The sequence below is a fragment of the Staphylococcus sp. 510 genome, from assembly GCF_057219715.1.
Map to the genome: position 1 here is coordinate 1 of NZ_JBXVVK010000011.1, position 57,671 is coordinate 57,671.

The window sequence follows — 57,671 nt, forward strand, 5'->3', positions numbered from 1 at the left end:
TTAAAGTTGAGATTCAGAACTTTGAAACATTCGAACAACATTTTCCAGCTCATGATGAAACATTTACAAATGCTAATATCGATTACAAAGATATTGCTGAAGAAATAAGAGAAGCCGAATAACTATAAATGAAGCCTGAGGTAAGTCATGTCTTGCCTCAGGCTTTGTTACGTTATTAGAAATATCATTAAAATTGAGATTGATAAGCCGATAAAAATGCATATACCGTATCAAGGTAAGGTGTCGTTATATGATATTCTTGAGCCTTCTTATAAATGTATCCTTGTATAGACTCCATTTCTAAAGGTCTTCCAGATGTGATATCATAGTACATACTTGTTCCCATCTGATCAGGATACCCCTCATATATTGTCATAATAGAGTCGCGTGTGTTTACATCAAAATTGAGTCCCTCAGCACGAGCTACGGAAATCCCCTCTGAAATGATGCCACGACAAATATTCCGAATATGTGATGATCGTAATAATTTAGCAGTATCTCGGCCCAATGCAGTAATTGAATTGATCCCCAAATTAACTAATAGTTTATACCATATCTTTTCTTCTATATTCTCTTCGAGTATGATTTCAATATTCGTTTGGTTGGTTAACTTTTGTAATTTTCGAGTTCTTGGTGTATCTTTCAAGTGAAGGCGATAGTCTCTAAAATGAGTGACGTCATTGTTATTTTTTTGACCACTGATATACACAACGGCCTGATATGAATTTGGAAAAGGTATGCGCTCTAATTGTCCATAGCCATTTTGAGCGAGAATGATGATCGTCTCTTCATGGATAATAGGTGATAATTGAGTAATGACTGTTTCTAATTGATATGTTTTAACTGCAATAAATACAATATCAAGTGGTTGCGTTATATCTTGATAAGGCGTTACAGAAATTGTTTTAGATTGATGCCCATTTTCTGGGAAATAATTTAGAGTATCTTTTTGTTTTCCAATGAGTAAAGTGTCAGGATATGCTTGCTGTAATTCAATAGCAATCGTTGTTCCAACGGCACCTGGGCCAATAACACCAATTGTCATAATATTATTCTTTCCTTTCTGGGATAGATTCATTATACTATTGCTTAATAATATAGGAAATTGAGGATGAATTGAATTGAAAACTATAGCTCAGTTAGTAGAAATGAAAGAACAAAGCAATAAAATTTCAATGGTTACTGCTTATGATTTTCCTAGTGCAAAGCAAGCACAACAAGCAGATATAGATATGATTTTAGTAGGAGATTCCTTAGGAATGACTGTGTTAGGTTATGAAAGTACAGTTCAAGTTACAATAGACGATATGATTCATCATGGTAAAGCGGTTCGACGTGGTGCATCTGATACATTTGTAGTCGTAGATATGCCTATTGGTGCGGTGGGGATTAGTGATGAATTAGATTTGAAAAATGCATTAATGTTGTATCAACAAACAGAAGCAAACGCGATTAAAGCAGAAGGTGCACATTTAACTGCATTTATTCGAAAAGCTACTCAAATAGGTATTCCTGTTATGGCACATTTAGGATTAACACCGCAAAGTGTTGGTGTTATGGGATACAAATTGCAAGGTAGTACCAAAGAAGCGGCATTACAATTAATTGAGGACGCGCATCATGTAGAAGAAGCTGGTGCAATTGCGCTTGTGCTCGAAGCAATTCCTAGTGATCTGGCACAAGAAATTAGCCAACAATTATCAATTCCAGTTATAGGCATTGGTGCAGGTAAAGATACTGACGGACAAGTATTGGTTTATCATGACATGTTAAATTATGGTGTCGATCGACATGCCAAATTTGTTAAGCAATATAGTGATTTTTCAATAGGTATTAATGGTTTAAAACAATATAATGAAGAAGTAAAATCAGGCGCATTTCCATCCGAAGCACACACGTATAAGAAAAAAATTATGAGCGAGGTAAATAAAAATGACTAAAGTGATTACAACGGTAAGTGAAATGCAAAGTATTGCTAAAGAATACAAGAGACATGGTCAAACGATTGGTTTTGTACCAACGATGGGTGCATTACATGAAGGGCATTTAAAAATGATGGAATTATCATCAGAATTTAACGATATCACTGTAGTTAGTATATTTGTTAATCCTTTACAATTCGGTCCAAATGAAGACTTCGATGCATATCCACGTCAAATTAATAAAGATGTTGAAATGATGGAAGAAATTGATGTAGATTATGTATTTTATCCAAGTGTAGAAGAAATGTACCCTGATGAACTAGGTGTAACATTGAAGGTGGGTAAATTAGCTCATGTATTAGAAGGTGCACAACGACCAGGACATTTTGAAGGTGTCGTAACAGTAGTAAATAAATTATTTAATATTATTAGTCCAGACTATGCTTACTTTGGTAAAAAGGATGCACAACAATTGGCTATCGTTGAAAAAATGGTTAAAGACTTCAATCACCCAATTGAAATCATTGGCGTTGACATCGTTCGTGAAAAAGATGGATTAGCTAAAAGCTCACGAAATGTATATTTAACAGAAGAAGAACGTCAGGAAGCCGTTCATTTAAGTAAAAGTTTGAAATTAGCACGTGATTTATATAATAATGGTGAACGCAATAGTTCTGTTATTATAGATGAAATTACACAGTACTTATTAGATTATACAAGTGGTCAAGTTGATGAAGTTGCCATTTATAGTTACCCAGAATTAGAAGAGCAATCTAAAATTCAAGGCCAAATCTTTATTTCATTAGCTGTTAAATTTTCTAAAGCACGTTTGATAGATAATATAATAATTGGAGCTGAATAAGTTGATTAGAACAATGATGAATTCTAAAATTCATAGAGCAAGAGTGACAGAATCCAACTTGAATTATGTTGGAAGTATCACGATTGATTCTGACATTTTAGATGCCGTTGATATACTGCCAAATGAGAAAGTAGCCATCGTCAACAATAATAATGGTGCACGTTTTGAAACATATGTCATCGCTGGTGAAAGAGGTAGTGGCAAAATTTGTTTAAATGGTGCCGCTGCAAGATTAGTTGAAGTAGAAGATATAGTTATAATTATGACTTATGCACAATTAAATGAAGAAGAATTGAAGTATCATGCACCTAAAGTAGCAGTATTGAATGAACATAATGAAATCATTGAGATGATACATGAAAAAGAGAATACGATTGTGTTATAAGTTGTATCATTCGATATAAAATGAAGTCCTAATTCATCACGAGAAGTGGTTGATTAGGACTTTTAATTTTTATTAAATAAAATAAAAATAATATAGAATAGGGCGGTTAAATGGGATATAATTTATCTAAGTAAATATAGCGGAGGAATTGAATAGACATGAAATGTCCAAATTGTGGTCAGAATTATCAACAAGAAGATCAATGTTGTGGTCATTGCGGATACAAATTAACGCGTCAAAATGATCATACAACAACTAGTACAACAGCATCTACAATAAAAGAGACACAACAACATTCTACTAAAACTAACGATGACAATGTGAAAAGTAGAAGAGATAACGAAAACTTTAAACAAGGTACAACATCACACCAAACAAAGAGAAAGTTATCTACACTAGGTGAAAACGATGCGCATTTTGAAGAAATAATGAAAGATAAAACGGCGTCTTTTGAACATAAAATGAAAGATTTAACAGACGAAAGTAAACAGTTTTTTAACCATGTGTTTAAATCATCAGACCAAAGCGATGTGATATATAGTTATCGATTATTAGTGACGTTAATATGTGCTGGATTACTTTTAAGTACATTATTAATCATCATTCTAGCATCTGATATATTTTTATTATTTCCAGAAAGTTCACCATTTAAAGCTATTTTTTATATGTTAATGATCATCCTAGGTAGTTTAGCTTTATCAGTTACTATTTTATATTGCATCGTGAAATATACTTTAACAACGACGATAGAATTTCATAAGGTTTTTTCAGATTATGTTGTTATTAACACTTTCTCAGTTTTAGCATTATTAATTGGATTAGTATTAGCCATTTTATCTATCTTTAAATTAGCATTGATTATCATGCTATTAGCATTTGTACTATTATATATCATCTCACCAACGTACATGTTAGTGAAATATAGTGGTATCTATCCTACAAAATTTGCGAGTATTTATGGTATTATCATTTACCAATTTGTCTTGATGGTCATCGTTTATTTATTAGGGCATATGATTATACAACAATTAATTAATGATTACTTGATGAAACTGTTTGGTAGTGGTTTTAGTGGTTTATTGTAACAGATGTGGTATGCCTAAACATTACTATCTCACTCAATATTGTCCATCTTATTATTCAAAAGGCATTAATAAAAAACATGACAAAAATCATTTGCATCAAATACATGAAGCACATACGTCGCATAGATACCGATTTCGTAAACCACGTAAACCATTGTTTTTGATTGTGGTTTTACTGATGATTATGGTCATTATATTAGTAAGTTGGGTATACTATTTTAGATATGAAAATTCAGCAGACAAAAGAATTCAAGCATTTTCAGAGGCAATGAGATATAAGGATAAAGAGCAATTAACATCATTAGTGACCTCAAATCATCAACCATTGACAGATGAGGAAGCGGTGGCATATTTTGCTTTAATACAAACAATGGGTGGATCCGATAGATATATGAAACAAATCAAATCAGCCATCCATCAGTTAGATCAGAATGAAGCTACATCAAAAGATATCAACATTGATGGTGTGACGATTTTAACGATCAATAAGAAAACGCAATTATATGGTTATATCAAAGAATTTCAATTTGAAATACCCCAATTTCGTTTTATATTAGATGCTAAAGATAATGGTGAATTAACATATCAATTAAATGATAAAAAGCATGAAATACGTTTAGTAAAAGGTCATATTGTGAGTCTTGAAGCAGTACCATTAGGAGAATACAAATTAAAAGCGACTAAAAAAGTGGGTAACCGTACTTACGACGGTCATGTCGTATTAAGTTTAAAGCAGTACGGCACGATGGCTAAAGAAGACTTTAGTGAAAAGTGATTTAAAGTGACGACTAAAAATAGTTATATGTTTAAGAAAGTAGAGTTAGTATTAAACGATAAACATGTAGGAAGAGTCAAAGATTATATCACCTATGGCCCTTATAGCGGAGAAGAAGATTTACTTGTATATGGAGTAGGGTATATAGGAAATCAATCATTCAAATCAAATGAAGTAAATGTACCATCCATTAATAGCGATGAAAGTCCTGTTAATGTCGTACTTAAATTTAATGAGTCGGAAATCTTTAGTCAGACTCGAACTAAAGATAATCATGGTATGACAAAAAATAAATGATATTTATCTTAAGGAGAAGGCGTACAGTACTTCTCTTTTTTTGTTGGTTTAATATTGATGATAGTTATTTTATTAGATATTAAAATAAAAAAATTTAGTAAATATAAGTTTAAAGGTAATTGACCTATCTAAAAATATAACTAACTTTAATAAAGAATTTTATAAATATTTCAAAAATCGATAGAAAACAACATAAATATAATGTTATACTTTGCAAAGATTAAAAATAGAAATTGGGGGTAACATTATGAAATGTCCAAATTGTGGTCATCAAGTCGAACAAGATGACGTTTTTTGTGGGGAATGTGGTACTAAATTAGAACGTCAATCAAAATCAGTCACAGCTGCTGAAAATGATATTCAAAAAGCAGATTCTAATTCACAGTCTCATCATTCAACACACGCATCTAGTCACCACGCAATCAACTCAAATAGCAATGCCTCATACGCGCAATCACAATCTATGAACCAAGGTGCGCCATCTAATTCAATGAATCAACAAAATGCATCTACCGAAAATAGTTCAAATTCAAACTTCAATCACAGTCAGCATCAACAAGCACAAAACAATACTAATCAACAGCAATTCCAAAACCAACAGTATCAGCAACAAAATCAACAATTCCAAAATCAACAATTTCAACAACAACCGCATGGTTATCAAAAACAACCTAATCAATTTAGTGAACAAGCTAAAGAGGTTACAGCTGAAAGTAAAGGCTTTTTCAAAAGTGCTTTTGTAGATCCAGACAGAGAAATTAAAAGTATACATACATTTAGTTTCAAATTATTAGGATCACTATTAGCAATTGGATTAATTTTAATAGCAATTATTTTATTCTTAGCTATTCCTGAAGAAGTATCTTTATTTACTTCAGAAGCTAAAATTGTTTTTTCTATCATTTTTAGCTTAATTATTTTATTAGCTGCAATTGTAGGTGCAACGTTTGGTATTACTAGATTAGTTGTAGTCCAAGCAATACCATTTAAAAAAGTGCTTTCAGATTTTGTATTTATAAATAGTGTAACAGTGGCAACATTATTATTATCAATCATTTTATTAATCATGGAAGCATATACGTTTGGTACGGTTATTCTTATCTTATCATTCGTTATACTTGTCACTTCAGGTGTTTATTTAATTGCCAAATATAGTGGCATTAATCATACAAGATTTTCAAGCTTTTACGGTATGATTATTTATTTAATTGTTATTTTCATTTTAATGAGAATATTTGGTGAGGTAACATTCTCAAGTATCTTAGAAACATTCAATGAAACGAAAGATTCATTATTTAATAGCTTATTTGGTGGGGGTAGTACGTATTAATGAAATATTGTAGTAATTGTGGTAATCCTTTACGCCCAGATGTAAAGATATGTACGAATTGTGGTGCACCAGTTAATGGATCATCAAATGCAACACAATCAACTCAAAGTCAAGGAAACGCACAACGACAACAAAGTTATAATAATGCGAATATGCATCAACAGTATCAACCACAACCCAAAAAAAGTAAGAAAAAGGTTATTTTTATTGTTTTAATTATTGCGGTTGTATTGGCGATGTTAATTGCCATTTTTGCAATCCTGAAACATCAATTTTCACCTGAAAGTCAAGCAGATAATATCGCACATGCAGTGAAAAAAGATGATGCTAAAGGTTTAGCAAAACAAGTAACATCAGATAATCATAAATTGAGTGAAGAAGAAGCAAGAGCATATTTAAATTACATTAAAGCTGAAGACGACTTAACTAACGTTGCGAATCAAATTAAAAATAATACTAAAGAAATCAAGCAAGGTAAGTATAATAGTTTATCAGTCAATGCGAATGATAATAATGTGTTGAATATTGAGAAGAATGGTAAAAAATATTTATTCTTCGATAAGTACAACTTTAATATTCCGCAACATACGGTATCTATTTATCCTAATGATAGTGGTGATATCACTTATACATTTAATGGTGAGAAACATCATATTTCTGTTGAAAAAGAAGAAGAAAAAACGTTAGGTGCATTCCCAGTTGGTGATTATAATCTAAAAGCATCTAAGAAAATGGGTGGCAAAACGTTTAATGGTGCGCTTGATATTACTATGAGTGAAGATGAAGCTACTGCCAAGGAATCATTTAAACAAAAACGTTTCACTGTAACAACTGAAGGCGGTTCGATGTTAGATGATATTAAAATCTATGTGAACGATAAAAATTCAGGAGATGAATCAAAAACATATGGTCCTTATGATCCTGATGAAGAGGTAATTGTTTATGCCCAAGGTACATTAGATGGTCAATCATTTAAATCAAGTTCAGTGAATGTTTCAAGTGCAAGTAATGAAGATGATGGCGTATCGGAAGTCACATTGAAATTTGATGAAGACGCGATTGATGACGCATATGATAAGAAAATGGATGAAGACGATGATAGTGACAGTAGCGATTCAGGTGAAGTTACAAGAAGTAATGTTATCGATAAAGTAGAATCATATGAAGGTCATAAATTAGATACAGATACGTATACGTATAAAGAACCAGAAAAAACGGATGACGGTAAATGGGGATTCTCATTTGAAGATAAAGATGGAGACTTAGCTGGGTCATATACAGTAGACACAGATGATGGTTACGTAACAGAATATGATGAAGACGGCGAAAAAGTAGGTTCAGGCTACTAAGATAACCATACTTTATAGATCATTTTAAATTGATTACTCAAACTAAAAATAAGAAGGGCCACTCATCAGAGTGGTCCTTCTTAAATATACCATTATTTTGTAACTGGAATGATCAGTTGAGAATCATATTGGCCACCTGTATGAATGTGATGAAGTCCTTTATTAACGCGTTCTTCATGTTCATAGCGTGTTTTCATACCAGGTGTACTATTACCTTTAACAATTTCACTACCTTTGACAACAACGACTAGTGTTTCACCTTGTTTGAAACGTGTGCCAGATGGTAATAATTCGATTTCAACAGGAACAATGTCTCCTTTATTAAGTTTGAGCTCTTGTTCATGTTTATGCCAAGGTTGAGCGATAGTTGATTTGTCTTGGTCTAACTCACGATGAGATGCACGTAACCAACCTGTAGCTACTTGACCTTGTTCAATATGGTTGAAGTCTGGGAAGTGCACTTCGTTACCACGACGATCTAGTTTTTTAATACCTGCGAATAAGTCCATATCGTCTGCATCATCTGTACTTACCCAAAGTTTTAAGTTCATATTTCCTACTAATTCTGTGTCATGATCGAATGTATAGCTAAAGCGTACATCATCTTGTTCATTTTCAGAATCGTATTGAGTTGAACTTTCTTCATTGACAGCATTTTGATTTAAAGTTAAGTCTTTAGCATTTAGATATAAAGGTGTGTAGTTCGTATTTGGTAGTGGGAATGCTGTTGCTGTTTTGAATTCACCTTTATAGAATTGATCTCTTACTTCATAAGTGACAGTTGGTGTTTCTTTCCAATCATTATCTTCTTATTTAAGGTAATAATCGAAGAATGCTTTTTGGCGTTCAAGGTTTTCACGAGCATAATAACTTTCCCATTCTTTACGACCATGGATATATAACCATTTGTCTTCTGAACTTGCTTGTTTAAACCCTTCAAATGAACCACGATTGTGTAAACCTTGTGTTGACCAACTTGCACAAGCTAATAATGGTGTTTTAATTTGATGTAATGGTGCTTGACGTTGTTTCCAATAATCATCGAATAATGGATGGTCTTTTTGAGCTTGAATTAAATCTTCAATGTTTGGATTATCAGTCCATCTCGCAAAAATACCTTGAATCCAGAAACGGAAGAAACCTGTATCAGGAATACCACCATGGAAGGCTACTTCACGGTACATATCATTGAGTCCTTCCCAAGGAATCATTGCTTTTAAATGAGGGGGATTTAATGAAGCAACCCACCATTGTGTAACAGCTAGGTAAGAGACACCATTGGTACCTACATTACCATTACTCCATTCTTGTTGTGCAGCCCATTCGATGACTTCGTAGTAGTCTTCAGCTTCACGTTTTGACCAAGGTGATAGCACACCATTTGATTTAGAGCTACCTCTTAAAGCAAGTTTAACTACTACATAATCTTGAGGTACCCAGAAACCTGGATCTGGTGATTCTTCAGGTGTAAAACTAGAAGTTGGAATAGGACCTAAAGTAGGCCATTGCGCCCCCATATTAGTAATTTTAGGTTTATTATCTTTACCATAAGTGTCGGCTGACATGACAACGGGGAATTGTCCTTCTTTATTCGGACGGAAAATATTGACGTATAATTTTTCGCCATCTTTCATTTCTACAGCCACATCTTTTTCCATAATCATTTCTTGATTACCGAATTGTACACTATCTACAACGATATGATTAAGACCTTCTTTAACATCGTTAACATCTGTAACAGTTAATTGAGGATTACCTAATAAATTTCTTGTCATATGAATCACCCTTTTTAGTTAATTTTCTTTACACTTTTATCGTAAAGGGTTAAGTAGATAATTCCAATCATCAATGTAGATGATTTGTATGTTAACCAACAAACCCCTTATAATTGTTGGAAAGTAAGCTATTAAGGAAGTGACATAATGCCACAAGACCGACGTGTTAGAAAATCACAAGCAGCAATTAGACATGCATTTATCGATTTGCTTCATAAATATGAATTAGAACAAATCACGGTTCAACAAATATCAGATTTGGCAGATGTGAATCGAAGTACTTTTTATACTCATTACATAGATAAATATGATTTATTAGAAAAATTGGAAGATGAACAGGTAGAAATTATTAGAACGTTTATTGAAGAGGGAGATGTATATAAGAATCAAACATTCTCTACTGAAAGTATCCGTACGATTATGGAATTTTTAATAGGTAATATAGAAAAGAATATGGAATTTTATCAATTAATGTTTACGATGGGGAAAGATTCAAATTTACATGAAAAGTTATATGAATTAATCACAGGTCATCTAAATCATTTTAAAAATGAAAATAATAAAATAGGAGATATCCCATTTTCTTATTTTATGAGTTATGTATCAGGTGCTGGATTATCATTTATACGACATTGGGTAGAGGATCCTAATCGCATTGCTAAAGATGAATTAATACAGTATTTTTACGATATTGTTAATAATGGGCCGGCTACGATAATTAGAAGAACAGAATAAAAATAAAAGGTTGGGACACAAACTTTATGTGTCTCAACCTTATTGTATTAATTATGATTGTGGAATAGCGTTGTAATCTTGACCGTGTAACATCCATCTTACGCCGTATTTATCTGTAAATACGCCCATCTTACCGCCCCAGAATTGCTCTGATAATGGTAATTCAACGTCGATAGAATCATGGTCTTTAATTTTATCATAGAAAGTTTCTACTCTTTCTACATCAGCTTGATCATTAATATCAAAATCAATTAATAATGAAATGCCGTTATTGATAGGTTGGATTCGGCTAAATGAATCCGCGCCTAAGATTTTTACACCAATAATTTCAAATTCAGAGTGCATTGTCGCTTCTTTGGCTTGCTCTTTAGTCATACCAAAATGTTCAGCTTGGTCTTCGCCAACCTCTAAACGTTTAATATTTGTTGCACCAAAAACTTCTTCGTAATATTTAAGCGCTTCTTTCGTATTTGGAAAAGCTAAATATGGTGATAATTGAGTCATATGATACCCCTTGTTATTTTTTATTTTATTGCTAATCACATCATACAATGTTTTAGGTGAAAAGAATAGAATTATGTATGATTGGTTTATAAATAATGGAAGTTAGTCACAGTTTTTAATTATCTTATTTATATCGATATAGTAGTGAACTAGAAATGACTTTTTATGTATCATTTATTGTATAATATTCATAAATTATATTATGACATAAAAAGAAGGTGTTTCTTTTGATTGAAGCGGGCGAAATTTTAAAGAAAATGAAGAACCAAAAGGTCAATTATGACAAAGTTTTAAGAAAAATGATTCAACAATGGGAGGAAAACGGGGAACGACCTAAAATATTATTACATAGTTGTTGTGCACCTTGTAGTACCTATACCTTAGAATTTTTGACACAATATGCGGATATCGCGATATATTTTGCTAATCCCAATATTCATCCTAAGAGTGAATATTTAAGACGTGCTAAAGTTCAAGAAATGTTTGTAAATGACTTTAATGAAAAGACGGGGGCAAATGTAAAATATATTGAAGCAGTTTATCAACCACATGAATTTATGAAAATGGCTAAATCAAAAGGACTTACTGAAGAAAAAGAAGGTGGTCTACGATGTACAACTTGTTTTGAAATGAGACTTGAGATGGTTGCTGAAGCAGCGATTAAGTATGGTTATGATTACTTTGGTAGTGCAATCACATTGTCACCTAAGAAGAATGCGCAATTAATTAATCAACTTGGTATGGATGTTCAACAAATTTATAATATTAATTATTTACCCAGTGATTTCAAGAAAAATAAGGGCTATGAACGATCTATTGAAATGTGTAAAGATTATCATATTTTTAGACAGTGTTACTGTGGGTGTGTGTTTGCTGCAATGAAACAAGGTATTGATTTTAAAGCAATTAATAAAGAAGCCAATGCATTTTTACAGCAATTTTAAAAAAGACCCAGAGCAAAGGTGGTATATCCTTGACTCTGGGTCTTAATATTGATTAAATCATTCTATGAATGAAACGGACGATAGCCATAATAGCTATGACGAGCATTGCTGCAAAAGAAAAGAGTTTAAATCGTTTATTTTTTTTTTAATTTCTTTGTCTTCATTTTGCATCATTTCTTGTAATTCACGTTCGATTTCTAAATCAAGATCTGTTTTTCGATAACCATTAAGGCCTTTTCTTTCATCTTCGTCATTTGAAGAATGTGATTTTTTATTCTCGGTTGTGTCTTGTTGTGTGGACTGATTCATTTCTTTATCTTTGATATCTTCTCGCATTGTATAATGCCTCCTATAATCATGACACATACTTTTAATGATTCATTTGATGTAAAGTCATTGATTCATCGTTAACTGCTTTTTAATTATTTTACATCTAATCCGATAATATCGCTAATATGATGATAACCATTTTGGTTTAAATATTGTACAATGTCTTTATTTATTTTCTTAGTTAATCCTGGACCTTCAATAACTAATGAAGAATATATTTGTAATAAAGAGGCACCATTGCGTAACATTTGGATAGCATCTTCAGCATTAAAGATACCGCCTGTACCAATAATTAAGAGTTCTCCTTTAGTTTCTTGATATGCTAATTTAACAAGTTTTAAATTACGTTCAAATAAAGGACGTCCGCTTAAACCACCCTCTTCAACACGGTTAGCTGATTTTAAACCATCACGTTTACGTGTCGTATTTGCAAGAATGACACCATCGAAATGTGTTTGAATGGTTGGTAATAGAGATTTCAAACCTTCTTCGTCCATATCAGACGTTAATTTTAAGAAAATAGGTACATTGATTTCATTGTTTGCTTTAAACGTTTCTAACGCATTGCATAACATTGAAAATTCATCTTTATCGTGAAAATTTTGTAAGTTTTCAGTATTAGGTGAGCTAATATTGACAGTAAAGAAATTAACATCATTTTTGAATGTATCAATAACTTTAATATAGTCTTGATAACGTTCGTCGTAAGAGGTCATTTTGTTGACCCCAACGTTTAGACCAATAGGTGTATGGTAAGCATAACGGCGTAGATGACTAAGTGCTTTGTTCATACCCATATTATTAAAGCCCATACGATTAATTAAGGCATCATCCTCTAATAAACGATACATACGAGGTTGTGGATTACCTGGTTGTGGCTTTGGTGTGATACCACCAAGTTCTAATGCACCGAAACCAAGATTTTCTAAAGCTTTAGGTACTTCGCAAGATTTGTCATAACCAGCTGCAAGACCGATTGGATTTTCAAATGTAATACCGCGGATATCTTGAGATAACATAGGATTTTGATAATCGAATAATTTTTTCATAATCGGTAATACATAGGATTGTTTTTGTGCAATTTTTAAGGCGTCGATAGTTAATCCGTGTGCTTTTTCAGGTTCAATTTTAAATAAAAGGGGTTTAATTAATTTATACATGTTAACGCTCCTAGTTCATTATATTTGAGGCTTACTATCCTCAACTTAATATATGTGAAACTTTTCCTTTTAATAGACTAGCATTTTCATTTACAATTTCCTAGTTAAATTATAAAAATTAAAAAAATAGACGAACTTTTATAATGTGGTCATACACATTGAGGGTGGCTTTAACGATTAAGCGATTGGAAATGAGGTAATATAATTAGTATTCAGTAGTATAGGGAAGGTGACATCATGGCTATAGATTGGAAAGAGCATTTACCATTAGATTATATTAAAGAGATTACACCAGTCAGTGGTGGAGATGTGAATGAAGCATTTAAAGTAATAACACAACAAGATGATACGTTCTTCTTATTAGTACAACGTAACCGAGATGAATCATTTTATGCTGCAGAAATTGCAGGTCTGAATGAATTCGAAAATGCAGGTATTACTGCACCCAAAGTCATAGCAAGTGGAGAGATAAATGGGGATGCGTATTTAATTTTAAGTTATCTTGAGGAAGGGTCATCCGGCAGTCAAAAAGATTTGGGACAATTAGTTGCTAAAATGCATAGTCAACAACAAGAAGATGGCCAATTTGGATTCCGGTTACCACATGAAGGGGGCGATATTTCATTTGATAATTCATGGACGGACAACTGGAAAGACATTTTTATTTATCGCCGTATGGATCATATTCGAGATGAATTATTACGTAAACAACTATGGAATGAGGAAGATAATAAAGTATATGAACAGGTGAGAGCGGTGATGCTGGATGCATTAGACCAACACCAAAGTAAGCCATCGTTATTACATGGTGACTTATGGGGTGGTAATTATATGTTTTTATCAGATGGTCGTCCAGCTTTATTTGATCCAGCACCATTGTACGGTGATCGTGAATTTGATTTAGGTATTACAACCGTATTTGGTGGTTTTACTCAAGAGTTTTATGATGAATATGAAAAGCATTATCCGTTAGCTAAGGGTGCGTATGAACGATTAGAATTCTATAGATTATATTTATTGATGATACATTTATTAAAATTCGGTGGAATGTATGCAAGCAGTGTTAATCGCTCAATGGAAACAATATTAGAGTAAAGAAAAGCACGCGTTGAATTATTTTTCAACGCGTGCTTTTTTAATCAGCTTATTTATGCCACATGTTTAATAATACTTCGGCAAAGCCTTCAGGTTTTTGTACATAACCTAAATGACCGCCAGGAATATCAACGATTGGTAAACCAATTTGTTCATTGATATAGAAGTTAACATTTTGTGGGAATGATTCTCTAGAGTCAGTACCATTTAGTAATGTGATTTGATCTTCATGTTTTTTAAAGTCATCTAAAGTAATATCTGAGTGTGTATATTGGCGAATTTCGTATTCAGACCAGAACATCACACGTTGATATTGTTCTTTTTGAGCTTCTTCTGTTTCTGCAGGTTGAGACATCATTTTAGCATCGATAGGTGCAATATTAAGTGTTTCAGCAAATGTTTTCATACCTTTTTCTAATCCTTCTGTAAGGATTTGGTTTACAATTTCATCATTTTTATCTTTCCAGTATTTACTATCTGGTAAGAATGTATTGATTGGTGGTTCGTGGAAAGCAATTTGTTTAACTACTTCTGGATGTTCTTTAAGTACATGCATAGCAACGATTGAACCAGAACTTGAGCCTAAAACATAGACGGGTTCATCGCTAAGTGATTGTGCTAATTCTGCAATATCTTTTGCGTCGCGTTTTACACGATAATTGTCGTCTGGATTTGCTGCTGATTCTGGTAGTGGTTCTGTTAACTCACTTTCACCATAGTCACGACGATCTACTGCAACTACAGTGAAGTGATCTTTTAATTGTTGTGCTAATGGCATAAAGATGTCGCCAGTTCCATTGGTACCTGGGATGAATATTAATACCGGACCTTGTCCAATTTGATGGTAGCGTAATTTAGCACCTTTTAATTCTATTGTATTCATATGAAATACCTCCATTGAGTTAAAGCATGATTTATCAGTCATATTATTCTAAGCCAAGTAATTTAGCGCCATTTCTATAACTTACTTTCTCTTTTTCTTCATCAGTTAAACCAAGTTCATCTAAAAATACGCCTAAACGTTCTGGTTCGATATAAGGGTAGTCTGCCGCATATAAAATTCGGTCAATCCCCATTTCCTTTTTAACTAAATCAAATTGTGGTTTAGTCAACATACCACTTGGCGTCATATAGAAATTATTTTTAAAGTAATAACTAACAGGGTGTTTTAAATGATCAGCAAATAAAGTTTCATCCATACGTTCTAAGAAGAATGGAATGAATTCACCCCAGTGTCCGATAATCATATTTAGATTAGGGTAACGGTCAAAGATACCTGATAGAACTAGATGGATCGCATGAATACCAACATCAATGTGCCAACCATAACCGAAACAAGCGAATGTAGCAGCAGTGATTTCTGGATAATTTCCTTTATAGTAAGCTTGGTATACATCACTATTTACGGGTGCGGGATGTAAATAAATAGGTACATTTAATTCTTCAGCAGTTGCAAAAATACCGTCAAATTGATCTTGATCTGAGAAACCATCTTTTGTACGACCCATAATGAGTGCACCTTTAAAGCCTAACTCATTGACACAACGCTTGAATTCTTCCACAGCTGCTTCAGGTTCATTAATCGGTAATGTCGCAAATCCTACAAAACGGTCTGGATATTGTTTGATATACTCAGCTAATTGATCATTAGCTTTTTTACATAAATCGATGGCTTTTTGACCTTCAAGATTAGAAGGTGCACCATTACCATATGATAATACTTGCATTTGTACATTTTGTTCATCCATGAATTTAATACGTTTATCATGATGAGAAATCTCATCAGCGTCAGTAAAACCTGATTTTTTTCTCTAGTCCTTCTAGCATGACTTTCATGGGTACACCATTTGGGTCAGCAGAAGCTTGACTCATTGTTTCTTTTTGAATGTCGTCTATCACATAATGTTCTTCGAAAGTAATACTTTTCATTTTAAATCCTCCATAATCGTGCGTTTCTATTTATATAGTGGGAATACTACTGATTAATGATTTGAAATTACCAAGGCATTTTGCCGTCGCCATTAATAAATGTACCAGTTGGTCCATTTGCATCAATTGTGGCTAATTCTACAATAGGTTTAATGCCTTCAGTTGCTGGTTTAGCATTATTGCTAAAATCACCAACTAAGTCTGTATTTGTAGAACCTGGATCTGCAGCATTAATTTGCATTTGAGGTAAACCTTTAGCGTATTGAACTGTTAGCATAGTGACAGCTGATTTAGAAGAACAATAAGCTAATGAATTAACATGGAATTCTTCTGATTCAGGATTGGTTACCATACCAAATGAACCTAAACCACTTGTTACATTAACAACGACAGGTTGTTCTGATTGTTCTAGTAAAGGAATGAATGTGTTCATCATTCTAACAATGCCGTATACGTTGGTTTGATAGACTTTATCTATATCATCAACAGTAATATCTGCAGGTTTGGCAAATTGTCCTGAGATACCAGCATTGTTAACAAGTACATCTAAGCGACCCTCTTGATCTTTAATAAAGTCGAAAGCATTTTGTACAGATGTCTCATCAGTAACATCTAATTGAACACTTTGTGCACCAATTTCTTTTGCTGCAACTTGACCACGTGATTCATTTCTAAAACCAATGTAGACTTTATGACCTTCATTGATCAATGCTTTAGCTGTTTCGAAACCTAAGCCTTTATTGCCACCTGTAATTAATGTAATTTTAGTCATGATATTACTCCTCTTTATCAAAATATAGTTTGATTATATAATCTCTGATTGTTTCATTTGATAGTCCGCGTTCGTCTTTTTGTAATTCGAAAGATTTAGTAGATAATGATTTCAATAACATATCTACTTTGAAAGTTGTCCATGTTGTACTTTTATTATTGCCAAGAATTTCACTATAAAACTTAAATAACTGTAAATAAATATCACTATGGTAAAAGTCATTTTTATCTGTTGTATCTTCAATACAATGAAGTAAATCACTGTTGATTGTTTTGAAATTTAAAAAGATATCAAGTGACTTTGCCATGACTGCTTTAGAATCGTGATGTTTTTCTTTCACTTCGTACATTTGGTTGATAATGTCAGTAAAGTCATGTTCGATAATCGTCGTACACAATGCGCTCTTATCCTTAAAATGGCGATACAAAGTTCCCATTCCAATATTTAACTCTTTTGCGATGCGATTCATACTCACTTGTTGAACACCAAGTTGGTTAAAGAGTTCAATCGCTTTATTCTCTATGCGCTGCCGGTTCTCGAGAGCGTCTCGTCGCAAATACATCACCTTCTTAAAATAAGTTTGTTGACAAACGGATAACTATCCGTTTATTATAAAGCCTATCATATAAAAAGACAAATAAAGTGATATAGATGTTTAAATAAGAAGGATGAGTGATATAAGTGTCATTAAATAAAGAGCAAAGACAAATCACAGCTAAAGAACTACAAGAGCATTTTGACGAAACAACGTTAAGTTTAAAAAATATAGCAGACGAATTGAATATTTCAATCAATGATGTGTCACATGTATTACAAATGAAAGCGCCAAATAAATTATTCGGAAATCATTTGCAACAATTTATACATTTAGTTTGGGACGTTCGAGATATAATGAATGAAAATATCTGGCATACGGGTAAATCACCAAAAGAATATACTTATTTAAAAGGCGAAAAGGAAGATTATTGGTTTTTACAACAGTAATGAAGGAGAGAATATTAATGAAAAGTATTTTAGTAATTGGTTCTACAGGTAAACAAGGTAATGCCGTAGTTAAGCAACTGTTATCAGACGGATGGCATGTACGTGCGCTAACACGTAATAAGAATAATGAAAAGTTAACGTCAATTGACAGTGACAAACTTGAAATTGTAGAAGGTGACTTAAGCGATCAACAAAGTTTAGAACAAGCAATGCAAGGACAATATGGAGTATACAGTGTTCAACCTATAGTTAAAGATGATATTGCTGAAGAATTAAGACAAGGTAAAATGATTATTCAACTTGCCGAAAAACAAAACATTGAATTCGTGGTTTATAGTACAGCTGGTGGTGTGAATAGAGATAGAAAGGGACCACACTTTGAAGCCTTAGCAGATATTGAAAATACACTAAAAGCGTCATCATTGAATTTTGCAATTATCAAACCTTCATTCTTTATGGATAACTTCCTTAGAATAGCTAAAAAAGAAAATCAACAAATTGTAATACCAGAATTTATTAGTCCAGATGTTAAATTTGCGATGATTTCTTCAATTGATATTGCTAGAATTGCTGCAAATTTATTTAAAGACCCTGCTCAATATAATCATCAAGCGATTGAGATTGCTTCAGATGAGTTAACACTTAATGAAGTTGTTAAAACATTTGCAACTGTCACAGGTATGCCAACTGAAATTAAAGGTGAATTTGTTAGTGGTACAGCAGAAAGAAGTTGGCTAGAAGAAAAAGGTTATGTTGTCGATTTTGATTTAATGAATCAAATTAATCCAGATAAACTATCATTAGCCCAATGGATTGAAGAAGTACAATTTTAGTAATTGATTATGTTAATAAGGAGAAATGGTTATGATTCAGTCGATGTGGTTCAATTTACATGTTAAAGATTTAAAAAGAAGTGAGCAGTTTTACCAATCTTTAGGATTTGAAATTAAACATAACCCTGACATGCTTGATAAAATGGTAGGCATTAAAATTGGATCGACCATTGTCATCTTAATTGAAAATAAACATTTTGAAGCGGTCACTCAGGATAAAGTTCATGCTAATGTTAATGAAACGATTATTTCTCTAGGTGTAAAGACGAATGCAGAAGTTGATCAACTTGTTAAGCAAGTTGAAGCGTCAGGCGGTCGTATTTTAGAACAACCGACAGTTAAACAAGGCTATTATGGTGCTATGTTTACTGATCCAGATGGACATAAATTTAATTTTTTAGTTTGTTAAATACAATAAGGCACTCAGTTCTCGTGTTTGGATGCTGAGTGCCTTTTAATTTGGACGTAAGATTAACTTAAATATTTCCATATTCTTTTCTCAAATCATAAACTTTATCTGGTGTAACATCTTGGCCAAGTGGATCAACAACTTTCATAGTAGAAAATGTATGAAGTACTTGTCCGCGTATCATTTTTAAATAATCTTGTCTGAGTGCTTGTTGTTCTTGTTTTTCTGCTACACTCAATGTTTGTACTTTTTCTTTATTTGCTAATTCGTTAATTCTGTCTAAAATTTGCATAAATGAAACCTCCAATCGATATTTACAACAAATATTTTTTAAGCAACACTTGTTGTATAAATATAATATACGCGCACATGCACGATATAGCAATATACATGCTCAATTTATATGTTGTCTATGCAACATATTGATCAGTTTGTTGTATAAATTAAAAAATATGACCCTATGCATCATTATTTTATTAATGTACATAGGGGCATCATTTGTTTTAGATAAAAATATTATGTAAAATGGTGGAATCTTTATAAGTGTGCGATGTGATGAATTAAGAATGGAAGATTTTTGTCTATAAAGTTTTCAGCTGTATCACGGCTTGTAGATAGCCAATGATTACACAGACCACTCATGCCTGCCGCTAGAAAACTAGCGCTACTAACCAATATGTCTCTATCAATATCTGAATAACTATTTTCTAACATGATAGAAAAGATATCTTCTAATTCGTTATTAATTCTCTTATGCGCTTGTTCACAAAATACATCTTGGTTCATTTCACAAGATGCTTGTACTTGTTCCATATATTGAGTCATTGTGATGAATATATTTTTTAAGACCACTTCATCTATGATATTTGAAATGTTAAGCGTGTCATTCAAGTCTTTAAGAATAGTGACATCTAAAGAATAATCGAGTATATCGTATTTATCTGTGAAATGTGCATAGAACGTAGCTCTATTAACAGTTGCTTCATCAGTAATATTCTTGACTGTTAATTGGCTTAACTTCTTTTCTTTTGATACTTTTTGAAATGCATCTACAAGTAGTTGTTTTGTTCGTGTGATACGGGGATCGATTTTGTCAGTCAATATGTTTGCACCTACCTAACAAGTGTTGTTTATCTTAATTCAAATTATCTTGCTAAATGTCTTATATGTCAAAAATAGTGTCTATGAACTAATTTAATAGTGATTGTAAATTTAAATTATGGGTAAATATAGTTTTATAGAAAGTGAATTTACTTTCAAACAAAGTTTGTAATCTTTTTAGGGGAGAAACTGTTAAAGAAACAGAACGGGGAGACGGATATGGCAGATAAACTGCAACGTGAATTAAGCAATCGACACATACAATTGATTGCTATCGGTGGTGCGATTGGTACCGGATTGTTTTTAGGTGCAGGTGAATCAATTCATCTGGCAGGGCCATCGATATTGTTGACTTATATTATAGTAGGTTTTGTATTATTTATGTTTATGAGAGCAATGGGGGAAATGTTGTTATCTAACCTTGGCTTCAAATCATTTGCTGATATTGCACATAAACATATAGGACCATTAGCAGGCTTTGTAGTTGGTTGGACTTATTGGTTAACATGGATTATTTCAGGAATGGCAGAAATTACAGCAGTTGCTAAATACATAGAATATTGGTATCCAGCAATGCCTAATTGGTTAACAGCTTTATTTACATTGTTAGTACTAATGACGCTCAATTTATTTAGTGCAAAGTTATTTGGAGAATTAGAATTTTGGTTTGCGATTATAAAGGTATTAACAATATTAGCTTTAATTATTGTGGGTATTATTATGATTGTCTTTGCAATGAAGACACCTTATGGTACTGCTAGCGTATCTCAAATATGGAGCCATGGTGGTATATTCCCGCATGGTGCTTCAGGATTTTTCATGTCCTTCCAAATGGCCATTTTTTCATTTATAGGAATTGAACTAATTGGTATTACAGCAGGAGAAACTAAAAATCCTCATAAAACGATACCTCAAGCGATTAATAATGTACCATATCGCATTTTGATATTTTACATTGGATCACTTGCAGTCATCATGGCAGCAGTGCCTTGGAATCAATTAAATCCTTCAGATAGTCCTTATGTGAAATTGTTTGGTTTAATCGGCATTCCATTTGCAGCAGGTTTAATCAACTTTGTAGTGTTAACTGCTGCGGCATCCGCTTGTAACAGCGGTGTGTTTGCCAATAGTAGAACGATGTTTGGTTTATCTCAACGTAAACAAGCACCGCCTATTCTTGGTAAAACAAATCGCAATGGCGTACCATATTACGCGATATTAGTGACATGTGCATTATTAAGTATTTCTGTGATACTGAATGCCATCTTTAAAGATGCAACGCAAGTGTTTGTATATATTACAACAGTATCAACAGTTTTAAATATAGTGATTTGGTCAATCATCATGATTGCTTATTTAGGATATTTAAAACATAATCCAGAACTTCATAAAGCGAGTCAATATAAAATGCCAGGTGGCAAATGGATGGCATATGCTATTGTACTATTCTTTATATTTATCTTTGTGGTATTACTGATTAATCCGAGTACGAGACTTGCAGTAATCATTGCACCCTTCTGGATGGGAATCTTAGGACTGATGTATTTAAGATATAAAAAAGAATCTAGAAAAGCAGAGATTCCAGATGAATAGATCCATTTGCATCGCCAACAAGAAAGCTTTGTTGGCGGTGCTTTTTAAATAGCAGTCGTGTTAAAAGAAAATTTGTAAAATTAATGACTTTACAAATATATTTATCTGAAAATTCTAATAATGTGATATACTATTCTCCATAGTCTTAATTGGCCCAACTTTACACAACATATGATTGCATCAACGAATTACCAACACACCTTAGATTTCATCATGTGTATAGTTAGTTCAATTAAGGCTATTTATTTATGTTTGATTTATCGTATTTAGATATTGGAGGCGCTAGAAATGACAACATTGAGTAAAATTGGACCGAAAGAATTTATTTTTAGAGTGCTATCTGGTGTAGCAGTTGGTATTGTCGCAGGATTAGTACCCAATGCGATATTAGGGGAGATATTTAAGTATTTAATGCAGTTTCATCCCATTTTAAAACATTACTAGGTGTTGTTCAAGCAATTCAATTTACGGTGCCGGCACTTGTTGGTGCTTTGATAGCATTGAAATTTAATCTGACACCTTTAGCGATGGCAGTTGTTGCAAGTGCTTCGTATGTTGGTAGTGGTGCTGCACAATTTAAAAATGGCACATGGGTTATAGCTGGAATTGGGGATTTAATTAATACAATGATTACTGCATCTATTGCGGTGTTATTGATTTTATTAATAGAGCATCGTGTAGGGAGTATGGCGTTAATCGTATATCCAACAATTGTAGGTGGTATTTCAGCAACTATAGGTGTGTTGATACTTCCATATGTACATATGATTACTACTGGTATTGGTAATATGATTAATAGTTTTACAGAGTTACAACCTGTTTTAATGAGTATGCTGATTTCGATGGTATTTAGTTTTATTATTATATCGCCACTTTCTACTGTTGCCATAGCGATTGCAATTGGCATTTCAGGTATTGCAGCAGGTTCGGCTTCAATCGGTATAGCAGCTACAGAAGCGGTATTGTTAATTGGTACGAGCCAAGTTAATAGAGCAGGTGTGCCGATTTCTATCTTCTTTGGTGGAGTCAAAATGATGATGCCTAATATGGTACGCTATCCTGTTATCATGTTACCTATATTGATTACAGCTGCAGTTTCAGGAATCGCATCCGGCATTGTCGGTATCGCAGGTACAAAAGAATCTGCAGGATTTGGTTTTATAGGAATGGTTGGACCGATTAATGCATTTAAATTTATGGGTATTGACTCAGCTTGGTTGAGTTTATTATTGATTATCATCGCATTCTTCATTGTGCCTTTCTTCGTTGCATGGATTTTAGATATTCTTCTAAGAAAGGTATTCAAAATATATACGAACGACATTTTTAAATTTTTAGCGTAAAGCTAGATAGAATATAGACGTCTTACTTTGATAAGTGAGGCGTCTATATTTTATTATGCTATACTTTATTAAAATCGCTATCTATAAAGGATGGGTAAAATGAATAAAAAGATAGAACAATTAAAATTAAAAGCAGCAAGTTTAACACGACAAACACATGACTTAGGTATCCCAGTCATGATTGTGTTTGAAGGTGTACCTGCCTCAGGAAAGACGCGTTTATCCAATGAACTATTACTTACGTTTGATGCTAAATACACACAGTTTATATCAACAAAAACACCAGATGTTGAAGACTTAAGATATCAATTTTTACAAAAATATTGGAATACACTGCCTCAAAAAGGAAATATCAATATCTATTTTAGAAGCTGGTATTCTCACTTTTTAGATTATAAACAAAATAATATTAAGCAAAATTATTACAAAAACGATAATAAACTCGTGAATCAAATCAAACATTTTGAAGAGATGCTTCAGAATGATCATTATGAGCTAATTAAATTTTATATTGAAGTTAGTGAAGAAAAACGACAGGAGCATATTCAACAAACGAAAGATAATCCATTAATGAGTTGGAAAGTACAAGAGTATGAACAAATCATACCTAAAGATATCTATTTGAAAGAAATGAGAAAGTTTACGCATTCGGATAAACAATGGGAAGTTATTGACTATACACAACGAGAAGTTGCATTTGAAAAGATGTATAAACATATTATAGAAAGATTAGAACAAGCGATTCAAAAAGCAAATCAATCAAAAGATAATAAAGACGGTGCGTTTACTAAAGATTTTTCAACGACTAAATTTGATGTCACATTGGATGAAGTATCTAAAAAAGAATATAAAGAATTGATAGAACCATTACAAAAACGTATGAGAGAAATTCAATTTGCATTATATGAAAGAAAAATTCCTCTTATCTTAACATTTGAAGGCATGGATGCAGCAGGTAAAGGTGGTAATATCAAACGTATTCGTGAGAAATTAGATCCGACGGGATATGAAGTGAATGGTATAAGTGCGCCTACAGACGTTGAACTGGCGCATCACTATCTTTGGCGCTTTGCGAAAGAAATGCCAAAGAGCGGACATATTGAAATATTTGATCGTAGTTGGTACGGCAGAGTATTAGTAGAAAGAGTAGAAGGATTTGCCAATAAAGATGAGTGGCAACGTGCTTATGAGGAAATTAATCATTTTGAAAAAATGTGGACAGATGAAGGGGCAATATTATTAAAATTCTTCTTATGTTTAGATAAAGACGAGCAACTGAAACGATTTAAAGATAGAGAACAAGATGTAAATAAGCAATGGAAAATCACAGATGAAGATTGGCGCAATCGTGAAAAATGGGATTTATACTTAGAAGCAAGTCACGATATGATAGAGAAAACAGATACAATACATGCGCCTTGGCTTATAGTTCCAGCTGATCATAAAAAGACGGCAAGGATTGAAGTTTTAAAATATATTATTAGACAGTGTGAAAACGTATTATGGGGTGTTAAAGATTATTAACTTCATGATCACATTTTAAATAGTGAAAATATTAGGTGGATATATCAAATTAATGTCAAAAATTTGAATATATCCATCTTTTTTTGGGAAGTTAGATCTTTTTAAAATTTTTAGAACTATTACAATTATGTAACTACATTGCAATCTGTAATATTACGAATAATGTAAAAGTTGAGAAAAACTTAAAGAAATCTCATGTAATATAAGGCTTTATGATGAAAAATTAAACTAAATTACGTAAAAATTTATATTACAAGGACTTCAGTAATATTTCAAAGTTACAAAACTTGATTTTGTTTGTAATGTTTTGTAAGGAACGTGTAATATACAAATCGATTTTTTATGGTATAGTGAATACCGTCGAAAGTTAAACAAAAACATTTTCAATATTGCACAACGAAATTAAATACATTAAAACATATAAAAAAACAAAAACTTTTTGGAGGATTTTTCAATTATGAAGAAGACATTTATCGCATCAACTTTAGCATTAACATTAGGCGCAGCAGGTTACGCAGTATCAGGACACGAAGCACACGCTTCAGAAACTACTAACGTAGATCAAGCACACTTAGTAGACTTAGCTCATAACCACCCAGAACAATTAAACGCTGCACCAGTTCAAGAAGGCGCTTATGACATTCACTTTGTAAGTGGTGGATTCGAATATAACTTCACTTCAGATGGTACTAACTTCTCTTGGAACTACCAAGAAGCTGGTTCTACTTCAGCTCAAACATCAAACACTGCTGTTCAATCAGCTGACTACACAACTTCTTACAATCAAGAAGCTGGTACTCAATCAGTAAGCTCTAACCAACAATCAAGCAACACTAATGTAGAAGCTGTTTCAGCTCCAACTACATCAAACAATGGTTCAAGCCACAACTATAGCACTAAAACAACTTCATACTCAGCTCCATCAACTTCAAGTGCTTCAACTGGTGGTTCAACTAAAGCGCAATTCTTAGCTAATGGTGGTACTGAAGAAGCATGGAACGCTATCGTTATGCCAGAATCAGGCGGTAACCCTAACGCAGTAAACCCAGCTGGTTACAGAGGTTTAGGACAAACTATGGAATCATGGGGAACTGGTTCAGTAGCTAGCCAAACTAAAGGTATGATTAACTATGCTAATAGCCGTTACGGTTCATTAAGCAATGCAATTGCTTTCCGTCAAAGCCACGGTTGGTGGTAGGATTTAATTTATAACTGGAAAGCCCTTCGAGTTATAAATGATTGAGAGGATGACTATGTCATCCTCTTTTTTTATGCGTAAAAATGAAAGATTAGAATATTTTTATATTTAGTGTAAGGTGTTTGATTACCATTAAATACGGGAATTTAAGAAAAACTATATATGGCACAGCATTCCGTTTTTTTATCAATTGAATTGATGACGAAACATTGAATTTGATAGATATAGATATAGGCTAAATATGAAAGAAATTTCTATATATTCATTCCATAAATATCATTTTCTACGACTAGAAATGATAGTAACGTATAAAAGGTTAAGTGTAACAGGAGGTCAATCAATGACAACGGTTAATGAGAGTTATAAATATTGTCATCAAATAATGAAAAAATATTCTAAAAGTTTTTCTTATGCGTTTGACTTATTACCAGAAAGTGAGAGGCGTGCTGTCTGGGCAGTATACGCGGTTTGTAGAATTATAGATGATAGTATTGATGAAGAACAAAATCCTCAAAAATTACAAGCTATTAAAGAAGATATTCAACTGATTCAGTCACAACAAGTTGATTCACCGGATCAATTCAAGAGTAATCAACGTATTATGTTAGCTTTTTACGATACATCTCAAAATTACAAAATGGAGTATCAATCTTTCTATAATTTAATAGAATCTGTATTTGAAGATGAACATTTTGAAATGTTCGTTAAAGACGAGGAATTAATGAGATATTGCTATGGTGTAGCTGGGACAGTTGGAGAGGTACTATCACCTATTCTGACTGAACAACCGAGTGATGAAACATATGAAGTAGTACGTGAATTAGGAGAGGCATTGCAATTAACTAATATCTTACGAGATGTAGGGGAAGATTTTGAAAAGGGTCGTATTTATTTTAGTCAAGAGATGTTAAATCAATATGATGTAAATATTGAAGACGTTTATCAACATCAGCCAACTGATAATTATATTAATTTATGGGAACATTATGCTCAAATTGCAGAAAAGGATTATCAATTTGCATTAGATCATTTACATGTTTTTAAGCCTGAAGCTAGATCAATTATCGAATTAGCGGCACGTATATACAAAGGTATTATAGATGAAGTTCGTGAATATGGTTATCCATTACATCGAAGAGTATATGTCTCAAGGTTGGATAAGTTACACATCTACAGACAAGTTAAAGATAAATATAATAAATAGGTGGAATGTCAATTGAATATTGCTGTAATAGGTGCGGGTGTAACGGGCTTAGCTTCTGCAGCTAGGCTTGCTGCACACGGTCATCAAGTAACATTATATGAAAAGAACGACCAAATTGGTGGACGTATGAACCAATTTAAGAAAGACGGTTTTACCTTTGATATGGGACCTACAATAGTCATGGTGCCTGAAGTTTATAAAGCTGTGTTTGAAGCGTGTGGTGAACGTTTTGAAGATTACATAGATATGGAACAATTACCTTATATTTATGATGTCTATTTTGATAAAGAAGATAAAGTGAGAGTACCTATCGATTTAGCTGAGTTACATGACACTTTAGAACAAATTGAACCTGGTACTACGCATGGATTTATGAAATTTTTAGCAGATGTATATGGAAGGTATGAAATTGCTAGAAAATATTTTTTAGAACGAACATATAGGAAACCGTCTGATTTTTATAATTTAACATCACTGATTCAAGGATATAAATTAAAAACATTAAATCATGCGGATAACTTGATTGGGCAATATGTCAAAAATGAAAAAGTTCAAAAATTGTTAGCATTTCAAATGCTATATATTGGTATAGATCCTAAACAAGGTCCTTCACTATATTCGATTATTCCTATGATTGAAATGATGTTTGGTGTTCATTTTATTAAAGGTGGTATGTATGGCATGGTGAAAGGTTTAGAACAACTAAACCTTAAGCTAGGTGTGGATATACAATGTAATGCTAATATAGAAGAAATTATTATTGATCCTAAGTATAAGCAAGCAGACGGCGTAAGAGTGAATGGCCTAGTTAAACGATTTGATAAGGTACTTTGTACGGCAGACTTTCCATATGCTGCGCAACAATTAATGCCACAACATGCACCCGTTAAAAAATATCCTCCTCAAAAAATAGACCAATTAGATTATTCATGTTCAGCTTTTATGATGTATATAGGCATTGATAAAGATATTACAGAAGATGTATTGTTGCATAATGTCATATTTTCAAATCATTTCAGACAAAATATAGATGAAATATTTAATGGGGATATTTCCGAAGATCCATCTCTGTATTTATATGTACCTAAAGTAGGAGATGCCACGTTAGCGCCTGAGGGACAGACAGGATTATATGTTTTAATGCCAACACCAGAGCTTAAAACAGGCCCTCTAGAATGAGAAAATCCACAGTTTATAAAAAGTGTTAAAGAACATATTTATCGTAAATTAGCTACTATAACTGCACTTGAACATGTTCAAGATCATGTTATTTCCGAAACGATTTTTACACCTAAAGATTTTGAACAACAGTATAATGCTAAATTTGGAACAGCGTTTGGTTTAATGCCCACGCTAGCACAAAGTAATTATTATAGACCTCCGAACGTATCTAGAGATTATAAAGATTTATACTTTGCTGGTGCGAGTACACATCCAGGTGCCGGTGTACCTATTGTTTTAACAAGTGCCAAAATCACCGTTGATGAAATCATTAAAGATATTAACAATCATATATAATTTATTAGCGTAGAGAGTGGGATAGAAATCATATGACATTCATATCATTTCGACTTCCCGCTCTCTATTTATATTAGAAAAGAAATTTACTAGTAATAAAAAATCAGAATATTGCTAATATTGACAATGTTAATCTGCTTGATAGAATGATAATATCTAAACATAGCGTAGAAAATAGGAGATGAAGGAGGCATGAGACGTGAAAATGTCTGAGAGATTGGCGGCAATTCCTGAAAGTTATTTTGGCAAAACCATGGGACGAAAAATCGAATATGGGCCTCTTCCATTAATTAATATGGCTGTTGGTATTCCGGATGGTGAAACACCACAGGGTATCATTAATCATTTTGCTAAAAGATTGAACGTACCTGAGAACCAAAAATATGGTGCCTTTCATGGTAAAGCATCATTTAAGCAAGCCATCATTGATTTTTACCAAAGACATTATGATGTTGAATTAGATGCGGAAGAGGAAGTTTGTATTCTATATGGTACGAAAAATGGACTTGTTGCACTGCCAACTTGTCTCGTTAATCCTGGGGAAAACGTATTATTACCAGATCCAGGGTATACAGATTATTTAGCGGGTGTCATGCTTGCAGATGCGCAACCTGTCCCATTAAATTTAGAACCACCGCATTATCTGCCAGATTGGGATAAAATAGATAAAAATATATTAAATAATACAAAGCTCATCTATTTAACATATCCAAATAATCCAACAGGCTCTACTGCTACTAAATCAGTGTTTGATGAAGCAATTCAAAGATTTAAAGATACCAATACTAAAATTATTCATGATTTTGCTTATAGTGCATTCGGTTTTGATGCTAAAAATCCAAGTATTTTATCTTGTGAAAATGGCAAAGATGTAGCAGTCGAAATTTTCTCCTTATCAAAGGGATATAATATGTCAGGATTTAGAGTAGGCTTTGCAGTAGGAAACCGTGACATGATTCAGGCCTTGAAAAAGTACCAAACACATACGAATGCAGGTATGTTTGGTGCCTTACAAGACGCAGCAACCTATGCGTTAAATCATTATGACGAATTTTTAGAACAACAAAATGACATATTCAAACGAAGAAGAGATATGTTTGAACATAAATTAAGCGAAGCAGGATTGCCATTTGTACACTCAAAAGGTGGTATTTATTGTTGGTTAAAGACGCCACCTGGATATGAGAGTGAATCATTTGAACAGTTCTTATTAAAAGAATATTCCATTTTAGTGGCACCTGGTGTCCCGTTCGGTGAAAATGGTAGAAACTATGTAAGGCTATCTTTAGCACTATCAGAAGAACAACTTGAAACAGCAGCAGAACGATTAGCAACTTTAGCAAATTTATATGAAAAATAGTGCATAGGGGATGACGTTATTATGACAAAAATTAAAATAATGAGTGTGCGTGACGAGGATATTGTATATATTGAATCATGGGCAAAGGAAAATAACGTGGAATATGAGTTAACTCAGTCACCGTTAACAGAAGATAATGTCGATGATGTTCAAGGATTTGATGGCTTATCGTTATCACAACAACTACCCATTTCAGAAGCGGTGTTTGCTAAATTAAAATCATTCGGTATCAAACAAATAGCACAAAGAAGTGCGGGATTTGATACCTACGACTTAGAGTTAGCATCAAAATATGACATTATCGTCTCTAATGTACCTTCGTATTCACCAAGTTCAATTGCAGAATTCGCAGTGACACAAGCTATTAATGTTGTCAGACATTTTAATGCTATTCAAACTAAAATGAAATCACACGATTTTAGATGGGAGCCGTCAATATTATCACAATCAATCAGTGATTTGAAAGTAGCAGTTATAGGTACCGGAAGAATTGGAAGTATTGTAGCTAAAATTTTTGCTAATGGTTATGGTTCTGAGGTAGTAGCATATGATCCTTTTCCTAATGAGCATATTAAAGATATAGTCTCATACCAAACCACTTTTCAAGAAGCCATTGAAGGGGCAGATATTGTTACTTTACATGTACCGGCTACTAAATATAATCATCACTTATTTGACCGATATACATTTAATCATTTTAAAAAAGGTTCAGTGTTTGTCAATTGTGCACGAGGATCTTTAGTTGATACACATGCGTTACTATCATGTTTAGATAGTGGGCAAATTAAAGGTGCTGCTCTAGACACGTATGAATTTGAACGTGGTTTATTCCCTAGTGATCAACGAGATAAAAATATGGATGATACATTACTTCAACAATTAATTGATAGAGAAGATATCATCATAACACCACATATTGCGTTTTATACAGAAGCAGCAGTGAAAAACTTAATCGTTGATGCGTTAGATGCAACGATGGAAGTTATTCAAACAGGCACCACTCATTTGCGGGTAAATTAAAAAAACGGGAGCGATACCAATTAAGGTCGCTCCCATTTTAATCTTTATTTAACATCGTAGCCTTGATCTTCAATAGCATCTTTCATGTCAGAAAGTTGAACTTTTTCTTCATTATAATCAACACGTACTTGTCCTTTTTCTAAATCAACTTCTGCAGCTGAAACACCATTCATTTTAGCTAAAGCAGATTCAACAGCATTTTTACAATGATCACAACTCATACCTTCTACATTAATAATTTCTTGTCCCATTTTAATTCACCTCATTTTATTTAATGACTTATCTTCATTTTATAACTAAGTTGTATGACTTAAAAGTAATTGACATAACTTAATTGGGTTGTCTTATTTAATGATTCGTTTCAATCTTAATGCATTGGTTACAACGCTAACAGAACTTAATGCCATCGCAGCTCCTGCAATCCATGGTGCAAGTAAACCTAAAGCAGCAATAGGGATACCTGCGATGTTATATCCAAATGCCCAAATGAGATTTTGACGGATGTTGCGCATTGTTAGTTGGCTAATATTTAATGTTTGAGGTAGTAATGATAAATCACCACCTAATATTGTAATATCGGCTGCTTCAATCGCAACTTCGGTACCTGTACCCATGGCAATACCGATATCTGCAGTAACCAGAGCAGGTGCATCGTTAACACCATCACCAACCATAGCTACTTGTCGACCTTCATTTTGTAGACGTGTGATGTTGTCAGACTTTTCGTCTGGAAGAACATTGGCAATGACATGATCAATACCGACTTGTTGTGCTATTGCTCGGGCGGTATTGTTATTGTCACCAGTCAACATCACGACATCTATATTCAGTTTGTGTAGTTTTTGTATTGATTCTATAGCATTGTCTTTAATAGTGTCTGCTACCGCAATCATACCTTGATATATACCATCAATGGCAATCAGCATGACAGTTTTACCATTGCGTTCCCAGTGGGTCATTTTTTCGTCTATATGGGAATTCAAATTGATGTGATGTTTTGTCATTAATTGACGATTACCAACTAAAATTGTTGAATGGTCAATCGTTGCGGAAATACCGTGGCCTGGCATAGCGTTAAATTCATCAGTATCCACTAATTCAAGATTTTTTCCTTCAGCATAGTCTACAATGGCTTTAGCCAATGGATGTTCAGAAGCATACTCTGCACTAGCAAGTAATTGTAGCGTATGTGTGTCACCATCAAAATCAGTAACTACAGGCTTACCATAAGTAATGGTACCCGTTTTATCTAGTACGATGGTATCAATGTGTTGCGCTTGTTCAACGTACTGACCACCCTTAAATAAAATGCCTTTTTCAGCAGCGCGTCCTGTTCCCACCATGATAGATGTAGGTGTAGCTAAGCCTAATGAACATGGACAAGCGATAACAAGGACTGAAATAGCTGCCATAAGTGCAGGTTCAAATTGTCCGGTATGGACCACAGTGATCCATATGATAAACGTCAGTAGTGCTATACCGACAACGGTTGGCACAAAATAACCAGATATTTGGTCAGCTAAGCGTTGTATAGGCGCTTTAGAACCTTGGGCTTGTTCGACGACCTTAATGATATTAGCTAGTGCTGTATCATTACCCACTTGTGTTGCTTCCATAATAATTGATCCATTTTGATTAATGGTTGCCCCAATAACTTTGTCATTGATATTTTTATCTACTGGGAGAGATTCGCCAGTTAACATAGATTCGTCTATAGACGTCATCCCTTTTATAATAACACCATCAACTGGGATTTTTTCACCAGGTTTAATAACAATATGGTCACCAACTTGAACATCTTTAATGGGAACCATCTTTTCAATACCATCTTTAACAATGCGCGCTTCCTTAGCTTGTAAACTTAATAATTCACCTAGGGCATTGGTCGTTTGTGTCTTAGCTTTTGCTTCCAAATATTTACCAAATAAAATAAGTGTAATTAATACAGCACTCGTTTCAAAATAAAGGTGTGGCATATGCTTTGAATGATTGAGCCATTTAAACATTTCATAGATACTATAAAAATAAGCTGCACTTGTACCTAAAGCGACTAATACATCCATGTTTGCAGAGCCATTTTTTAGATTTTTATAAGCACCTTTATAAAATTGCCAACCGATGATAAATTGTACTGGTGTAGCCAATGTGAATTGGAACCAGGGATTCATCAACATGGAGGGCAAAGGTAAATGGAATAAATGAACCAACATCGTCATCAGTAGCGGTACTGATAATACGATAGAAAAGATTAATTTATAGAACTGTTTCTTCAATTGTTTATCTTTATTTGAATATTGTTGTTGTCCTTCTTTGACTTCAGCGTCATAACCTAAATTCTGTATTTTAGAAATAAAATCATCACTATTAACGACACCTCGATAATATTTCACAGTTGCTTGTTCTGTAGTCAAGTTAACCGTCGCTTGATCGACACCATCCATTTTATTAAGGACTTTCTCAATACGATTTGAACATGCTGCACATGTCATACCAGAAATAGTTAATTCAACACTGTCTTTAACTACATCGTATCCCAAATATTGGATTTCATTAACATAGTCATTAGTACGATATTGTCCTTTTAAATCTTCAATAGTGGCTTGCTCAGTTGTAACGTTAACCTGAGCTTTAACATTATCCAATTTGTTTAATTTCTTTTCAATTCTATTGGAACACGCAGCGCATGTCATGCCTGTGATATCTAGAGTTGTTCTTTTGTTTTTATCCATGCGAAAGCCTCCGTTTCTATTCATATTTAATATACCCCATATAGGTATTTAAGTCAATTGTATGAATTACAATTTTGTCAGTAAATAGGTGATATAAAACGCAAAAAAGTACAATTCTAGCATGTGTATGACATGAGAATTGTACTTTAATCATCTATATTAACAGCGGATTCGCTGGTATTGTCATTCAAGCGAGTCGGTGATTAAGTAATGATTTAGAAGAAATCTGATGGGGAGAATTGTTTTAAATCAATATCTTTAACTTGGTTTATATCATAGTTGGAAATATTCTCTAAAAGTTGTCCGCTTTTCATTTGTTGATAGTATTCGTCAGCTTCGGTAATGACATCATGTGTTTGTACTGTTTTGATGACACCTAAGAGGACAAGGACTGCAATAACAGTTTTTAATATCCGTTTCATTATGATCGGCTCCTTTTTGTATTGATACTATATATTATAGGAAATAAAGCGCGCGAATACATGGGGCTATGGTATTGATATCATCTCGTACTTCGGTAGGATGTTTAAAAAGATGCCTAGTGAAAGTGTTTAAATAGTTTTGAAAGAATATTTATAGGGAACTTGAATATTGATTAGGAAAGGAGAAAAGTTATGAATTTATTAGAATTTCATCAACAAATTAAAGGTTATACGCAAAGTAATCAACCAGGTATTGAAGCGGATATGACACCTAAGCCAATAGCTGAGTTAAACACATATCAAGCAGCAGGAAAATTAAAAGATAAAGTAGCGCTAATAACTGGCGGTGATTCAGGCATTGGACGTGCGGTTGCGATACTATTTGCTAAAGAAGGCGCTAATGTAGCCATTGGATACTATAATGAACATCAAGACGCTAAAGATACAGTTCGTCGTTTAGAAGAATTAGGTGTTAAAGCTAAAGCATATGCACATGATTTAAAAGACGAGACACAATCGCAGCAACTTGTGAAAGATGTCGTTGATGACTTTGGTGGTCTTAATATTCTAGTTAATAATGGTGGCGTGCAATTTCCTAGAGATCATTTTGAAGAGATTACACCGGAACAAGTTAAAGAGACATTCCAGACGAATATCTTTGGAATGATATTCTTATCTCAAGCAGCAGTACCTTATTTAAATGACGGAGATTCAATTATTAACACCACAAGTGTGACAGCGTATAGAGGGTCAGGACACTTGATTGATTATTCTGCGACTAAAGGTGCTATTGTGTCATTTACACGTTCATTAGCGACGACTTTAATGGAGAAAAATATTCGTGTGAATGCAGTAGCACCAGGGCCAATCTACACACCATTGATTCCTGCAACATTTGATGAAGAGAAAGTTGAAAATCAAGGTGGCGGTACACCAATGGGGCGTCGTGGTCAACCGGCTGAACTAGCACCATCATATGTATTTTTAGCAACACCTGCAGATAGCTCATATATCACTGGACAAGTGATTCATGTTAATGGTGGAGACTTTATGACCACATAAAAGATAGATAAACAGATTAAATGATAGGATGACGTAATCAATGACAGAAAAAGAAAAAATGTTAGCACATCAATGGTATGATGCGAATTTCGATTCGGAATTAATCAATGATAGAAAAAAAGCTAAAGATTTATGCTTTGACTATAACCATACAAAGCCAAGCCATGAAGACAAAAGAAATGAAATATTAAAGGCATTGTTCCAAACCAATCCCGAAAATATAGACATTGCAATTCCATTCGATACTGATTACGGGTGGAATGTGTCCTTTGGTAAAAATGTATTTCTTAATACGAATTGTTATTTAATGGATGGTGGTGGTATTACATTTGGAGATAATGTGTTTGTGGGTCCCAATTGTGGCTTTTATACAGCGACACATCCATTGAAATATAATGATAGAAATAAAGGGTTAGAATTAGCTGAACCAATTGATGTCGGAAGTAATACGTGGTTTGGTGGTAATGTGGCAGTATTACCTGGTGTTACAATCGGCGAAGGTAGTGTAATCGGAGCAGGAAGTGTTGTAACGAAAGATATCCCTCCCAATAGTTTAGCAGTAGGAAATCCATGTAAAGTCATACGTCAAATTGATAATTAATCATATAGTCGTCCATAAGAGGTATGTATTGTTCAATACGTTTGCTTCTTGTGGACTTATTTTTTATTGAATTTTAGTCGCTAACTTAACTGCTAGAATCAAAAAGTTTTATGGATTGATTCATTTGCATATTAAATTTTTGAAATATTAAGATTTTTAAATGAAAGCGATTGCAAAAGTGTAACAGTACATAGTAGAATGTAAGAAAGGTTAAGATAAAATTGCACTGAAAGGCAGTAACATCAAGAGGCATTTATCTAGACCTCAATATCATAAAACAAAGGGTTTGAAGAACTCACTTTAATATTTCATAGGGGGTACGCAATAATGGTAGTAGATTTTAAGAATGAACCAGGTATTGATTTTACGGTTCAAGAGAATGTAGATAAATTTAAAGAGACGCTCAAAAAGGTTGAAGGAGAACTTGGTCAAGATATTCCATTAGTGATTGATGGTAAAAAAATCAGCAAAAAAGATCAATTTGAATCTATCAATCCAGCCAAAACATCTCAAACCATTGCTAAAGTCTCAAAAGCAACAAAAGAAGATGTAGAGAAAGCATTTCAATCTGCTAACGAAGCATACCAAACATGGAAAAAATGGTCTCATAAAGATCGTGCTGAATTAATGTTACGTGTTGCTGCAATTATTCGTCGTCGTAAAGAAGAGATTTCTGCAGTAATGGTTTACGAAGCGGGGAAACCATGGGATGAAGCAGTAGGCGATGCAGCTGAAGGTATTGATTTTATCGAATACTATGCCCGTTCAATGATGGATTTAGCTGATGGTAAACCGGTATTAGATAGAGAAGGAGAGCATAACAAATACTTCTATAAATCGATTGGTACAGGTGTTACGATTCCACCTTGGAACTTCCCATTCGCAATTATGGCTGGTACAACATTAGCACCAGTAGTAGCAGGGAACACAGTATTATTAAAGCCAGCAGAAGATACACCATTAACTGCATACAAATTAATGGAAATCTTAGAAGAAGCAGGCTTACCTAAAGGGGTAGTTAACTTTGTACCGGGCGATCCAAAAGAAATTGGTGACTACTTAGTTGATCATAAAGATACGCATTTTGTTACATTTACTGGATCAAGAGCGACAGGTACACGTATCTATGAAAGAAGTGCAGTAGTTCAAGAAGGACAAACATTCTTAAAACGTGTCATTGCTGAAATGGGTGGTAAAGATGCGATTGTTGTCGATGAAAATATCGATACAGATTTAGCAGCAGAAGCCATTGTTACATCAGCATTTGGTTTCTCAGGACAAAAATGTTCAGCTTGTTCTAGAGCCATTGTTCATAAAGATGTTTATGATGAAGTTTTAGAAAAAGCAATTAAATTAACGAAAGCATTATCACTAGGTGATACGACTGGCAACACGTTCATGGGTCCAGTGATTAACCAAAAACAATTTGATAAAATTAAAAATTACATTGAAATTGGTAAAGAAGAAGGTAAATTAGAACAAGGTGGCGGCACGGATGATTCTACTGGCTACTTCATTGAACCTACTATTTTCTCTGGGTTAAAATCTTCAGATCGTATCATGCAAGAAGAAATCTTCGGACCAGTAGTTGGATTTGTTAAAGTTAAAGACTTTGATGAAGCTATTGATGTTGCTAATGATACTGAATATGGTCTAACAGGTGCAGTGATTACAAATAATCGGGAACATTGGATTAAAGCCGTTAATGAATACGATGTTGGTAACTTATATTTAAATCGTGGTTGTACAGCTGCAGTTGTTGGTTATCACCCATTTGGTGGATTCAAAATGTCAGGTACGGATGCCAAAACAGGTAGTCCAGATTACTTATTAAACTTCTTAGAACAAAAAGTCGTATCTGAAATGTTCTAAATCACATAGTAATTAAAAGCTATAAAAACGTTGTTTAAGTTGCATTATGACTTAAACAACGTTTTTGTGTTTCATAAGAATAGAGTAAAAAAATAAGTTGTCATAAATTGTTAATAATATCGGGGTAAATGATATTGAATATCAATGGATAAAAGTATACGCTTACTTTAATTAATAATGATTATCAATATTATTTGCGGAGTGTGAGGGAAATGACAAATATAAAATCAGCATTAAAAAATAAAAAATATAGAATTAAACAAATTGATATCGATAATAAAGACATGATTTATAGATTGAATGCATTTGGTATTCGAGTAGGATCTGACATTAAAGTGAAACAGCGTTGCATGTTTAATGGGCCATGTGTAATTGAGATTAGCGGCCAACAAGTGAGCATTAGGCACTGCGATGCTTGTCAAATAGCTTTGGAGGAATAATTTATGAGTCAAAGCTATTGTATTTTAGGTAATCCCAATGTCGGCAAAACATCTCTCTTTAATAATTTAACAGGATCTTATGAATATGTAGGTAACTGGAGCGGTGTCACTGTTGAAAAGAAAGTTGGACAATTAAAGCAAGAATTAGGAACTCTCGTTGATCTACCTGGGACATATGATTTATCTCCAATTTCTAAAGATGAAACAGTTGTGACAAAGTATTTATTACAACATGATTATACAGGAATGATTAACATTATAGATGCGAGCCAACTTAAGAGAAACTTGCAGCTAACCATTCAATTATTAGAACTGAATGTGCCAATGATGATTGGTTTAAATATGATCGATGTATCTGCTAAACGAGGTATTATGATTGATCATGACAAACTAATGCGTCGCCTAAGAGTGCCGGTATTACCCGTGATTGCACGTAATGGTAAGGGCACAGCGCATATGCTTGAAGAGTTACAATATTTAGATCAAGCTCATGTGCCACACTTCAAATTGAACTATGGAACAGAAGTAGAAAAAGCTATCAAAGCGATTTGTACGTGTTTAAAACACAGTACTCATTATACGTCGCAGCAAATGCGTTTTATCGCGATTCAATATTTGTTAGACAATGCACAAATTTGTCAAACGTTAAATCAGACATTGATTCAACAATTAGAACCTATTAAATCAGAACTTTCACAACAACTCACTTTATCCATCCGTGATGATATAGAACAAAAACGTAATCATTATATAGAACAAATATTAACAGACGTCGTGACATATCCAGATGAAGAAAAGCAATTCTTTTCATCAAAATTAGATAAAATATTAATCAACAAATATATCGGAATGCCTATTTTTCTGGGGATTATGTGGTTGATATTTCAAATTACTTTTACTTGGATTGGAACGCCATTATCTGATCAATTAGATGGTTTTATTGGAGGCACCTTAACTGATTGGGTTAAATCAGGCATGCATCAAATTGGTGTTGTACCATTTTTACAAGATTTAATTACAGATGGAATCATTGCAGGTGTGGGGTCAGTACTTGTCTTTGTACCACAAATTATCGTATTATTCTTCTTTATTTCACTGCTTGAAGATTCAGGGTATATGGCTAGAATCGCTGTGTTAATGGATAAGTTAATGGAACATTTTGGATTAAGTGGTAAAGCGTTTATACCGATGATCATTGGGTTTGGATGTAATGTGCCTAGTATTATGGCTGCACGTAGCATTGAGAATGAGAAAGAAAGACTATCGACAATATTAATTGCACCATTTATGTCGTGTTCAGCAAGATTACCCGTCTATGCTTTGTTTGTAGGTGTCTTCTTTAAAGAACACCAATCTTTAGTGGTGCTCAGTCTATATGTCTTGGGCATTGTCATTGCACTCATTGCAAGTACTATTTTAACTAAGACTGTGCTTAAAAATAAGCATTCGTTATTTATCATAGAGTTACCTACGTATCGAATTCCATCAATCAAAACATTATGGAGAAGTACATGGGAAAAAGCAAAAGGCTTTGTTAAAAAAGCAGGTACCTTTATATTTGGCGGATCGGTCGTAATTTGGCTTCTAAGTTATGCAGGACCGGGTGGGTTTAATGTGAGTATCGACCAAAGTTTCTTGCACATCGTTGGCTCAATTGTAGCAACTGTACTGCATCCATTAGGATTTGGTACTTGGCAAGCAGGTGCAACTCTCGTTCCAGGATTTTTAGCTAAAGAAGTCATTGTTAGTTCAATGGCAATCATTTATTCATCAAGTGAAGGTGGTCTTGTACATGTTTTACAACAACAATTCACACCTTTATCAGCATATGCATTTATGATTTTTATATTATTATATATTCCATGCCTATCAACAGTAGCAACGATTCGTAAAGAAACATATTCAATCAAATGGACTTTATTTTCAATGATTTACCCATTAGCAACAGCTTATATTTTAGCACTAGCATTTTATCAAATTGCTAGATTAATCGTTTAAGGAAGTGGCATGATGTCAATAATTATTAATATTTTGATATTTTTAGCAATATTTGGCTATACAGCTTATGTATTAATCAAATATTTTAAACAATCCAAGTCTGGACAATGCGGCTCATGTAGTTCTAAATGTCATTGCGATGATCAAATTAAAAGTACCCACAGTAAAATTTTTAAATGAAAAAAGTTCGATATCTGATTTTTAATATATTAAGAAATGATTGATGAAATATTAATTTACTAGAAAAATGATTAAAACTTTTAAATAGTGATATATAGTCAATAAGCAGAAAAATAAAAAACTATTGGGGGATTTTAATCATGAAAGGTAGTAAGAAATTAAATCAGTTATTAGAAGACAATGAGAAGAAGTTAAAGAAATTATTTAAATATGATAAGAAAGAGGCATTGTCATTCACGAAAGAAGATAGAGAAAAAGTCGAGAATCAGTTTGGTGTATATGTGATATTTGATAATAAAAAACCTGTCTTTGTCGGCCAAACGGGTGGTTATTCAACTGGGTATAAGCCGATTCAAAAGGATTTAAATAGCAAATTAGCTCAATATAATTCTAAATCTGATAGTGGTACAACTAAATTTAGACGAGAGCTTGCTAAAAGTAAGAAAAAAGATACATCAGATTTAAAAGGTGTAACTGCAGAAGAATACGGGTTAACATTTCAATATATCAAGGTCAAAGATGAACCGGCATTTATTAATATTTTAGAAATTTTAGCATTAGAATATGCGAAACAAGAAAATATGAAGTTATACAATTTTCAATAATTAGTAGTATTCAGAATATCAAGCGATTGAATGAATAAAGACTAAAGGTGACAGAGCCTTTAGTCTTTATTGTTAGTATTTTGATTCAAGTCTTTTAAATATTGTTTATGATAAAAGTTGGCGAGTTTCAAATCATGGACGAAAGAGATGACAGGTCTTATCGTCATTTGTATACTACCGATAACAAAGAGAACTGTTCCAATTGTTACGGTTTTATCGCTAAAAAATAAGAAACTACCAACTAAAAAGACAAGTCCTAATACGATATCATTAACTTGATAAATTGCTTTATAAAAGTTAGTGATTTGATTCGCATGTGCTTCTGTGGCTTTGCTATTAAGTTGGTTATTTGTATTGAAATGTAAATCGACATCATTAGGATGCTTTTTCACAATCATCACCCCCAATTGATTATATAATGGTAGTCATTTTCAAACAACTTGAAATAGAAATAGACGAATTTGGAGTGATCATAATGGAATATAATTGCTTTTATCAATCACCAGTTGGCCAATTAGAATTGGTCAGTGATGGTCAATATTTAACTCAATTATTATTTAGTAATCAACAACAACCAACTGAAAGAGAAAACAAAGCATCGTTACCAATATTTAAACAAACAAGATCCTGGCTAGATACGTATTTTAAAGGAGAACGTCCACAAGAAACTATTCCTATTCAACCATCAGGAACAACATTTCAACAATATGTGTGGGAAGAGTTGAACCAAATAGAATACGGTAAATTAACGACTTATGGTGATATAGCTCAATGTATTGCTCAGAAAATGAATAAAGATAAGATGTCAGCACAAGCAGTAGGTGGTGCGGTAGGTAGTAATCCGATATCAATTATTATCCCATGTCATCGGGTAGTTGGAAAAAATGGTAGCTTGACAGGGTATGGTGGGACATTGCCTAATAAAATCAAATTATTAGAAATAGAAAATATAGACATGACGCATTTATTTACACCGAAACACACAACAAAGCCATAATAAAAAGCCTAGATGTGGACATCAATGATGATGGTCCGATACATCTAGGCTTGTTTATATTCATACTGAGAAATGCAATTTCTGATAAAGTTTATTTTGGAACGTGGTATTCACGAATATTGTCATTAATTGCTTTTAAATAGAAGATGGATTGATCATTTTCAACTTTATCTTGTTGTTCATCAAATTCTAATTCGTCAAAACGTTTAAAGAATGTTTCGTAGTCTTCAACTGACACTTCTTGACGTTGTTTTAACGCAGATTGATGACTTTCGATATCTAAGTGATTTTGATAACCATCAACAACATTAGCACTAAAGAATTCGCCGACAGAACCTGAACCGTAACTAAATAGTCCGATTGTTTGTCCACTTGATAGTTCATGATTTTCTAATAATGAAATAAGACTTAAATATAATGAACCAGTGTAAATATTACCTACATAACGATTGTAATAAACCGCATCTTCATAACCTGCTCTTAGACGTTCTTGCGTTGTTTCATCAGCGTCATCAATAATTGATTCTAATGCTTTTTTACCCATTTTTGTAAATGGCACATGGAAACATAATGATTCGAAATCAGCTAATGATTTATTTTCACGTTTAGCATATTCGTTCCAACTATGTTGGAATGAGCGTATATAGGCATCTTTAGATAATGCACCATCAACTAATGGATAAGCATGGCCTGTTGGTCTCCAGAAATCATATACATCTTCTGTGTAAGCGACAGCATCATCATTAAGTTGTAAGATGCTAGGATTGTGTGAAATCATCATTGCTACGGCACCAGCACCTTGTGTAGGCTCTCCACCAGATTGTAAGCCGTAACGTGCAGTATCACTTGCAATAACTAATACCTTTTCTTCTGGACGATTAGCAAGGTAATCTTTAGCTAATTGAATGGCAGGTGTTGCAGCATAACATGCTTCTTTCATCTCAAAGCAACGTGCAAAAGGTTGAATTCCTAGTAAACGATGCAATTGAACGGCTGCGGCTTTAGCAGAATCAATTGCAGATTCAGTTGCAACAATAACCATACCGATTTTCTTTTTATCTTCGTCTGTTATAATATCTTTAGCAGCATTTGCTCCCATTGATACGATGTCTTGATTGACTGGACTTACAGCCATTTCAGTTTGGCCAATACCAATTAAAAATTTATTTGGGTCAACTTGGCGTGCTTCTGCAAGCTTTGCCATGTCTACATAAAATTTGGGTACATAAAAGTTAATTTTATCTATACCTATGTTCATAAGGCGTACATCCTTTCAGTTTTAAAAGTAGCATTAGTATCATACCAAAATCATTTAGTGATATACAATGAATATAACAGATTTTACTCTTAATGTATAACAGTTATGTAAGCGTTTTAATAATTGCTTTAAATAGCTTTTTGAATCAAGTTGAATTTAAAAAACATAGCGAGCAATGTTGTTATAATTTAAAAATTTTAGAATGTTTTATAAGATTGAGGAGACATATAGGTAGTATCATCTACAAGACGATTACGCTTTTATGGAAATATTTTAAATTTTAGATTAAAGCATACACGTTTGATTGCGAATAACGATGATAACTAAAAAATGTTAAATAAAGGAGAAACATAAATGAAAAAATTAGACAAAGGGTTCCGTCATCTTTCACGAGAAGATAAATTAGAGCAATTAGAATCATATGGTTGGTTATCTAGTGATAATCATGACATTCTTTTAAATCATCCACTGATAGATGAAGATGTTGCAAATAGTTTAATAGAAAATGTAATTGGACAAGGTACTTTACCGGTGGGATTATTACCTGAAATTATAGTTGATGATCAATCTTATGTGGTACCAATGATGGTAGAAGAACCATCCGTAGTAGCTGCTGCAAGTTATGGGGCTAAATTAGTAAACAATACCGGTGGATTTAAAACAGTTTCTAGTCAACGATTAATGATCGGACAAATTGTATTTGATGGCGTGACTGATACGGAAAGTCTATCACAAGCGATTCAAGATAAAGAAGATCAAATCCATCAAATAGCTGATGAAGCTTATCCATCTATTAAAGCAAGAGGTGGCGGTTATCAAAAGATTGAAATAGATTCATTCCCAGATCAGCAATTGTTATCGCTTAAAGTTTATGTCGATACTAAAGATGCGATGGGTGCTAATATGTTAAATACCATTTTAGAAGCCATTACAGCACATCTGAAAAATGAATTCCCAGATGAAGATGTATTAATGAGTATATTATCAAATCATGCAACTGCCTCAGTAGTTAAGATACAAGGAGAAATAGACATCAAAGATCTTAATAAAGGTGGACGTGATGGTGAAGCGGTCGCACGTAGAATGGAACGTGCTTCAGTATTAGCACAAGTAGATATCCACAGAGCAGCAACACATAATAAGGGTGTGATGAACGGTATTCATGCTGTCGTTTTAGCGACTGGTAATGATACACGTGGCGCAGAGGCGAGTGCACACGCATATGCAAGTCGAGACGGACAATATAGAGGCATTGCGACTTGGACATATGATCAAGAACGTCAACGTCTTATCGGCACAATTGAAGTACCAATGACACTTGCAATAGTGGGTGGAGGTACGAAAGTATTACCAATTGCTAAAGCATCACTTGATTTATTGAATGTTAAATCTGCACAAGAATTAGGGCATGTTGTGGCAGCAGTTGGTTTAGCACAAAACTTCTCAGCATGTAGAGCTCTTGTATCAGAAGGGATACAACAAGGTCATATGAGTTTGCAGTATAAATCATTAGCTATTATCGTAGGTGCAAAAGGTGATGAAATTGCACAAGTAGCAGATGCGCTTAAACAAGAAGACAAAGCCAATTCAGCAAAGGCAAAAGCTATTTTAGAACAAATAAGACAAGATAAATAAGTATAAAAAAGGACATTGTTTGCAATCACAATTGCAGTAACAATGTCCTTTTTAATGTCTTTAATAAATGTAGTTATAATTACGAGCAGATGCTTTACTTATAATTCGCGTCCCATATCCATATGGACGATTATAATTGTATTCTGATATTTTGATATTGCCGTTATTATATATTCTTTCTACTACGGCAACATGTCCGTAATAACCTGCTGTTGATTGCATAACAGCATATCGTCTAGGTGTATGACCAGTAGCATATCCAGAACGTCTTGCGTTGTAATACCAATTTTTCGCATTTCCCCATCGATTAGAAACAGGTTTACCTAATTGAGCACGTCGTTGATAGGCCCACCATGTACATTGACCTTTATTGTAATAATTTTTATATGAAGCTGCTTCTGACACGTGTGTCTGTTCAGCTGTTTGATAAGCAATAGTCCCAGTTAACAAGATTCCAGTAGCGATTATGACACGAGATAGTAATTGTTTTAGTTTCATTTTTTTCTCCCAAAAATCGTTTTTTTTATTTAGTAACCGTATTCATAATAGATGTAAAAAAGATAGAATACAACATTAGAAACGAATTATACAAGTAACTGTAACGCTACTGAAATAAAAATAGGTTATTTGTAATAATATTTATATTTGCATGCAATTTGCATTATTTTACATTAGGTTAAAAAATAAAAAACTGCCAATAAAGTACGAAACTTTATTAGCAGCGTTCGACGTCATTTAAGACGTTTTCGAGATGATAGACTCCATGTATTCATTATGTTAGATGAATGCTAAATAACAATTAACATAGATCATACATTAGTGAATTGGTTGAAGACTGACAATGCTCTTTTAACAATCGTCATTGATAAGTCTTCGGGACACGGATTAGTTCGAAAATATGACAATATTTCACTTTGGCTCTTCACTTGTCTAGGAAAATTGTTATCTTGATTAATCCAATCAACCAATTCGCCTAATGGTGTGTCATCACCAAGAAAATTTTGCATAAATTCGTAAAAGCTCAATACCTCACCTCGAATAATCAATTTGAGCCAGACTAAATTATAACACAGTTAGCAAAGTGACAATGCATAATGTGTAAATAAAAATATACAAAACTACAATCAATCGTATACTGATGTTTCATACATATAAAACAAAGTGATAATGTATAATAAAAGAAATACATTTTTGAATGGGTGAGTTGCGTGGATATTAAACATATGAAATATTTTGTTGAAGTTGTGAGGCAAGGCGGTATGACTAATGCATCGAAGTCTTTATTCATAGCTCAACCTACTATTAGTAAAGCAATCAAAGATATTGAAGGTGAGATGGCAGTACCATTGTTTGATAGGGAGAAGAGGCAACTTATATTAACAGATGCAGGCCAAATCTTCTTTAATAAATGTAAAGAAATCATTGCACTTTATGAAAACTTGCCATCTGAAATCAATAGTTTATATGGATTAGAAACAGGTCATATGGATATAGGGCTTTCAGCAGTGATGAATATGCAATCCTTAATTAATATGATTGGTGATTTCCACCAACATTTCCCCAATGTAACCTTCAACTTTGTGGAGAATGGCGGAAAATATATCGAACAGCAACTATTAAATGATGAATTGGATTTTGGTATTACAACATTACCTGTTGATCAACAACGATTTGAAGCCATTTCCTTAAATAAAGAATCGTTATGTGTAGTTATCCACCATGAGCATCCTTTAGCACGGTTCCAATCTGTAAAAATGAAAGAGTTAATTCAAGAGGACTTCATTTTATTTAATGATGATTTCTATTTAAATGATAAAATTATAGAAATTGCTAAAAACGCTGGTTTTATACCTAATATGGTGTCTCAAATTTCACAGTGGAACGTCATCGAAAATTTAATCAGTAATCAACTTGGTATCGCTATATTACCTTATTCTATTACACAACTCATGAATGAAAATGTACGTGTTCTAAAAATCGAAGATGCACATGTAGACTGGGAGTTAGGTATTGTTTGGAAGCAAGGGAAACGTTTAAGCTATGCAGCGAATAAATGGATTGATTATTTAAGAGAACGCTTAGTATAAGTGAATAATGAATTATCAATTATTTAGTATGAATGTAAGACGAATGATAAATATAAAGTAGAGCTCCCCGTCAAATTGGGGGCTTTTTTCGTATTTTGCTCAAGATAGCGCTTCCATAGATTTGAGGAATGTTTAATATTCGAAAAATGTATTTTAATAATAGAACAAGGGAGACTATAATTACATGTATCACTAAAAAATTGTTGTAACAATTTGGACAAATTTTTTAGAAGGGATAGATCGCATGCATAAGGTGAGAGATTTACTACAACTTTTTGTACAAATCATTCTTATATTACTTATTTCATACATCGGTACCGAAGTGCAGCGCTTATTACACATTCCTTTAGCAGGTAGTATTGTGGGTCTACTCATGTTTTATCTATTGTTACAGTTTAAAATTATCCCTGTATCATGGGTAGACGAAGGTGCAAACTTCCTATTAAAAACAATGGTATTTTTCTTTATCCCGTCTGTAGTTGGCGTTATGAATGTAGCATCAGATATTACACTAAACTACATACTGTTCTTTTTAATTATCATTTTAGGGACATGTTTAGTGGCTTTATCTTCTGGTTATATTGCTGAAACGCTAGTGAAAAGAGATGATGGTGGAAAAGGAACGGATAAGTTATGACAAATATATTGCAAGCTACTATCATGATTCTGCTTACGATTGTGGTATATATCATAGCTAGAAGACTACAAGATCGATACAACAATCCTTTTTTGAACCCTGCATTAATTTCATCGATACTCATTATAGCTATTCTGCTTATGTTTGGCGTTAGCTATAAAGATTACATGAAAGGTGGGGAATGGATAAATCATATTTTAAACGCAACCGTCGTTTGTTTGGCTTATCCACTCTATCAAAATAGACATAAGATAAAGAAATATCTATTTGTGATTTTCACGAGCGTGTTAACTGGTGTAGTACTTAATTTTATGTTAGTATACGTAACGTTGAAAATCTTTGGCTATTCAAAAGAAACCATTGTAACGATGCTACCAAGGTCTATTACGGCAGCCGTAGGGATAGAAGTATCCAATGAACTTGGTGGTACAGACACCATTACAGTGCTCTTTATAATAGCTACAGGGTTAATAGGCAGCATTCTAGGTTCAATGCTATTGCGTATGGGAGGCTTTCAGTCATCTATCGCGAGAGGCTTAACCTATGGTAACGCTTCTCATGCTTTCGGTACGGCAAAAGCACTAGAATTAGATATAGAATCAGGCGCATTTAGTTCGATTGGTATGATATTAACTGCAGTAATCAGTTCGATTTTAATACCAATTCTTATTTTATTGTTCTATTAAAGGGAAGAAACTCATATAAATAGAAAGGGAGGCTATTTGAAAAAATGGCAAAAATCAAAGCAAATGAAGCATTAGTTAAAGCATTACAAGCATGGGACATCGATCACTTATACGGAATCCCAGGAGATTCAATCGACGCAGTAGTAGACTCTCTACGTACAGTTAGAGATCAATTCAAATTCTACCACGTACGTCACGAAGAAGTAGCAAGTTTAGCTGCTGGTAGTTATACAAAAATCACAGGTAAAATTGGGGTTGCATTAAGTATTGGTGGTCCTGGTTTAGTTCACTTATTAAACGGTATGTACGACGCTAAAATGGATAGCGTTCCTCAATTGATTATTTCTGGTCAAACAAACGATAGTCTTTTAGGTACAGGTGCTTTCCAAGAAACTAACTTATCTAAGTTATGTGAAGATGTAGCGGTTTACAATCACCAAATTCAAAAAGGCGACAATGTATTTGAGGTTGTTAACGAAGCAATCCGTACTGCTTATGAGAAAAAAGGTGTAGCTGTTGTTATCTGCCCTAACGATCTTTTAACTCAACCAATTAAAGACACAACTGATAAACCAGTTAACACAACTAAACCAAAAGCAATTGCACCTAAATTCAAAAACATCAAAAAAGCTGCTAAATTAATCAATAAAAGTAAAAAACCAGTTGTACTTTTCGGTGTTGGTGCACAACATGCGAAAGATGAATTACGTGAATTCGTAGAAATGGCTAAAATCCCAGTTATTCACACATTACCAGCAAAAGCAATTATTGCTGATGATCATCCATATAATTTAGGTAACTTAGGCCAAATCGGTACTAAAGCATCTTATCAAACAATTCAAGATGCAGACTTATTAATCATGATTGGTACTAACTTCCCATTCGTCAAATATTTACCTAAGAAAAATATTAAAGCGATTCAAATTGATACTAAAGAAGAAAATATCAGTCACCGTTTCGACATCAATGTTGGTATCTTAGGCGACAGTAAAATTGCGTTACAACAATTAACTGAAAACATTAAACATGTTGCTAAACGTCCATTCTTAGACAAAGCATTAGACCGTAAAGCGGTTTGGGATAAATGGATGGAACAAGACTTAAATAACAATAATTCACCATTACGTCCAGAACGTTTAATGAAAGCAATCAATGACAACTTAAAAGAAGATGCAATTGTATCTGCAGATGTTGGTACATCAACTGTATGGTCAACACGTTACTTAAACTTAGGTGTTAATAATAAATTCATCATCTCAAGTTGGTTAGGTACAATGGGTTGTGCACTTCCTGGTGCTATGGCATCTAAAATTGCATACCCAAATCGTCAAGCTGTAGCTATCGCTGGTGACGGTGCATTCCAAATGGTTATGCAAGACTTTGCAACTGCAGTTCAATACGATTTACCATTAACAATTTTCGTATTAAATAATAAACAATTAGCATTCATTAAATATGAACAACAAGCTGCAGGTGAATTAGAATATGCCATTGATTTCTCTGATATGGATCATGCTAAATTCGCTGAAGCTGCTGGCGGTAAAGGTTACACAGTTAGAGACGTTAGTCGTTTAGATGATATTGTTGAAGAAGCAATGTCACAAGACGTACCAACTATCGTTGACGTACATGTTGACCCTAACGCTGCACCACTACCAGGTAAAATTGTTAACGCAGAAGCACTTGGTTATGGTAAATGGGCATACAGATCTATCACTGAAGATAAACACTTAGACTTAGATCAAATCCCACCAATCTCAGTAGCAACTAAACGTTTCTTATAATATAGAAGCAAAGTGCTTAAACTCAGCCAAAATAGTTTGGCTGAGTTTTTTGAAATTACTATTGTAAACGCTTAAACAAATGTGTATACTATATTTAAATTAAATATAACATTTGCGTGTTACTGGTTAAGCAGGCATGAGCAAACAGATGATCATTTAATATGGTCTTGTTTGTTCATGCCATTTTTTATGTGCATGCGAGTGATTTCAATATGAGAGGAATGTTTTTACATGTTTAAAAAGCTCTTTGGGCAATTGCAACGTATAGGTAAAGCATTAATGCTACCTGTCGCAATTTTACCGGCAGCTGGGATTTTACTTGCATTTGGGAATGCAATGCATAATGAACAGTTAGTCAAAATTGCACCATGGTTAACAAACCATGTATTTGTCATGATTTCTTCAATCATGGAAGCAGCAGGGCAAGTTATCTTTGATAATTTACCATTATTATTTGCAGTCGGAACAGCACTTGGATTAGCAGGAGGAGATGGCGTAGCAGCATTAGCAGCGTTAGTTGGATATTTAATTATGAACGCGACAATGGGTAAATATTTAAATATTACAATTGATGATATCTTCACTTATGCAAAAGGCGCAAAAGAATTAAGCCAAGCAGCAAAACAACCTGAATATGCACTTGTATTAGGTATTCCAACCCTACAAACGGGTGTGTTTGGCGGTATTATCATGGGGGCTGTAGCCGCATGGTGTTACAACAAGTATTATAATATTACTTTGCCAGCATTTTTAGGATTCTTCGCAGGTAAACGTTTCGTACCAATTGCGACATCAGTAGCTGCAATTATTGTAGGTATTGTATTAAGTTGGATATGGCCACCTATTCAAACGGGATTAAATGACTTATCTAACTTCTTACTAACGAAGAACTTAGTATTAACAACATTTATTTTCGGGGTTATAGAACGTTCTTTAATTCCATTTGGATTGCATCATATTTTCTATGCACCATTCTGGTTCGAATTTGGACATTATACAAATCATGCTGGAGAACTCGTACGTGGTGACCAACGTATTTGGATGGCGCAATTAAAAGATGGCGTACCATTTACTGCAGGAACATTTACAACTGGTAAATATCCATTCATGATGTTTGGTTTACCAGCTGCAGCATTTGCAATTTATAAAAATGCACGTCCAGAACGTAAAAAAATCGTTGGTGGTTTAATGCTATCAGCAGGTTTAACAGCATTCTTAACAGGGATTACAGAACCACTTGAGTTCTCATTCTTATTTGTAGCACCATTATTATATGCGATTCACGTCGTATTAGCAGGATCTTCATTCTTAATCATGCATTTATTAGATGTAAAAATTGGTATGACATTCTCAGGTGGATTTATCGACTATGTATTATTCGGTTTATTAAACTGGGATAAAACACATGCATTACTAGTGATTCCAGTTGGTATCGTATACGCAGTTGTGTATTACTTCTTATTCGACTTTGCAATCCGTAAATTCAACTTAAAAACACCAGGTAGAGAAGATAAAGAGCAAGAGGTCAGAGATTCAAGTGTCGCTAAATTACCATTTGATGTTTTAGATGCAATGGGTGGTAAAGATAATATCAAACACTTAGACGCATGTATTACACGTTTAAGAGTTGAAGTAAATGATAAAGCTAAAGTAGATGTTCCAGGATTAAAAGCATTAGGTGCTTCTGGTGTACTTGAAGTTGGTAATAACATGCAAGCGATTTTTGGTCCAAAATCAGACCAAATTAAACATGATATGGCGAAAATCATGAATGGTGAAATTACTAAACCAAGTGAAACGACTGTGACAGAGGAAGACTCTGAAGAACCAGTTCATGTAGAAGATATTAAAGAAACTGAAATTTACGCACCAGGTGTTGGTCAAATTGTTCCATTATCTGACGTACCTGATAAAGTATTTTCAGAAAAAATGATGGGCGACGGTGTTGGATTTATTCCTGAAAAAGGTGAAATTGTAGCACCATTCGATGGTACAGTTAAAACCATTTTCCCTACAAAACATGCCATTGGTTTAGAATCAGATACAGGTATTGAATTATTGATTCATATCGGTATTGATACAGTTAAACTAGATGGAGAAGGTTTCGAAAGTTTAGTTAAAGCAGATGATAAAGTAACGCAAGGACAACCGTTAATGAAAGTGAACTTAGCTTATCTTAAAGAACATGCACCAAGTGTTGTAACACCGTTAGTAATTACTAATCTAGGTGATCAAACATTAACAGTTGAAAAGACAAGCAGTGTTGAACCAAGCCAACGCATTATGAAAGTTAAATAGCTATATATAAGTGCACATTTTAAATTTTTAAAATGTGCACTTTTTTAATAGGGTTGACATGTATATTAATAACTAGCAGTATAAAATTGTATAGCACATAATATGTTTAATACTGTTGGAGGTTCAAAGTATGATTGATTCCAAAATGAATAAGAAAGATAATGTAAGACATAATGGGAATAAAATGATGAATATATTCATTATCATTGTTTTGACAATCGTGATACAAATTCCTGCAGCCATGTCTATTATTGCACTGCCTTTTTCATTAAAACTCAATGATTGGTATACTATCGCTTTAAGTATGCTTATTCTTGGTTTAGCGTTATTTATTGTCTGGGCAATAAGGTCGTATTACTTATTTCGTACATATGAAAACCAATATCTTAAAATGACTATGAAAGATGTCTTGAAAAATATTGCCTTCTTTATTCTAGCTATTATTTGTAGCATAACTAGTAATGCTTTAATGTTCATTTTTATTGGTGATTCAGGAACCAAAAATGAAAAAATGATTGATGAGAGTCTCGATTCATTAATGGATAAAAGTCATTTACCTCATCTTTCTATTGTATTAGTAACAATATTATGTCTGTGTTTCATAGGCCCTTACCTTGAAGAACTCGTTTTTCGAGGGATTTTTAAAGAAACCTTATTTATGAAAAGCCGATTTTGGTTACCTTTAATCATTTCGTCTGTAGTGTTTAGCTCACAACATTTATCAACAAATATATTCTCATTTGGATTATATTTCTTAATGGGATGTGTGCTTTATGTCGCTTATGATAGAAGACGAAATATTAAAGATAGCATGATGGTACATATGTTAAACAATTCTATTACGACAATTCCTTTGTTTTTAGTATACTTATATATTTACTTTAAATAATAGCAAATCATCTCTTTTAATAAATTAAAAAGTATTTTACTTTAATTTAAAAGGATCATATTATCGATTAAATGTGTAATCAATAATATGACCCTTTATTTTTCAATATCTAAAATAATAAGAATAATTAAGCTTCTATGATATCATTTTCAATTAATAATTTAATCGCTTTATGATCTGTAGCATTTCTAAATAAATCATATGCATTTTCAATATCGCTTAATTTACTGTAATGTGTCACTAATTGTTCTGGTTGAATGATTTTACTTTTAAGTGCTTCTAAAAGTTCTTCTGTAGTATTACCAGAAACTAATCCAGTTGAAACGTTAATGTTTTTAATCCATAATTTGTCGATATCAAATTGAACAGGTAAACCATGAACACCTACATTAGCGATTGTACCATCTACGCCAATAAGTTTTTGACATAAATCAAATGTTTGTGGAATACCCACAGCTTCGATTGCTACATCTACACCACGATGGTTAAGTTTGTATACTTCTTGAATCGCTTGTTCAACATTACTTGAATTAATCGTATGTGTAGCACCTAATGATTTAGCAGTTTCTAAACGGTTGTCATCCAAGTCAATCATAATAATTTTAGAAGGTGAATAGAATTGAGCAGTTAATAATGTCGCTAATCCGACTGGTCCAGCACCCACAATGGCTACTGTACTACCAGGCTTTACTTTTCCTTTTAACACACCAATTTCATATCCAGTAGGTAAAATATCTGAAAGCATTACAAGTGCTTCATCAGGTAATGATTGAGGTGCATGATATAAAGAATTATCGGCAAATGGTACTTTAACGTATTCAGCTTGTGTACCATCAATTAAATGACCTAAAATCCATCCACCATCGTTTTCGCAATGTGCATAAATTCCTTTTTTACAATAGTAGCATTTACCACAAGAAGAAACGGCAGAGACAATAACTTTGTCGCCAACTTTAAAATTGTTTACATTAGATCCTACTGATTCTACAATACCAATACCTTCATGACCTAGTGTTGTATTTTCAGGTACTTCAGGTGTATCTCCTTTAATAATGTGTAAGTCAGTACCGCAAATTGTCGTTTTGACCATACGAATAATGGCGTCAGTACTTTCTGTAATAACAGGTTTTTCCTTATCGATTAATTGTGCCACACCAGGCTTTGCATAGTTATAGGCTTTCATATAAATCCCTCCAATGATATTGTGAATTATTTCACAATTATTATACCACAAAATGACGAGTGATAATTTAATATCAAAAAAATATAGTAGAAAAATTATAAAAACACTTACCTATAAATGCACAATTAATTATAGAAAGAAATATTTTGAAAAGATGAAAATATTGATTATATGGCGTAAAATAGAATTGAGTATAGATATAAAGGAGTTATCAGTAATGCATACGACTGAAGGGAAATTAGTAGTAGATACTGAAATAGAAGTCAATGGCTACGATATTGATGCAATGGGGATTGTGAGCAATATCGTCTTTATTAAATGGTTTGAAGACTTGCGTACTATTTTTATCAATCAATATATGAATTATTCTGAAATGATAACACAAGGTATTTCGCCTATATTAATGAAAACAGAAGTGGATTATAAAGTACCTGTGACGATACATGATCGTCCAAGAGCGCGTTGTTGGATGATAAAAGCAAGTAAAATGAAATGGATTTTCAAATTTGAAATCGCGACTAAGGATAACGTTCACTGTATTGGCTATCAAACGGGTGGCTTTTATGACTTAGAAAAGCAAAAGATAACAAAATTGCCACAAGTTTTCCAAGATATTTTAAATTAGAGTGGAAGTTGATTGACGAAATAGAACTGCATACCTTATGATATATACCAATTTCAAGACAAGAGGGTGTATGGTATGGTTGAGTCAATTCGTGATGTATCCCAATTTAAAACAATAATTAATACACAACCCTTAGTAGTGGTACATGTAATGAGGGAACAATGTGGTGTTTGTCATGCTGTTTTACCACAATTGAAAGATATATTAGATACGTCGTATCCAAAAGTGACATTGGCGACTATTAATCAAAATGAAGTACCCGAAATTGCAGGAGAGTTAACTATTTTTACAGTACCTGTTGATTTAATATTTATGAATGGTAAAGAAATGCATAGACAAGGTAGATTTATTGATATGCAGTCATTCGAAAAACAATTAGCTATCATGTATGACCAAATAGATGATTAAATAAGAAATGATGAAGGCACCTCAAATTGATGATTCAATTTGGGGTGTTTTTTATGGAAAAATCAATATCAATTTAACCCGAGTTGTTGGGGCATAGATATGATAAATGTTATGATAAAAAACGTGTGAAAATTTTAGATTATAGTATGATATGGCGTTAATCATTAATATTTAACTTGTTAAAAGAGGACGTTTCATACAAGTAGGACAGGCGTGATTTAAATAGATTGATGACACCATGTAAACTTTTCATCACCTATCAACATGTAAAGGCATTAGTTTTAAATATTTTTTATGTAATAAGGAGGCTCAAATGGAAAAACATTCTCGTAGTTATCATATTAAAAATACTATTTTTTGTTTGTTAGGTACATTGTTAATTGCACTTGGAGTTAACTGTTTTGTTATTCCTGGAAACTTAGGTGAAGGTGGCGCTATCGGTATGTCTTTAGTACTGAAGTATACACTTGGTTTATCACCGGCACTAACGTCTTTCGTTATCAATGCCTTTTTAATAGTTATCGGTTGGAAGTATTTAAGTAAAACAACAGCCATTTATACAGTCATTACAATTACTGCAAGTTCTATTTTCTTGGATTTAACAAAGTCTTTAAGTTTGGGGATCGATGAAAACTTTATTAATGCGGTATTTGCAGGTGTATTTATTGGCGTAGGTTCAGGTCTAGTCATTGTTTCTAGAAGTACGCTAGGTGGTACATCGGTTATTGCCCGTATTATTAGTAAATATTCCGAAGTAAAAACGTCTCAAGCGTTGTTTATTCTAGATGCACTTGTCGTATTATCATTCTTAATCGTATTACCCGTGACTAATGTGTTGTATACGATTGTGATGTTGTTTATTGTTGAAAAAGCAATGGCATTTGTCGTTGAAGGTTTCAATCCTAAAAAAGCGGTAACCGTTATTTCTGATCACAATAAAGAGATCAGTTCGGAAATATACCAAGCGACTGGCAGAGGTTCGACATTATTAGATGGTAAAGGTGCGTATCAACTTGATAATACCGATATATTATATGCTGTAGTATCTCAGACACAAATTGCTACAGTTAAAAAGATTGTCAATCGTTATGATGACCAAGCCTTTTTAGTTATCCATGACGTAAGAGACGTCTTAGGCAATGGCTTTATGAATATCAAATAATACAATGTGATGAGCGTTTATAAGACCAATCACGAGAAAGTGTTATATGATAGAAGTAAAGAATATAGGAGGTGCAAGTCATTGTTTAAAAAAGCACTTGCTGTAATTAGCTCAACTGTATTAGGAAGTATATTTTTTGCTAAAGTAAAAGAAAAAAGAAGTTACCGTAGTTTTGTACAGGAGAAAATGATGCGATTGAACGGTATGAAAAAGTCATTTGATAATGTTGAAGGTGCGAAAAAAGCACTTGAACGAACTAAAGATGAGACGGCAGGTAAATATGGCGGTACATCGTATGAATTTAAACATCATGTGAAGAAAAAAGATTATTATGGCTCACTAGTTTATATTGTTAATGATCAAAGTGACCGTAAACAAAAAACGGTATTATATATACACGGTGGTGCTTGGTTTCAAGATCCATTACCGTATCACTTCGAATTTATCGATTTACTTGCAGAATCGTTAAATGCAAAAGTTGTAATGCCAATCTATCCGAAAGTACCACATAGAGATTATGTGACAACAGATATATTGTTACATCATTTATACCAACATTTACTTAATAAAGTTGATGATGCTAAACAAATTGTGATAATGGGTGATTCTGCTGGTGGTCAAATTGCTTTATCATTTGCACAATCGTTAAAAGAAAAGCAATTAACACAACCAGGACATATTGTACTTTTATCACCTGTATTAGATGCTACATTTAGTAATCCAGAAGCCAAGAAGTATGAGCAAGAAGACCCTATGTTAGGTATAGAAGGTAGTAAA

General features: G+C 33.4%; 55 protein-coding genes and 6 pseudogenes (1 of these 61 running past the window's edge). 42 read left to right on the top strand and 19 right to left on the bottom strand.

Annotation, left to right across the window (positions count from 1 at the left end; translation table 11 throughout):
* A pseudogene (locus tag AC2D8K_RS09130) lies at nt 1-122 on the top strand (acetolactate decarboxylase); the annotation flags it as partial.
* Nucleotides 123-187: 65 nt separating this feature from the next.
* On the opposite strand, the gene AC2D8K_RS09135 reads toward AC2D8K_RS09130, so the two are convergent.
* Nucleotides 188-1,045, bottom strand: coding sequence for an oxidoreductase (locus tag AC2D8K_RS09135; RefSeq protein WP_002450181.1), 858 nt, complete (start codon nt 1,043-1,045; stop codon nt 188-190).
* A gap of 76 nt (nt 1,046-1,121) precedes the next feature.
* Here AC2D8K_RS09135 and panB point away from each other — a divergent pair, with 76 nt between their 5' ends.
* From panB to AC2D8K_RS09175, 8 genes are all read left to right on the top strand, one after another.
* Nucleotides 1,122-1,940 carry a 3-methyl-2-oxobutanoate hydroxymethyltransferase gene (panB, locus tag AC2D8K_RS09140; protein WP_002450180.1) on the top strand — a complete coding sequence of 273 codons (819 nt, stop codon included), beginning with the start codon at nt 1,122-1,124 and terminating at the stop codon, nt 1,938-1,940.
* The gene (gene panC, locus AC2D8K_RS09145) at nt 1,933-2,784 is read left to right on the top strand and encodes a pantoate--beta-alanine ligase (RefSeq protein WP_002450179.1); all 852 of its coding nucleotides are present in this window, start codon (nt 1,933-1,935) and stop codon (nt 2,782-2,784) included. Before panB ends, panC begins: the two co-directional genes overlap by 8 nt.
* Before the next feature lies 1 nt (nt 2,785).
* Nucleotides 2,786-3,169 (top strand): aspartate 1-decarboxylase, encoded by a 384-nt coding sequence (gene panD, locus AC2D8K_RS09150; protein ID WP_002450178.1) that lies wholly within the window; start codon nt 2,786-2,788, stop codon nt 3,167-3,169.
* Between the two features lie 158 nt (nt 3,170-3,327).
* A complete protein-coding gene (locus tag AC2D8K_RS09155; RefSeq protein WP_002450177.1) occupies nt 3,328-4,254 on the top strand; it encodes a hypothetical protein in 927 nt (308 codons plus the stop codon).
* A 91-nt stretch (nt 4,255-4,345) separates the two neighbouring features.
* On the top strand, nt 4,346-5,029 hold the full coding sequence (locus AC2D8K_RS09160) for a TcaA second domain-containing protein (protein WP_454340402.1): 684 nt from the start codon (nt 4,346-4,348) through the stop codon (nt 5,027-5,029).
* Between the two features lie 6 nt (nt 5,030-5,035).
* Nucleotides 5,036-5,326 (top strand): TcaA 3rd/4th domain-containing protein, encoded by a 291-nt coding sequence (locus tag AC2D8K_RS09165; protein WP_232501521.1) that lies wholly within the window; start codon nt 5,036-5,038, stop codon nt 5,324-5,326.
* Between the two features lie 247 nt (nt 5,327-5,573).
* Complete coding sequence (locus tag AC2D8K_RS09170; protein ID WP_002450174.1) at nt 5,574-6,656, top strand: zinc ribbon domain-containing protein; 1,083 nt, start codon at nt 5,574-5,576, stop codon at nt 6,654-6,656.
* Nucleotides 6,656-8,005, top strand: a complete 1,350-nt coding sequence (locus AC2D8K_RS09175; RefSeq protein ID WP_002450173.1) for a zinc ribbon domain-containing protein — start codon at nt 6,656-6,658, stop codon at nt 8,003-8,005. The genes AC2D8K_RS09170 and AC2D8K_RS09175 overlap by 1 nt, the downstream gene beginning before the upstream one ends.
* 92 nt (nt 8,006-8,097) lie before the next feature.
* On the opposite strand, the pseudogene AC2D8K_RS09180 reads toward AC2D8K_RS09175, so the two are convergent.
* A pseudogene (locus AC2D8K_RS09180) lies at nt 8,098-9,780 on the bottom strand (CocE/NonD family hydrolase).
* Between the two features lie 147 nt (nt 9,781-9,927).
* On the opposite strand from AC2D8K_RS09180, the gene AC2D8K_RS09185 reads away from it, so the two are divergent.
* The gene (locus AC2D8K_RS09185) at nt 9,928-10,515 is read left to right on the top strand and encodes a TetR/AcrR family transcriptional regulator (protein WP_002450171.1); all 588 of its coding nucleotides are present in this window, start codon (nt 9,928-9,930) and stop codon (nt 10,513-10,515) included.
* A 51-nt stretch (nt 10,516-10,566) separates the two neighbouring features.
* On the opposite strand, the gene AC2D8K_RS09190 is transcribed toward AC2D8K_RS09185, so the two are convergent.
* Nucleotides 10,567-11,019 (bottom strand): VOC family protein, encoded by a 453-nt coding sequence (locus AC2D8K_RS09190; RefSeq protein ID WP_002450170.1) that lies wholly within the window; start codon nt 11,017-11,019, stop codon nt 10,567-10,569.
* A 257-nt stretch (nt 11,020-11,276) separates the two neighbouring features.
* Between AC2D8K_RS09190 and AC2D8K_RS09195 the strand changes: the two genes are divergently transcribed.
* A complete protein-coding gene (locus AC2D8K_RS09195) occupies nt 11,277-11,963 on the top strand; it encodes an epoxyqueuosine reductase QueH (RefSeq protein ID WP_398575065.1) in 687 nt (228 codons plus the stop codon).
* 52 nt (nt 11,964-12,015) lie between these two features.
* Here the strand turns inward: AC2D8K_RS09195 and AC2D8K_RS09200 are convergent.
* Together AC2D8K_RS09200 and AC2D8K_RS09205 are read right to left on the bottom strand one after the other, a co-directional pair.
* A pseudogene (locus AC2D8K_RS09200) lies at nt 12,016-12,272 on the bottom strand (hypothetical protein).
* Nucleotides 12,273-12,385: 113 nt separating this feature from the next.
* The gene (locus AC2D8K_RS09205; protein ID WP_002450167.1) at nt 12,386-13,453 is read right to left on the bottom strand and encodes a quinone-dependent dihydroorotate dehydrogenase; all 1,068 of its coding nucleotides are present in this window, start codon (nt 13,451-13,453) and stop codon (nt 12,386-12,388) included.
* Nucleotides 13,454-13,690: 237 nt separating this feature from the next.
* On the opposite strand from AC2D8K_RS09205, the gene AC2D8K_RS09210 reads away from it, so the two are divergent.
* A complete protein-coding gene (locus AC2D8K_RS09210) occupies nt 13,691-14,548 on the top strand; it encodes a fructosamine kinase family protein (protein ID WP_002450166.1) in 858 nt (285 codons plus the stop codon).
* Nucleotides 14,549-14,597: 49 nt separating this feature from the next.
* On the opposite strand, the gene AC2D8K_RS09215 is transcribed toward AC2D8K_RS09210, so the two are convergent.
* The 4 genes and pseudogenes from AC2D8K_RS09215 to AC2D8K_RS09230 form a co-directional block, all read right to left on the bottom strand.
* Nucleotides 14,598-15,431, bottom strand: coding sequence for an alpha/beta hydrolase (locus AC2D8K_RS09215; protein WP_002450165.1), 834 nt, complete (start codon nt 15,429-15,431; stop codon nt 14,598-14,600).
* A gap of 43 nt (nt 15,432-15,474) precedes the next feature.
* A pseudogene (locus tag AC2D8K_RS09220) lies at nt 15,475-16,477 on the bottom strand (amidohydrolase family protein).
* Between the two features lie 67 nt (nt 16,478-16,544).
* Entirely contained in the window at nt 16,545-17,249 is a 705-nt protein-coding gene (locus tag AC2D8K_RS09225; RefSeq protein ID WP_484698541.1) for an SDR family NAD(P)-dependent oxidoreductase, read from the bottom strand.
* Between the two features lie 4 nt (nt 17,250-17,253).
* A complete protein-coding gene (locus AC2D8K_RS09230; protein ID WP_002450162.1) occupies nt 17,254-17,805 on the bottom strand; it encodes a TetR/AcrR family transcriptional regulator in 552 nt (183 codons plus the stop codon).
* Between the two features lie 125 nt (nt 17,806-17,930).
* On the opposite strand from AC2D8K_RS09230, the gene AC2D8K_RS09235 reads away from it, so the two are divergent.
* From AC2D8K_RS09235 to AC2D8K_RS09245, 3 genes are read left to right on the top strand one after another with little or no spacing between them, the layout of a single operon-like run.
* On the top strand, nt 17,931-18,233 hold the full coding sequence (locus AC2D8K_RS09235) for a DUF2316 family protein (protein WP_002450161.1): 303 nt from the start codon (nt 17,931-17,933) through the stop codon (nt 18,231-18,233).
* 17 nt (nt 18,234-18,250) lie between these two features.
* Nucleotides 18,251-19,066, top strand: coding sequence for an NmrA/HSCARG family protein (locus AC2D8K_RS09240; protein WP_002450160.1), 816 nt, complete (start codon nt 18,251-18,253; stop codon nt 19,064-19,066).
* A 31-nt stretch (nt 19,067-19,097) separates the two neighbouring features.
* On the top strand, nt 19,098-19,475 hold the full coding sequence (locus AC2D8K_RS09245; protein WP_002450159.1) for a VOC family protein: 378 nt from the start codon (nt 19,098-19,100) through the stop codon (nt 19,473-19,475).
* A 67-nt stretch (nt 19,476-19,542) separates the two neighbouring features.
* On the opposite strand, the gene AC2D8K_RS09250 is transcribed toward AC2D8K_RS09245, so the two are convergent.
* The gene (locus tag AC2D8K_RS09250) at nt 19,543-19,767 is read right to left on the bottom strand and encodes a DUF896 domain-containing protein (protein ID WP_002450158.1); all 225 of its coding nucleotides are present in this window, start codon (nt 19,765-19,767) and stop codon (nt 19,543-19,545) included.
* A gap of 245 nt (nt 19,768-20,012) precedes the next feature.
* Entirely contained in the window at nt 20,013-20,576 is a 564-nt protein-coding gene (locus AC2D8K_RS09255; protein ID WP_002450157.1) for a TetR/AcrR family transcriptional regulator, read from the bottom strand.
* Between the two features lie 219 nt (nt 20,577-20,795).
* Between AC2D8K_RS09255 and AC2D8K_RS09260 the strand changes: the two genes are divergently transcribed.
* The 8 genes and pseudogenes from AC2D8K_RS09260 to AC2D8K_RS09295 all read left to right on the top strand — a co-directional run bounded on the left by AC2D8K_RS09260 (nt 20,796) and on the right by AC2D8K_RS09295 (nt 31,336).
* Nucleotides 20,796-22,169 (top strand): amino acid permease, encoded by a 1,374-nt coding sequence (locus AC2D8K_RS09260; RefSeq protein WP_002450156.1) that lies wholly within the window; start codon nt 20,796-20,798, stop codon nt 22,167-22,169.
* Between the two features lie 288 nt (nt 22,170-22,457).
* A pseudogene (locus AC2D8K_RS09265) lies at nt 22,458-23,512 on the top strand (PTS sugar transporter subunit IIC).
* 99 nt (nt 23,513-23,611) lie between these two features.
* Entirely contained in the window at nt 23,612-25,036 is a 1,425-nt protein-coding gene (locus AC2D8K_RS09270) for a phosphate--AMP phosphotransferase (RefSeq protein ID WP_484698544.1), read from the top strand.
* Between the two features lie 457 nt (nt 25,037-25,493).
* On the top strand, nt 25,494-26,234 hold the full coding sequence (locus tag AC2D8K_RS09275) for an aggregation-promoting factor C-terminal-like domain-containing protein (protein WP_002450152.1): 741 nt from the start codon (nt 25,494-25,496) through the stop codon (nt 26,232-26,234).
* 340 nt (nt 26,235-26,574) lie between these two features.
* Nucleotides 26,575-27,438 carry a phytoene/squalene synthase family protein gene (locus AC2D8K_RS09280; protein ID WP_484698545.1) on the top strand — a complete coding sequence of 288 codons (864 nt, stop codon included), beginning with the start codon at nt 26,575-26,577 and terminating at the stop codon, nt 27,436-27,438.
* A 12-nt stretch (nt 27,439-27,450) separates the two neighbouring features.
* Nucleotides 27,451-28,956: pseudogene (locus tag AC2D8K_RS09285) on the top strand (phytoene desaturase family protein).
* A 205-nt stretch (nt 28,957-29,161) separates the two neighbouring features.
* On the top strand, nt 29,162-30,316 hold the full coding sequence (locus AC2D8K_RS09290) for an aminotransferase class I/II-fold pyridoxal phosphate-dependent enzyme (RefSeq protein WP_484698560.1): 1,155 nt from the start codon (nt 29,162-29,164) through the stop codon (nt 30,314-30,316).
* Between the two features lie 21 nt (nt 30,317-30,337).
* Nucleotides 30,338-31,336, top strand: coding sequence for a D-lactate dehydrogenase (locus tag AC2D8K_RS09295; protein ID WP_002450148.1), 999 nt, complete (start codon nt 30,338-30,340; stop codon nt 31,334-31,336).
* A 44-nt stretch (nt 31,337-31,380) separates the two neighbouring features.
* Here AC2D8K_RS09295 and copZ read toward each other — a convergent pair whose 3' ends face one another.
* The 3 genes from copZ to AC2D8K_RS09310 all read right to left on the bottom strand — a co-directional run bounded on the left by copZ (nt 31,381) and on the right by AC2D8K_RS09310 (nt 34,487).
* Nucleotides 31,381-31,587, bottom strand: a complete 207-nt coding sequence (copZ, locus tag AC2D8K_RS09300; protein ID WP_049424001.1) for a copper chaperone CopZ — start codon at nt 31,585-31,587, stop codon at nt 31,381-31,383.
* A 93-nt stretch (nt 31,588-31,680) separates the two neighbouring features.
* Nucleotides 31,681-34,065: a heavy metal translocating P-type ATPase gene (locus AC2D8K_RS09305; protein ID WP_002450146.1), complete on the bottom strand. Its 2,385-nt coding sequence runs from the start codon at nt 34,063-34,065 to the stop codon at nt 31,681-31,683.
* 215 nt (nt 34,066-34,280) lie between these two features.
* Entirely contained in the window at nt 34,281-34,487 is a 207-nt protein-coding gene (locus AC2D8K_RS09310) for a hypothetical protein (protein WP_002450145.1), read from the bottom strand.
* Nucleotides 34,488-34,679: 192 nt separating this feature from the next.
* Here AC2D8K_RS09310 and AC2D8K_RS09315 point away from each other — a divergent pair, with 192 nt between their 5' ends.
* The 7 genes from AC2D8K_RS09315 (at nt 34,680) to AC2D8K_RS09345 (ending at nt 41,245) form a co-directional block, all read left to right on the top strand.
* Nucleotides 34,680-35,549: an SDR family oxidoreductase gene (locus AC2D8K_RS09315; protein ID WP_002450144.1), complete on the top strand. Its 870-nt coding sequence runs from the start codon at nt 34,680-34,682 to the stop codon at nt 35,547-35,549.
* A 40-nt stretch (nt 35,550-35,589) separates the two neighbouring features.
* The gene (locus AC2D8K_RS09320; protein ID WP_002450143.1) at nt 35,590-36,150 is read left to right on the top strand and encodes a sugar O-acetyltransferase; all 561 of its coding nucleotides are present in this window, start codon (nt 35,590-35,592) and stop codon (nt 36,148-36,150) included.
* A 327-nt stretch (nt 36,151-36,477) separates the two neighbouring features.
* Entirely contained in the window at nt 36,478-38,022 is a 1,545-nt protein-coding gene (pruA, locus tag AC2D8K_RS09325) for an L-glutamate gamma-semialdehyde dehydrogenase (protein WP_107532300.1), read from the top strand.
* A 212-nt stretch (nt 38,023-38,234) separates the two neighbouring features.
* Nucleotides 38,235-38,462 carry a FeoA family protein gene (locus tag AC2D8K_RS09330; RefSeq protein ID WP_002450141.1) on the top strand — a complete coding sequence of 76 codons (228 nt, stop codon included), beginning with the start codon at nt 38,235-38,237 and terminating at the stop codon, nt 38,460-38,462.
* Nucleotides 38,463-38,465: 3 nt separating this feature from the next.
* Nucleotides 38,466-40,460 (top strand): ferrous iron transport protein B, encoded by a 1,995-nt coding sequence (feoB, locus tag AC2D8K_RS09335; protein ID WP_124228155.1) that lies wholly within the window; start codon nt 38,466-38,468, stop codon nt 40,458-40,460.
* A 12-nt stretch (nt 40,461-40,472) separates the two neighbouring features.
* On the top strand, nt 40,473-40,640 hold the full coding sequence (locus AC2D8K_RS09340; RefSeq protein ID WP_049423994.1) for a FeoB-associated Cys-rich membrane protein: 168 nt from the start codon (nt 40,473-40,475) through the stop codon (nt 40,638-40,640).
* A 140-nt stretch (nt 40,641-40,780) separates the two neighbouring features.
* A complete protein-coding gene (locus AC2D8K_RS09345) occupies nt 40,781-41,245 on the top strand; it encodes a hypothetical protein (RefSeq protein WP_002450139.1) in 465 nt (154 codons plus the stop codon).
* 59 nt (nt 41,246-41,304) lie between these two features.
* On the opposite strand, the gene AC2D8K_RS09350 is transcribed toward AC2D8K_RS09345, so the two are convergent.
* Nucleotides 41,305-41,643, bottom strand: coding sequence for a YrhK family protein (locus AC2D8K_RS09350; protein WP_002450138.1), 339 nt, complete (start codon nt 41,641-41,643; stop codon nt 41,305-41,307).
* Nucleotides 41,644-41,720: 77 nt separating this feature from the next.
* Here AC2D8K_RS09350 and AC2D8K_RS09355 point away from each other — a divergent pair, with 77 nt between their 5' ends.
* Nucleotides 41,721-42,242, top strand: coding sequence for a methylated-DNA--[protein]-cysteine S-methyltransferase (locus AC2D8K_RS09355; RefSeq protein ID WP_002450137.1), 522 nt, complete (start codon nt 41,721-41,723; stop codon nt 42,240-42,242).
* Between the two features lie 91 nt (nt 42,243-42,333).
* Here the strand turns inward: AC2D8K_RS09355 and AC2D8K_RS09360 are convergent, their stop codons facing one another.
* Entirely contained in the window at nt 42,334-43,500 is a 1,167-nt protein-coding gene (locus tag AC2D8K_RS09360) for a hydroxymethylglutaryl-CoA synthase (RefSeq protein ID WP_002450136.1), read from the bottom strand.
* A gap of 354 nt (nt 43,501-43,854) precedes the next feature.
* Between AC2D8K_RS09360 and AC2D8K_RS09365 the strand changes: the two genes are divergently transcribed.
* Nucleotides 43,855-45,135, top strand: coding sequence for a hydroxymethylglutaryl-CoA reductase, degradative (locus tag AC2D8K_RS09365; RefSeq protein WP_002450135.1), 1,281 nt, complete (start codon nt 43,855-43,857; stop codon nt 45,133-45,135).
* Nucleotides 45,136-45,195: 60 nt separating this feature from the next.
* Here the strand turns inward: AC2D8K_RS09365 and AC2D8K_RS09370 are convergent, their stop codons facing one another.
* Entirely contained in the window at nt 45,196-45,633 is a 438-nt protein-coding gene (locus tag AC2D8K_RS09370; protein ID WP_002450134.1) for a CHAP domain-containing protein, read from the bottom strand.
* A gap of 311 nt (nt 45,634-45,944) precedes the next feature.
* Complete coding sequence (locus tag AC2D8K_RS09375) at nt 45,945-46,160, bottom strand: sterile alpha motif-like domain-containing protein (protein ID WP_002450133.1); 216 nt, start codon at nt 46,158-46,160, stop codon at nt 45,945-45,947.
* A gap of 183 nt (nt 46,161-46,343) precedes the next feature.
* Between AC2D8K_RS09375 and cidR the strand changes: the two genes are divergently transcribed.
* The 6 genes from cidR to AC2D8K_RS09405 all read left to right on the top strand — a co-directional run bounded on the left by cidR (nt 46,344) and on the right by AC2D8K_RS09405 (nt 53,516).
* Nucleotides 46,344-47,222, top strand: a complete 879-nt coding sequence (gene cidR / locus AC2D8K_RS09380; RefSeq protein WP_002450132.1) for a cidABC operon transcriptional activator CidR — start codon at nt 46,344-46,346, stop codon at nt 47,220-47,222.
* 244 nt (nt 47,223-47,466) lie between these two features.
* A complete protein-coding gene (locus AC2D8K_RS09385) occupies nt 47,467-47,859 on the top strand; it encodes a CidA/LrgA family protein (protein WP_002450131.1) in 393 nt (130 codons plus the stop codon).
* Nucleotides 47,856-48,545, top strand: a complete 690-nt coding sequence (locus AC2D8K_RS09390; protein ID WP_124228157.1) for an LrgB family protein — start codon at nt 47,856-47,858, stop codon at nt 48,543-48,545. The genes AC2D8K_RS09385 and AC2D8K_RS09390 overlap by 4 nt, the downstream gene beginning before the upstream one ends.
* A gap of 44 nt (nt 48,546-48,589) precedes the next feature.
* The gene (locus tag AC2D8K_RS09395; protein WP_002450129.1) at nt 48,590-50,329 is read left to right on the top strand and encodes a pyruvate oxidase; all 1,740 of its coding nucleotides are present in this window, start codon (nt 48,590-48,592) and stop codon (nt 50,327-50,329) included.
* 231 nt (nt 50,330-50,560) lie between these two features.
* Entirely contained in the window at nt 50,561-52,627 is a 2,067-nt protein-coding gene (ptsG, locus tag AC2D8K_RS09400; RefSeq protein ID WP_002450128.1) for a glucose-specific PTS transporter subunit IIBC, read from the top strand.
* A gap of 130 nt (nt 52,628-52,757) precedes the next feature.
* Complete coding sequence (locus tag AC2D8K_RS09405) at nt 52,758-53,516, top strand: CPBP family intramembrane glutamic endopeptidase (RefSeq protein WP_002450127.1); 759 nt, start codon at nt 52,758-52,760, stop codon at nt 53,514-53,516.
* Between the two features lie 127 nt (nt 53,517-53,643).
* Here the strand turns inward: AC2D8K_RS09405 and AC2D8K_RS09410 are convergent, their stop codons facing one another.
* Nucleotides 53,644-54,699 carry a zinc-dependent alcohol dehydrogenase family protein gene (locus AC2D8K_RS09410; RefSeq protein ID WP_002450126.1) on the bottom strand — a complete coding sequence of 352 codons (1,056 nt, stop codon included), beginning with the start codon at nt 54,697-54,699 and terminating at the stop codon, nt 53,644-53,646.
* 217 nt (nt 54,700-54,916) lie between these two features.
* On the opposite strand from AC2D8K_RS09410, the gene AC2D8K_RS09415 reads away from it, so the two are divergent.
* The 4 genes from AC2D8K_RS09415 to AC2D8K_RS09430 all read left to right on the top strand — a co-directional run.
* Nucleotides 54,917-55,324 carry an acyl-CoA thioesterase gene (locus AC2D8K_RS09415; RefSeq protein WP_484698549.1) on the top strand — a complete coding sequence of 136 codons (408 nt, stop codon included), beginning with the start codon at nt 54,917-54,919 and terminating at the stop codon, nt 55,322-55,324.
* Nucleotides 55,325-55,399: 75 nt separating this feature from the next.
* Nucleotides 55,400-55,732 (top strand): thioredoxin family protein, encoded by a 333-nt coding sequence (locus AC2D8K_RS09420; RefSeq protein ID WP_002450124.1) that lies wholly within the window; start codon nt 55,400-55,402, stop codon nt 55,730-55,732.
* A gap of 313 nt (nt 55,733-56,045) precedes the next feature.
* Nucleotides 56,046-56,894, top strand: coding sequence for a YitT family protein (locus AC2D8K_RS09425; RefSeq protein WP_002450123.1), 849 nt, complete (start codon nt 56,046-56,048; stop codon nt 56,892-56,894).
* An 81-nt stretch (nt 56,895-56,975) separates the two neighbouring features.
* Nucleotides 56,976-57,671, top strand: the 5' portion of a protein-coding gene (locus AC2D8K_RS09430) for an alpha/beta hydrolase fold domain-containing protein (RefSeq protein ID WP_002450122.1). The gene runs 276 nt beyond the window's last position; only the first 696 of its 972 coding nucleotides appear in the window; its start codon is at nt 56,976-56,978; its stop codon lies beyond the right edge, outside the window.

Excerpts from the sequence above, each read along its gene's own strand:
- AC2D8K_RS09135 (WP_002450181.1), bottom strand. The coding sequence starts at position 1,045 with ATGACAATTGGTGTTATTGGCCCAGGTGCCGTTGGAACAACGATTGCT.
- panC (WP_002450179.1), top strand. The coding sequence starts at position 1,933 with ATGACTAAAGTGATTACAACGGTAAGTGAAATGCAAAGTATTGCTAAA.
- AC2D8K_RS09155 (WP_002450177.1), top strand. The coding sequence starts at position 3,328 with ATGAAATGTCCAAATTGTGGTCAGAATTATCAACAAGAAGATCAATGT.
- AC2D8K_RS09170 (WP_002450174.1), top strand. The coding sequence starts at position 5,574 with ATGAAATGTCCAAATTGTGGTCATCAAGTCGAACAAGATGACGTTTTT.
- AC2D8K_RS09175 (WP_002450173.1), top strand. The coding sequence starts at position 6,656 with ATGAAATATTGTAGTAATTGTGGTAATCCTTTACGCCCAGATGTAAAG.
- AC2D8K_RS09185 (WP_002450171.1), top strand. The coding sequence starts at position 9,928 with ATGCCACAAGACCGACGTGTTAGAAAATCACAAGCAGCAATTAGACAT.
- AC2D8K_RS09190 (WP_002450170.1), bottom strand. The coding sequence starts at position 11,019 with ATGACTCAATTATCACCATATTTAGCTTTTCCAAATACGAAAGAAGCG.
- AC2D8K_RS09195 (WP_398575065.1), top strand. The coding sequence starts at position 11,277 with ATGAAGAACCAAAAGGTCAATTATGACAAAGTTTTAAGAAAAATGATT.
- AC2D8K_RS09205 (WP_002450167.1), bottom strand. The coding sequence starts at position 13,453 with ATGTATAAATTAATTAAACCCCTTTTATTTAAAATTGAACCTGAAAAA.
- AC2D8K_RS09210 (WP_002450166.1), top strand. The coding sequence starts at position 13,691 with ATGGCTATAGATTGGAAAGAGCATTTACCATTAGATTATATTAAAGAG.
- AC2D8K_RS09215 (WP_002450165.1), bottom strand. The coding sequence starts at position 15,431 with ATGAATACAATAGAATTAAAAGGTGCTAAATTACGCTACCATCAAATT.
- AC2D8K_RS09225 (WP_484698541.1), bottom strand. The coding sequence starts at position 17,249 with ATGACTAAAATTACATTAATTACAGGTGGCAATAAAGGCTTAGGTTTC.
- AC2D8K_RS09240 (WP_002450160.1), top strand. The coding sequence starts at position 18,251 with ATGAAAAGTATTTTAGTAATTGGTTCTACAGGTAAACAAGGTAATGCC.
- AC2D8K_RS09245 (WP_002450159.1), top strand. The coding sequence starts at position 19,098 with ATGATTCAGTCGATGTGGTTCAATTTACATGTTAAAGATTTAAAAAGA.
- AC2D8K_RS09250 (WP_002450158.1), bottom strand. The coding sequence starts at position 19,767 with ATGCAAATTTTAGACAGAATTAACGAATTAGCAAATAAAGAAAAAGTA.
- AC2D8K_RS09260 (WP_002450156.1), top strand. The coding sequence starts at position 20,796 with ATGGCAGATAAACTGCAACGTGAATTAAGCAATCGACACATACAATTG.
- AC2D8K_RS09270 (WP_484698544.1), top strand. The coding sequence starts at position 23,612 with ATGAATAAAAAGATAGAACAATTAAAATTAAAAGCAGCAAGTTTAACA.
- AC2D8K_RS09275 (WP_002450152.1), top strand. The coding sequence starts at position 25,494 with ATGAAGAAGACATTTATCGCATCAACTTTAGCATTAACATTAGGCGCA.
- AC2D8K_RS09280 (WP_484698545.1), top strand. The coding sequence starts at position 26,575 with ATGACAACGGTTAATGAGAGTTATAAATATTGTCATCAAATAATGAAA.
- AC2D8K_RS09290 (WP_484698560.1), top strand. The coding sequence starts at position 29,162 with ATGTCTGAGAGATTGGCGGCAATTCCTGAAAGTTATTTTGGCAAAACC.
- AC2D8K_RS09295 (WP_002450148.1), top strand. The coding sequence starts at position 30,338 with ATGACAAAAATTAAAATAATGAGTGTGCGTGACGAGGATATTGTATAT.
- copZ (WP_049424001.1), bottom strand. The coding sequence starts at position 31,587 with ATGGGACAAGAAATTATTAATGTAGAAGGTATGAGTTGTGATCATTGT.
- AC2D8K_RS09305 (WP_002450146.1), bottom strand. The coding sequence starts at position 34,065 with ATGGATAAAAACAAAAGAACAACTCTAGATATCACAGGCATGACATGC.
- AC2D8K_RS09310 (WP_002450145.1), bottom strand. The coding sequence starts at position 34,487 with ATGAAACGGATATTAAAAACTGTTATTGCAGTCCTTGTCCTCTTAGGT.
- AC2D8K_RS09315 (WP_002450144.1), top strand. The coding sequence starts at position 34,680 with ATGAATTTATTAGAATTTCATCAACAAATTAAAGGTTATACGCAAAGT.
- AC2D8K_RS09320 (WP_002450143.1), top strand. The coding sequence starts at position 35,590 with ATGACAGAAAAAGAAAAAATGTTAGCACATCAATGGTATGATGCGAAT.
- pruA (WP_107532300.1), top strand. The coding sequence starts at position 36,478 with ATGGTAGTAGATTTTAAGAATGAACCAGGTATTGATTTTACGGTTCAA.
- AC2D8K_RS09330 (WP_002450141.1), top strand. The coding sequence starts at position 38,235 with ATGACAAATATAAAATCAGCATTAAAAAATAAAAAATATAGAATTAAA.
- feoB (WP_124228155.1), top strand. The coding sequence starts at position 38,466 with ATGAGTCAAAGCTATTGTATTTTAGGTAATCCCAATGTCGGCAAAACA.
- AC2D8K_RS09340 (WP_049423994.1), top strand. The coding sequence starts at position 40,473 with ATGTCAATAATTATTAATATTTTGATATTTTTAGCAATATTTGGCTAT.
- AC2D8K_RS09345 (WP_002450139.1), top strand. The coding sequence starts at position 40,781 with ATGAAAGGTAGTAAGAAATTAAATCAGTTATTAGAAGACAATGAGAAG.
- AC2D8K_RS09350 (WP_002450138.1), bottom strand. The coding sequence starts at position 41,643 with ATGATTGTGAAAAAGCATCCTAATGATGTCGATTTACATTTCAATACA.
- AC2D8K_RS09355 (WP_002450137.1), top strand. The coding sequence starts at position 41,721 with ATGGAATATAATTGCTTTTATCAATCACCAGTTGGCCAATTAGAATTG.
- AC2D8K_RS09360 (WP_002450136.1), bottom strand. The coding sequence starts at position 43,500 with ATGAACATAGGTATAGATAAAATTAACTTTTATGTACCCAAATTTTAT.
- AC2D8K_RS09365 (WP_002450135.1), top strand. The coding sequence starts at position 43,855 with ATGAAAAAATTAGACAAAGGGTTCCGTCATCTTTCACGAGAAGATAAA.
- AC2D8K_RS09370 (WP_002450134.1), bottom strand. The coding sequence starts at position 45,633 with ATGAAACTAAAACAATTACTATCTCGTGTCATAATCGCTACTGGAATC.
- AC2D8K_RS09385 (WP_002450131.1), top strand. The coding sequence starts at position 47,467 with ATGCATAAGGTGAGAGATTTACTACAACTTTTTGTACAAATCATTCTT.
- AC2D8K_RS09390 (WP_124228157.1), top strand. The coding sequence starts at position 47,856 with ATGACAAATATATTGCAAGCTACTATCATGATTCTGCTTACGATTGTG.
- AC2D8K_RS09395 (WP_002450129.1), top strand. The coding sequence starts at position 48,590 with ATGGCAAAAATCAAAGCAAATGAAGCATTAGTTAAAGCATTACAAGCA.
- ptsG (WP_002450128.1), top strand. The coding sequence starts at position 50,561 with ATGTTTAAAAAGCTCTTTGGGCAATTGCAACGTATAGGTAAAGCATTA.
- AC2D8K_RS09405 (WP_002450127.1), top strand. The coding sequence starts at position 52,758 with ATGATTGATTCCAAAATGAATAAGAAAGATAATGTAAGACATAATGGG.
- AC2D8K_RS09410 (WP_002450126.1), bottom strand. The coding sequence starts at position 54,699 with ATGAAAGCCTATAACTATGCAAAGCCTGGTGTGGCACAATTAATCGAT.
- AC2D8K_RS09415 (WP_484698549.1), top strand. The coding sequence starts at position 54,917 with ATGCATACGACTGAAGGGAAATTAGTAGTAGATACTGAAATAGAAGTC.
- AC2D8K_RS09420 (WP_002450124.1), top strand. The coding sequence starts at position 55,400 with ATGGTTGAGTCAATTCGTGATGTATCCCAATTTAAAACAATAATTAAT.
- AC2D8K_RS09425 (WP_002450123.1), top strand. The coding sequence starts at position 56,046 with ATGGAAAAACATTCTCGTAGTTATCATATTAAAAATACTATTTTTTGT.